The organism is Caulobacter sp. GW822-FHT07D08, assembly GCF_058798735.1.
On record NZ_JBXAKU010000005.1, the window covers coordinates 57,672 to 113,248 of the forward strand.

The following is a 55,577-nucleotide window of genomic DNA, read 5'->3' on the forward strand; positions in this document are numbered from 1 at the left end:
TCCGGCCGTTGCGGGGATCGCGCGCCAGGTTGACGCCCCCGGCCAGTTGCACATTGAACCCCTTGGCGCGGGCCTCGCGGCCGACCATCGCGCCGCCTTCATAGATCAGGCGGGTATTGAAGGTGGCCGCCTGCGCCAGGCCTGACGGCAGGGCGGTCGCGCCGTCGCCCGGCCGCACGTTCAAGGGATTGGTCACGCCCAGGCTGGCGTCGCTCTCCTGCAGGGCCGGAACGCCCAGACGCGGCACGCCGGGGAAATAGCCGGCCGATCCGATCGCGCCTTGCGGAACCTTGAAGCCCAGGACCGGCATGGCCATCGGCCCGTGCAGCAAGCTGATCCGCTCATCCACGGTCAGCGCCTTGTCGAGCAGCGCGGCGCGCGCGTCCGGCGAGAGCTTGGCGTCGGCCCATGGGCGTTCGGCGGGCGCGGCGGCTTGGGCGGCCACGGCGAACGTGAGGACGGCGAGGCTAGAAGCGAGTGACATGAGATTCCTTGGCTTCCCCCGGCCCTCATGACGAGGACCCTGCGATTCACCGTTTCTGCGCCGGCGAGGGCCAAGGCTTAGCTCGATACGAAAACGTTTTCTATAATAATCGAAATTGGTCAGGCCTCTTTTTCGCGGACCGATGCGTGGCGCTTCGCGGGAGGGTCTCAGGAGGGCGGTGGCGCGACCGATTGACGAGAGATCAAGCGATAGTCCAGCTGTCGCTCCTTGATCCCCGCCCGAAACCTCTTGTCGCCAAACCCGGCGATCAGCATGTCCACCGCGGCCTCGGCCATCTCGGCGATGGGCTGGTGAACGGTGGTGAGCGGCGGCCAGGATGTCTGCGCGGCCATGGAGTTGTCGAAGCCGACGACCGAGATGCGCTCCGGCACCCCTACCCCATGCTTGGCCAAGGCGGCGAGCGCGCCGATGGCCATCTCATCATTGCCGGCGAAGATGGCCGTGGGGCGCGGGTCCAGGGCCAAGAGGGCTTCGGCGGCCCTGAAGCCCGAGCCGCTAAAGAAGTCGCCGTTGGCGATCCAATCGCCGGGAACCGTCGCGCCGCGGTCTCGCATGGCGGCCAGATAGCCCGCGCGCCGGCGGACCGCGGCGCGATGGTCGGCGGGACCGCCTATGAAGGCGATGCGGCGATGCCCCATGTCCCACAGGCGCAGGGTCTGCTCCCGGGCGGCCTCCTGATCGTCCATCCAGACGTAGGGCGCGCGGTCGACATCGCTGTTCGGCGCCAGGCGGACGTAGGGGATATTCGCATCCTCGACCGCGGCCAGCAGCCCGAGGTCGTCACAGAGCGGCGGGGTCAGGACGAGACCGTCGAAGGCGGCGTCCCGCAGGATCGCGCCCAAGGCTTCGGGCGGAATGACGCCTTGCGGGGTCTCGATCTGCTCGACGACCAGGTGGTAGCCGGCGCGGCGGCAGGCGGTCATCGCGCCAAGCTGAACCTCCCCGACATAGTGGTAGCCGCCCAGGCGCAGGAACATGACGCCGATCAGATAGCTGCGACGCCCCGACAGGGCGCGCGCGGAGACGTTTGGCCGGTAGCCGAGGCGCTCGACGATTTCGAGGACCCGGGTGCGGACTTCGGGCCCGGCCCCCTCTCCCCGATTGAGAACGCGGGAGACCGTCGCGATCGACACACCCGCTTCGCGCGCGATGTCGATGATCGTGACACTCTTGTCGTTGCTTTTCCCCATCGCCCAACCTCTAGCAGGAATCGCCGCCCGGACGAGCCCCGGCCTTGCTCCGGCGAACGCTCGCGACGACAAAAAAGCGGCGCGCCCTAAGGCGCGCCGCTGGTCGCCGAAGCGACGAGGGTCCCAGGGAAAGGGAGGAGGAACCCGAGAGAACGCGGCGCGATCGGCCGCGCCAATATTCCGACTAGAAGCCCATCCGCGCGCGGATGCCGACATAGCGCTTGGAGTTTCGCGGCAGCAGTTGAGCGACCGCGCCGGCATTGGACGAGCCGGTATAGCCGAGCGAGCTGGCGTAGTGCTGGTCGAACAGATTGTTGACGAACAGCGCCACGCGGTAGTTGTCCTCGTCACGACCCGCGACGCCAAGGCTGGCGTTGACCACGCCGTAGGCTTTCTGGCGCGAGATCGGCGTACCCAGGAGGTCAAGCATGACGGCGCTCTGGTGCGTGTACTCGGCCGTCACGAAGCCGTCGAAGGGCAGGTTCGGCAACGCGACATCGTAGGCGCCCGCCAGCGAGTACTTGAACTTCGGCGAGTTGGCCAACGGCTTGCCCGACAGGTCCTGGAAGTTCTGAGTCCCGACCCGGCGGCACCCCTCGGCGACCGTCTGGTTGGTGTAGCAAGGCGCGTTCGTGAATTCGCGGATCGTCGCGTCGGTATAGGCGGCGGTGGCGTCGATGCGCAGGGCGCGCACCGGCTTGGCCGAGACCTCGACCTCGACACCCTTGCTCCGCAGCGACCCCACATTGCTCAGTTGCGGAACGATGGTGCCGTCCGGCTGGGTGACGCCGCCCTGGGCCTGGAAGTCGGTGAAGTCGGTCAGGAAGCCCGTGACATTGAGCTGGACACGGTTTTCCAGGATCCGGCTCTTCAAGCCCAGTTCATAGGCCTTGCTCGTCTCGGGACGCACCGGCTTGGCCGCCCGCCCGGGATTGAAGCCCGTGCTGATGTCGAAGCCCTGGCCCTTGTAGCCCGTCGACAACGAGGCATAGGCCATGACGTGTTCGGCCAGGTCCTGGCGCAGCGCGACCTTGTAAGTGACGTGATCGTCCTTGGCCTTGCCGGAGCAGACCGACAGGCACGAGGCGTTGTTGGCCGGCGGGTTCGCCGTCGGCGTGGTGTTGACGAAGGTCGCATCGATGGACTCGTGGTTGAAGCGCACGCCGCCGTCCAGATGGGTCTTCTCGCCGACGTGGTAGGTCAGCTGGGTGAAGGCGGCCATGGTCTTGGTGCCGGCGGTCGCCGCCCAGGCCGTCGCGGCGTTCGGGCCGCGCGCATAGGAGCGGTTGGAGTCGCCGTCGGCGTAGAACAGGGCGAACAGGTAGTCGAGCTTGCGCGCGCCGCTCGAAACCAGCCGCAGTTCCTGCGTGAAATTCGTCGAGTGGAACGGGCCGCCGGCCGTCGAGCCCTTGGGCAGGATGCTCGTCGGATCGGCCGCGTTCAGCAGCGTCGGGGAACCGAGCGTGTCCAGGTCCTCGAGGAAGCGAAAGCGCCAGTCCTGGTAGCTGGTGATCGACACCAGGTTGGCGCCGCCCAGGTCGAGGCTGGCGCGGCCGTTCAGCATGGTCTGCTTGCTGGTGTTCTTCGGCTCGGTGTCGAGACGGATCTTATAGTTGTCGTCCCCGGGCGTCAGGCCCGCGGTCGACAGGGCCAGCGGCGCGCCAAAGGCGCTGGCGCCCGGATTGACGCTGCGGAACGTGCGGACCTGGCCATCGGTCTTGGTGTTGGTGTGCGAGGCCGTCAGGCTGATGTTGAGCGCTTCGGTCGGGTCCAGTTCAAGCCGCCCGCGGACACCGTAGGACCGGTCGCCGTTCAGCTTGTGACCGGTGTTGAGGTTGCGGATATAGCCGTCGCGATCGCCGTAGAAGGCGTTGAGGCGGAAGCCGGCCTTGTCGGAGATCGGGCCCGAGACCATCCCTTCGACGCGCTTTTCGCCATCGCTGGTCAGCGTGCCGCCGACGGAGGCCGTCAGGGTCTTTGTCGGCTTCTGGGTCACGATGTTGATAACCCCGGCGGCGGCGTTCTTGCCAAACAGCGTGCCTTGCGGACCGCGCAGGATTTCCAGGCGAGCGATGTCGTTGAGACCGGAGAAGGCCTGGGCCTGCTGCAGCAAGGCGACGTCATCGACCACGACCGCGACGCTGGGTTCGATGCCGATGCTGAACGAGAACGTGCCGATCCCGCGCAGATTGATGCTGTTGCCGGTGGCGTTGGTGTTCTCCGTGACCGTCAAGCTGGGCGAGACGCGGACCACATCCGTGACCTGGACGACGTTGCGCGCTTCCAGTTGCTCGCTGCTGACGGCGCTGACGGCGGCGGGCACGTCCTGCAGATTCTGTTCGCGCTTTTGCGCGGTGACGATGATCTCGTCGAGCGCCACGGCCTGGTTGGCCGGCTGCGGCGCGGTCTGCGCCCAAGCCTGGCCGGAAGCCGCGATCATGGCGGCGCTCGCCATCCAAAGAAGACGCCTGTTCATTTCCCCTCCTGTTATTTTAGCGAACGGTCTGTCCGGTCGCGCTTAATCTGTCTTACCAATTTTTGGATTTAGGGTCGGGGCGTCAACCTCTTTTTGCCTGACAACCTGAGCGATCCAGGCCACAATTGACTAGCGCGTCACCCGGCCGACAGCCTGGGCGCGCCAAAACAGGCCGATGATGACTTGGGAGACACCGAATGGCGGCGCGCGCAAAGGGGGACGTGGAGAAGACGAACCCCGCCGGCGACACCACCGCGAGCGGAGACCGCATCTACCAGAGATTGGCTCGGCATGTGTTCGACGACCTGATCGCGGGGCGTTACGAGATCGGCAGCCGCCTGCCCGCCGAGCGCGAGCTTTGCGCCGAGTACGGCGCCAGCCGGCCCGCGGTGCGCGAGGCGCTGATCGCGCTCGAGGTGCAAGGCTATATCGATATTCGGGTGGGCTCGGGCGCCTATGTTCGCCGACTGCCGGGCCGCGAAGACCACCCCGGCTTCGCCATCACCGCCTTCGAACTGACGGAGACGCGACTGGCGTTCGAAGGCGAGGCCGCCGCGCTGGCGGCCAACCATATCAACGACGACGAGATCGCCCGGCTTGAAATGCTGCTGGATGAAATGACCGTCGAAAACCTTCGCCCCAAGGTGACGGAGGACGCCGACCGGGCGTTCCACATGACCATCGCCCAGGCGACGCGCAACGCCGGGATCGTGCTGATGATCGAGGAGCTGTGGCGCCTGCGCTCGACGTCGCCGGCTTGCGCGCTGCTTCACAACAAGGCCCGCAGCGCCAAGATCCGCCCCGTCGTGGCCGAGCACCGTCGCATCGTCGAGGCGCTCAAGGCCCGGGATCCGCAAGCCGCCCGCGCCGCCATGCGCGCCCACCTCGCCGCCGTGATGGATCACCTGCTCTTCACGACCGAAGAGCTGGCGCTGGAGGAAGCGCGCCGGACAGCCGCGGGCGTGCGCGCGCGCTTCTCCACCGCTGCCCACGAAACCTGACTGACCAATTTTTCAAATTGATCTGGCAGATTTGATTTAAGGCGCTAAGCTCGCTCCAACGCGACCATCAGGTGGCGACTGGGAGGGATGCCGATGAGACGATTGCTGCTGGCCACGGCGATGATGAGCCTCATCGCCCCGGCGATCGTACGGGCCGAGTCGCCGGCCGCCCCGGTGCGGGCCGAGACCGCCCTGGCCGAGAACTGGCGCTTTCGCCAGGACGACACCCTGAGCGGCGCCGAGAACCCCGCCTTCGACGACCATGACTGGCAGCGGGTCACCGTGCCGCACACCTGGAACCGGGTCGGCCTCTACCTGCCCGGTCCGGTCGAGCGCACGCACAAGGCCGAGACCGTCAACAAGACCCAGGGCGTAGGCTGGTACCGGCTGGCGTTCGCCGCGCCCAGGCTGGAGGGCCGCCGCGCCTACCTGCAGTTCGACGCCGCCAGCCGCGCCGCCAAGGTCTGGCTGAACGGGGTCTATCTGGGTGAGCACCAGGGCGGCTTCTCGCGCTTCCGCCTCGACGCCACGGACGCCCTGCGAGGCGAAGGTCAGAACCTGCTGGTCGTGCGCACCGACAACAGCAAACCCGCGCCCGGTTCTTCCACGGCCGACAATCTGCCCCTGACCGGCGACTTCTTCGTGCATGGCGGCCTCTACCGCCCTGTCAGCCTCGTGCTCACCAACGCCGCCCATTTCGACATGCTCGATTTCGGCGGCGCCGGCGTCTACGCGAACACCGCCACGCTTTCGCCCGCCAGGGCCGAGATCCAGGTTCGCGGCAAACTCCGCAACGAGATGGCCGGAGCCCTGGCCGCCCGCATGGTGAGCAAGCTCTACGACGCCTCGGGGCGTGTGGCCGCTCAAGCCAGCACGACCGCGGCCCTCCCCGCCAAGGGCGCCCAGGAGGCGACCGTCACCCTGTCGCTGGTCAATCCGCATCTGTGGAACGGCGTGGCCGACCCGTATCTCTACCGCCTGGAGACCGATCTGGTCGCCGCCGACGGCCGGGTGCTCGATCGGGTCTCGACGCCGTTCGGGGTGCGCCAGATGGCGGTCGATCCCGATCGGGGCTTTCTGCTGAATGGAAAGCCCTATCGCCTGCACGGCGTCGGCTACCACCAGGACCGCGAGGGCAAGGGCTGGGCGATCAGCCCCGCCGATGTCGAGGACGACATGACGACCCTGCGCGAAATGGGCGCCAACACCCTTCGCCTGACTCATTACCAGCATGGCCAGACCATCCACGACCTCGCCGACAAGTATGGCTTCGTGCTTTGGGACGAGATCCCGCTGGTCTCGGCCTGGACGCTGGGCGGGGCGCTCGAGCCGACCCCGGCCCTGGTCGAGAACGCGCGCCAGCAGCTCAAGGAACTGATCCGGCAGAACTACAATCACGCCTCGGTCGCCACCTGGGGCATCGCCAACGAAGTCGATTTCGGCAATTCGTTCCCCGCCTTCCTGACCGGCTACAAGGACGGCAAGGCGCCCGATCCGATGCCGTTGCTGAAGGCGCTGAACGACCTGGCCCATCAGGAAGATCCGGGACGCCCCACGGCGCTGGCGACGTGCTGCGAAGGCCGGGTCTTCGCCGCCGGCGTGGATGTGCCGACCACGGCCGAGGCCGCCGACCTGGGCGGCGCCAACCGCTATTTCGGCTGGTATTTCGGCGCGCCGGGCGACCTTGGCCCGCACCTGGACGCCCTGCGCGCCAAGCGTCCGCGCCAGCCCCTGTCGGTGACGGAGTATGGCGCGGGCGGCGCGGTGACCCTCCACACCGACGATGTCCTGGGCGGCCCGATCGACTCCCGCGGCCGCACTCAGCCCGAGGAGTACGAGAGCTACATTCACGAGACCGCCTGGGCGGCCCTGTCGCAGCGCCCCTATCTCTGGGGCACATGGCTTTGGAACGCCTTCGACTTCGCCACCACGATCCGTCACGAGGGCGACGCCGACGACATCAACACCAAGGGCCTGGTCACCTACGACCGCAAGATTCGCAAGGACGCCTGGTACTTCTACAAGGCCAACTGGGCGACCACGCCGACGGTGCATATCAACGGCCGACGCTATGTCGACCGCGCCTATCCGGTCACCGATGTGCGGGTCTATTCGAACGGCGCGACCACCGAGCTGACGCTCAATGGCCGCTCTCTGGGGTCGCTGAGCGACTGTCCGCTGCGGATCTGCGTCTGGCCGGGCGTGCGCCTGGCGCCTGGCGAAAACGTCCTGGTCGCCCGCGCCCGGTTCGGCGGCCGGCCCGTCGAGGATCGCATCACCTGGAAGCGTCCGGCCGACGCCGCGGCGTCGTTCCGCATCGACGCGGGCGCGATCGTCGGCGCGGGCAAGGCCACGGCCTTTGGCTCCGACGCCTTCTTCAAGGGCGGCGAGGCTCTGTCGGCCAATACCCCGGCCGACTACGGACGTCCCGCCGCGCGGGCCCAGATCAGCGGAACCGACGAGGTCGACGTGGCCGCCAGCTATCGCCAGGGCCGCTTCGCCTATGCGATCCCGGTCGCGGCCGGCCGCTATCGCGTGAGCCTCACCTTCGTCGAGCCCAAGCTGGCGAGCGACGAGCGGCGCTTCGACGTCGTCGCCAACGGCGCGCGGATGCTGGGCGACCTTGATGTTTCGGCGCAGGCCGGCGGTCCGCTCAAGGCGCTGATCAAGACGTTCGAGACCGGCGCCGGCGACCAGGGCCTGACGCTGGAGTTCAACCCCACCAAGGGCGAGGCGGTCGTCTCCGCGATCGAGATCACGCCCCTCCCCGCCGCCAAGCCATAGGAATCCAAGACGTGTTGATGACGCAGACCATGCGCTGGTTCGGGCCCGCGGATCCGGTTTCGCTCGCCGGTATCCGGCAAGCCGGCGCCACAGAGGTGGTCACCGCCCTGCACGAGATCCCCAACGGCGCGGTCTGGCCCCGCGCCCTGATCGCCGAACGCCGCGCCATGATCGAGGCCGCCGGGCTGGGCTGGACGGTGGTCGAGAGCCTGCCGGTGCATGAGGACCTGAAGACCGGCGGCCCCAGGTGGGACGAACTCGTCGAAAACTACCGCCAGAGCCTGATGAACCTCGCGGCCGAGGGCGTGAAGGTCGTCACCTACAACTTCATGCCGCTGCTGGACTGGACGCGCACGGACCTGGCCTGGCGCCTGCCCGACGGCGCCCTGGCCCTGCGCTTCGAACTGGACGCCCTCGCGGCCTTCGACCTGTTCATCCTGCGCCGGCCCGACGCCGAGCGCGACTACGACGTCGGCACGCTGGAGCGCGCGGCGGTCCACTACGTCTCGCTGTCCCGCGACGAGCGCGAGCGCCTGGAGCGGACGATCATCGCCGGCCTGCCCGGCGCCGAGGAGACCTTCACCGCCGGGGCGTTCCTGCAGGCGATCCAGCGCTATGACGGCGTCGACGCCGAGCAGGCGCGCGCCAATCACATCGCCTTCCTCAAGGCCGTCTGCCCCACCGCCGACGCCCTGGGCCTGCGGCTGGCGGTCCACCCGGACGATCCGCCCTTCCCGATCTTCGGCCTGCCGCGCGTCGTCAGCACCGAGGCCGACTTCGACGCGCTGATCGCGGCGGTTCCCAATCCGTCCAATGGCGTCTGCTTCTGTGTCGGTTCGCTGGGTGTCCGCCCCGACAACGACCTGCCGGGCATGATCAAGCGCCTGGGCTCGCGCATCGCCTTCCTGCACCTGCGCTCGATCCAACGCGAGGCCCATGGCGCCTTCCACGAGGCCGCGCACCTGGAAGGTGACGCTGACATGGCCAAGGTCATCACGGCCGTCCATCACGTCTCGACCCGAGAGCGGCGTTCGATCCCGATGCGCCCGGACCATGGTCACCAGATGATCGACGACCTGAACAGGACCACCAATCCCGGCTACTCCCTCATCGGCCGCCTGAGGGGACTGGCCGAACTGCGGGGCATGGAGCGCGGCATCGCCCATGCGCTTGATGGCTAGTCTGCCGTAACCGCCGTTGGCTTGCCTCGCGGCAACTGGGCGTTCACCGAGGCGAAGTCGAGTCGCCCTTGAAAAGAACGTCACCCGTCGCCGGCAGACCCATCACGGCGGCCAGGGTCGGGGCGATGCTCTCCATGCGGATGGTCCCCAGGTTGCGCCCCTTGGGAACGGCGCCGCCCTGGATGAAGAACGCCGAGCGCATTTCCGGATAGTCGGCGGGATAGCCATGCATGCCGCGATACCGGCTTGGCGAAACCCGAGGCGCGGCCGGATCGCGGCCCATTTCGAAGCCGATCTCGAAGCCGAGCCGGAACGCTGGCGCGCGGCCAGCGGCATAGGCCGGCGTCTTGGTCAGGTCCGCCACATCGCGAATATGAAACGACGGATCCTTCTCAAGATCGCTCAGGAAGGCGCGAACCCTCTGCTGAAGGTCAGGGTCGCCCGGACGCGCGAGATACACCGAAGCGGTGGCCCCGCCCCAAGGCATGGCCTCCCAGGATTCGAACTGGGACTTGTCCCGGTTGAGCCGCGCGAGCCCCGCGTCGGCGAAGGCCTGCAGCAGGTTCACGTCGTCGTGCAGCGGCGCGAAGCCGTGATCGGACACGACGGCCACGACGGCCGCCGGGTCGGCGGCTCTCGCCGCCTCCGCCAGCGCGCCCACGACCTGGTCGACATTCCGCAAGGCCGCCTTGGCCTCCGGGCTGTCCGGACCGGACAGATGCTGCGCGTGATCGAAGGCCGAGAAGTTGATCAGCAGCAGTCGCGGATGACGCGACTTCAGGATCTCGGCGGCGAAGCGACCCGCGACGCGATCGGAATCCGGCGTGTGCATGATCGCCTGCGCGAGCTTCGAGCCGGTCTTCTTTTCCAGTTCGTCGACCAGTCCGGGCGTCGACAGGGCCCGGATCAGCTTGACGTCCTCCAGAGTCTGGTCGCGCCAGTACAGGGGGATGTTGAAATCGATGTCGGCGGCGCCGACCGTCACGGGCCAGTTGACGCTGGCGACGGTTCCGCCGTGCTGCTTGACCCGAGTCCACAGCGTCGGCGTCCGGATGTCCTGCGCGTACCAGTAGTACTGATTGGCCTTCGGATGCAGAGGGTCGAACACCAGGTTGTCGACGACGCCATGCTCTTCCGGCGCGACGCCGGTGACCAGGGAAACATGGTTGGGCAGGGTCAGGGTCGGCGTTTCGTTTCGAACCGACTCCGCATAGCTGCCCTCCCGCAGAAAGCCGCGAAGGTTGGGCAGGTCGGGGTCGCCGGCCTTCAGGCCGGTGATCTCGCTTGGGCGCATGCCGTCGATCGAGATGACCACCAGTGAGTTGGCTCTGGCGATTGAGCCGGATGCAACCGTCAGGGCGGCGATCAGGGCCGCGAACCGGATCAGCGAACGCATGCGATTTCCCTCGTTCTCAAGCGATTACACGATACATAAATTCAATATGTAACATCTCCATGATTATATATATTGATTTCAAGGGTGGTTGGCGTCGGACGCTCCGACCGGCATGATCGCCCCGCGCCCGCGCCATGAGTCCTCGGCGTCCGGGGAGGATCCATCAGGCGAGCGCGCGCATCGGAGTTTTGGATGGAACAGAAGAAAGACGGCAAGCGCGGCTTGGGCGCGCTGAGTCTGCAGGTCCTGCGGACCTTCGTGACCGTCGCCGAAACGGGCAGCTTTTCCAACGCGGCCAAACAGCTGGAGATCGCCCAGCCCACGGTTTCGTTTCAGATCGCCAGCGTGGAGGAAATGCTGGGGGCGACCCTGTTCCACAGGCGGCCCAAGCCCGAACTGACCTCGGTGGGCCGGGACGTCTATACGCGCGTGCGGATCATCCTTAGCCGCGTGAACGAACTGGAGGCCAGTCTGGACCAGTTCAAGCAGCTCGAGCTGGGCCAGATCCGGATCGGCATCAGCGCGCCCCGATGCGCCCTATCGCTGATCGGCATGTTCATGCGCGATCACCCCGGCGTCGATGTCCACACCATCGCCGGCAACTCGGACGATCTGCTGCGCCTGCTGGAGCAGAACCGCATCGATATCGCGATCGCCGGCCTGCCGCAGGCGGTGACCGATTTCAACTGCCGCCTGATCGAGGCCATCCACCTGTGCGCCTGGCTGCCGGCCGGCGACGCGCTGGCGGGGCGCTCCGCGATCGATCTTGAGACCTTGGCGACGCTGCCCCTGGTCATGCGCGAGCAGGGGTCGATCACGCGGCGGATCTTCGAGAGCGCCTGCGCGGAAAAGGGACTGACGCCAGACGTCCGCCTGACCATTCATAGCCGCGAAAGCGTTCGCGAAGCGGTCGCGGCCGGCGTCGGCGCCGGCATCGTCTTCAATTCGGAAGCCAATTTCGACTCCCGGGTGAGCTTCATTCCGATCGAGCCGCAACTCGTCGCGGGCACCTATCTGATCTATCCGGAAACGCTGTGCGATCTGCCCGCCGTTCGCGCCTTTGTCGATCTGGTGGAACGCAAGCAGCCCGCCGCGCCGTCGTTGCTGACCGCTTCGCAAGCCGTGCGCGCCGAGCCCGTCGGGGACTCAGTCGTCTGAAAGCAGGCGTTCGATGATCGGCGTGGCGCGTCGCCCCATCAACTGTTGTCCGGCGGCGGACGGATGCAGGCCGTCGATGAGCAGGCCGGCCTCCTGGTCGCCCAGCAGCAGACGCCCGTCGCGGTAGTGCAGCCGCCGGTCGCCCAGCGCCCGGCGACGGTCGACCAGGCCTTCAAGCAGGCCGCGCGCCGAGGCGGCGGTCAGCGCGCCCTCGGCCAGGCTGGCCGGACGCGGCGGCGGCGCAACGCCCTCGGCCGTCCGCCGCGCGGGCCCTGGGTGGGTTTCGAAAACGCCCGAGTGGATCGGCGAGATCACCATGATCGGGACATCCGGCCGCTCGCGGCGAATGATGTCGAGAAAGGTGTGAACCGCGGGAATGAAGGCTCGCTCGCGCATGGCGTCGGTCGTGATGACGTTGACGCCGATCTCCAGGGTCAGGATGTCAGCGTCGCTCCGCGCCATCGCCCGGGCGACGAAGCCCTCGAGCAGGCAGTTGCCGCTGTAGCCCAGCGAGGTGAGATCCAGGTCCAGCCCTCGTGCCGCCACGGCGGGCCAGCAGTCGCTGGGCCCCTCGGCCTCCTTGCCGTGGCTGATCGAACTGCCGTAGTGCAGCCATCGCCGCTGGGCGCCGGGCGGTGGCGCGACCAGGGCGTCCGCGTCCACCCGCAGGGCCTTGAGGGTGATCGCCGCGTTCTGAGGCAGCCACAGTTCGAGCCGCTTCAGGCCTGGCGGCAGAGGGGCGAAGAGAAGGCGCGTGGTCGGCCCCGCTTGCCGCGTCACCTCGGGCGGAAACCGCCCGAAATCGACCAGCAGGGTTGGCCCGTCGGCCGCGACGCGGCGCTCGAACAGGCGATCATCGACAAACAGGTCGAACGCGACCGGCCGTCGCGCGCCGCCGACATAACGGAGTCCGGTCGCTTCCGCGTCCAGTTCCAGCGCCCGCGTGTCGCTGTCCAGCCGCAGCCGCATCCCGGCGGCCATGCTCGCCGTCAGCACCAGCTGGGGGTCAGGGTCCCTCCCCTCCGCGGTGGCGGGAAGTCGCGACAGGCTAAGACCGTCCGTCGACCGCGCCCAGGTCACGGCGCCGCGAACGAGGTCATCGGTCAGATCCAGGGTTCGCAAGGCGTGCGGCTTCCAGAACAGGGGGGCGGCGAGAGCGGAATGTCTGGCGAACGGGCCACCGCCCCGGCGGAGCGATGGCCGTATGTCAGATCAATAGCGCAGCTTGAAGGTCGCGCCATAGGACCGCGGTTCGCGGAAGAAGCGGATCTGGTCGCCATAGGCGCCGTTCTGCGAATAGACCTGGTTCAGGCGGTCGGTGACGTTGTTGCTGAACACGGTCAGGGACCAGCGCTCGTCCAGGGCCGCCACGCCGATCTTGGCGTCGAAGGAATAGTGGCGGGGAATATATTCCCGAACCGCGTTGACCACGTTGGCGTACGAGAACGTCTCCATCGCATAGCCGCCGCCGACAAAGGCTTTCAGCGCCGACGTGATCGGCCGCTCATAGGCGCCAGCCAGATAGAGCTTGTAGTCCGGCGCATAGGGCAACCGGTTGCCGGTGCAGTTCGTGTTGAGCCCGTTGCAGTTCAGGAAATCGGTGAACCGCGCGCGCGTATAGGCGAAATTGGCGGTCAGGCTGAGCCCTTGCAGGGGGATCGCCTCCACCTCGGCCTCGACGCCCTTCGACCGCGCCTTGCCGGCGTTGGCCAGGCGCGCGACCGACGACCCGTTCACGGTTGGCGTCCATTGCGACACCTGGAAGCCGGTGAAATCCTCCCAGAAGCCGGTCGCGTTGAAGCGCAGGCGCCGCGCGAACCACTCGGACTTGAGCCCGATCTCGTAGTTGGTGGAGGATTCGTCGCCGAGCCGCAGGCCGGCGTTGAACACGGCCTGGGTGATCACGCCCGTGTTCCAGCCGCCCGCCTTGAAGCCCTTGGACACGCTGGCGAACAGGGTGGCGTCCTCCGTCGGATGGTAGCTGATCGAGACCTTGGGCGTGAACGCCCGGAAGGTCTGCTTGTCGGTCTGGTCGGAGAACTGAGCGAAGGAGGCGTAGGCCAGGTTGGCCGCACTGGTCGGGTCGGCGCGCAGCGGATCGTTTTCCGAGAAGTGCTCGAGCGTCTTGCGGATCACCGAATAGCGGGCGCCCGCGCCGATCTCCACGTCAGGGGTCGGCCGGTAGAGCAGCGAGCCGTAGGCCGCGTAGGATTGGTCCGACACCGTCGCGGGCGCGTGGATGACGGTGTTGTTGTACAGCCGCAGCGGCGAAGCGGCCACCGCGGCGGGAATGGCGGCCTCGGGGACGCCTCGGCTCCAGAAGGTCAGGGCCGCGAACTCCGAGCCCAGATAGTAGCGGGTCTCGGCGCCGTTCTCGCCGTCCTGGTAATACAGCCCGGCGATGAAGCTGAGCGGCTGGGCGGCGTCGCTCGACAGGCGCAGCTCCTGGCTGAACTGGCGCGAGGTCTGGTTGAGGTCGTAGACGCGCCCCGGGGCCGGCAGGTCGGTGGCGTCGGAAATCTGCTGGAAGCGCTCGGTCTGATAGGCGCTGATCGAGGTCAGCTTGAGCCCCTCGCTCAGGCGCCAGTCGACGGAGCCGATGAAGAACTGCGACCGGCCCGTCTCGCCCTGGTCGTTGCTGTTGACGATCTGGAGGTCGCCGGGCAGCGGCAGGCCGCTGAATTTCGGATAGAGCTTCTGGAAGCTCGCCCACTGCGCGGGCGACCAGACGCCGATGGTCCAGATGGACTTGTTGTCGTCCCACAGGCCCGAATACTGCAGATTGATCTCGACATCCGCGTTCGGCTGATAGCGCAGCTGCGCGCGCAACGAGCGCCGATCCACCCCGCCGTAGGACCGGTCGAGGTAGATGTTGTCGATGAAGCCGTCCGACGTCTCGCTGGTGGCGGTCACGGCCAGGGCGAGCTTGTCCTTGATAAGCGGCAGGTTCACGCGCGCCCCGAAGCGGCGGTGGCTGAAGCTGCCGAACTCGCCGACGGCCTCGCCGCCCAGATCGCCCAAGTCGGGCTTTCGGGTGATGAAGCTGATGGCCCCGGCGTCGGTGTTCATGCCGAAGGTCGTGCCTTGGGGCCCCCGAAGGAATTCAACCCGCTCCATGCCCAGCAGGGTCTGGTTGTCGGCGTAGGAACGCTTGATGTAGACGCCGTCCAGATAGGCGCCCACGCGCGCGTCGTAGCCCGGCGTGCTGGCGTAGTCGACGACGCCGCGCATGCCGATCTGGCCGACGGTCTTGGCCCGGTTGACGGCGAAGGTGACGCCCGGCGCCGCGCGCTCCAGATTGTCGAGGCTGACCGCGTTCAGCTGGTCGATCCGCTTGGCCGTGAAGGCCAGGATCGAGACCGGAACCGATTGCAGCTTCTCCTCGCGCCGCTGCGCCGTGACGACGATTTCCTCGATGGCTTGCGAAGCCTTCGCCGGCTCCGCGGCGTCGTCGCGGGTCTCGGCGAGCGCCGGACTGGCGGCCGCGGCGAGCGCGGTCGCGATGGCGATGAGCGATGGTCCAAACCTGTTCATGGGGCCCCCAGGATTTGCCTGACACGCACGGGCGTGTCGGTTGATCGGAATTGTTGATGAGTAGATATTCATAAATCCATGAAACTAATGTGATGGCTCGCGGCGTCGGCTCTGGTTCGACGCGAAACCCCCGACGTACGCTGACGAATCGGGCCCGTTTCGCCCACGCATGCCGAAGCAATCAGCTCAAAACAGAGCTAAATTATAGATTTTTATGATCCGATAAATCTTGATATCAATTTCTCTAATTGATACGACGACGCCATCATTCTCCCAAAGCGAGGAGCGCCCGATGACTGAGATGAAGGCCTATTTCCCAACGCTCGAGGCGCTTGGCGCCTTCCTGGAAGAGATGGCCAACCGGCCCTGCGAGGCGCCGGAGCTGAGCGAACTCGACCACGGACTGCAATGCGCCGAGGTGCTGAAGGCGATGAGACCCGATGATGTCGAGTTACAGGTGGCGGGCTTGCTGCACGATGTCGCTCACGGCCTGTGCCACATCCGCGACCACGCCGAGTTCGGCGCTCACGCGCTACGCGATGTGATGAACGATCGGGTGAATGCGCTCGTCGCCCTGCATGTCGCGGCCAAGCGGTATCTGGTGACCACTGAGCGCGCCTATCGCGATCGTCTGTCCCCCACCAGCCTGCGCAGTTTCGAGCTGCAGGGCGGCGACATGAACGCGGCCGAAATCACCCAGTTCGCCAGCGATCCCCATCGCGACGACGCCCTGCGCCTTCGGGAAGCCGATGACGCCGCCAAGGTTGTCGGCAAGGTCGTCCCGGGCCTTGACGCCTGGCGCGACGCTCTGCGCGCCTGCGCGCGACGAGCCTGAAAGTCTCACGGCGCTGACGGAGTGCGCGATGGATGGCCTGAGGAACTTTCTGCGAGAGCGCCGCGGGCTGGTCGCGCCCTGGGCCCTGTCGTTCGCGTTCGCGACCTATTTCTGCATGTACGCGTTTCGCAAGCCGTTCACCGCCGGGACCTATGATCATATCGTCGGCTGGCCCTTCGCCTTCGACTTCAAGGCCAGCCTCATCCTGAGCCAGGTGCTCGGCTACACGCTCTCCAAGGCCCTTGGCATAAGGATCGTCGCCGAGGCCGACGATCGGGGACGGGGGTGGCTGATCTTGGCGCTGATCGGCCTGAGCGAGCTTTCCCTGGTCCTGTTCGCCGTGCTGCCGACGACCTTGAAGCCGTTCGCGATGTTTCTGAACGGACTGCCGCTGGGCATGATCTGGAGCTTGGTCCTGCGCTATCTGGAAGGGCGTCGGACCAGCGAAATTCTCGGCGCGGGCCTGTGCACGAGCTTTATTCTCTCCTCGGGCGTGGTGAAGAGCGTCGGGCTGTGGCTGCTGGTCGAGCGCGATGTCGCCGACACCTGGATGCCCGCCCTGGCCGGCGCGATCTTCCTGCCGATCATCGCCTGTTCGATATTTCTGCTGGCCCAGACGCCGGCGCCCGACAGCCAGGACAAAGAGGAAAGGACCGCGCGCGTCCCCATGCGCAAGGCCGACCGCCAGGCCTTCTTTCAGCAGCATCGTCTGGAACTGTTCCTGCTGGGCGGAGCCTTCGCGCTGCTGGCGACCGTTCGCGACTTCCGCGACAATTTCGCCGTCGAGATCTGGCGGGCGGTGGGCTACGCGAAAGCGCCGCAGGTGTTGGCCCTGTCGGAGGCGCCGGCCGCGCTGCTGGTTCTGGTGACGGTCGCGCTGCTGGCGCGCGTCAAGGACAATCGCCAGGCCGTCCGGCGCGTTCATCTGGCCATGCTGGGCGGCGTCGCGCTGGCGCTGACCTCGACGATCCTGTTTCAGCTCAAGATGATCGGCCCCATCGGCTGGATGATCAGCCTGGGCGCGGGGATCTACCTCGGCTACGTGCCGTGCACCTCGGTTCTGGCCGACCGGCTGATCGCCGCCCTGCGATCCGGCGGGAACACCGGCTATCTGGTCAACCTGTTCGACACCTGGGCCTATCTGGGCAGTGTCCTCATCCTCCTGATGAAGGCGTTCGCCCTGCCAGACGTGAACTGGCTGCCGTTCTTCCTGGCGCTCAGCTATGCCTGCCTTTCTCTGAGCGCCTTTGGGATACTCGCCTCCTATGGCCGTTTCCTGGGACAAAGAGAGACGACGCCTTAGATCCGTCGTCCTTCTGGGGCGATGGATCGACGTCCCCGCCCCCACCAAGCGGCGCCAAAGCCACACCCCACCAGAAGAAAGCCACACCTCGCCGGAAGTAAGTAACCTTTCACTGAACCGACATCGATTCCCCGCTATAGCGCCTCAGCGCTCGGGCGCGGGGAGGTTTGCTCCCTCGCCGCCGGCGCGTCTTAGACGGCCATCAAGGCCGCGAACGAGGGTCTCTCAAACACCATGCGTACTCCCCAAACCAACAAGCTCGCCCTGCTCCTGGGCGCGGCCGCCGCGACCCTGATCGCCGGCGCCGCCCACGCCCAACAGGCCGCTTCGAACGACACCGCCTCGACGGCGCTGGACGAAGTCGTCGTCACCGCCGAGCGCCGCTCGGAAAACCTGCAGAAGGTGCCGCTGTCGGTCGCCGCCGTGGCCGGCGAGCAGCTGCGCGCCATCACCGCCGACGGCAGCGACATCCTGGCCCTGTCGGGCAAGGTCCCCAGCTTCTACGCCGAGACCACCACGGGCCGGATCTTCCCGCGCTTCTACATCCGCGGCCTCGGCAACATCGACTTCTACCTCGGCGCCTCGCAGCCGGTGTCGATCATCCATGACGACGTGATCATGGAGCACGTGGTCCTGAAGTCGAACCCGCTGTTCGACATCGGCCAGGTGGAAGTGCTGCGCGGCCCGCAAGGCTCGCTGTTCGGCCGCAACACCACCGCCGGCATCGTCAAGTTCGACACCATCAAGCCGAGCGAGGACTTCAACGCCCGCTTCGCGGCCTCGTACGGCACGTACGGCACGACCACCTTCGACGGCGGCGTCGGCGGCCCGCTGGCCGACGGCCTGATGTTCCGCGCCTCGGTGCTGTACCAGCACCGCGACGACTATGTGGACAACACCTTCTCGGGCGTCAGCGCCGACGGCACCGCCTCGCCGAAGAAGAACGCCATGGGCGGCTTCAACGAAAAGGACGCCCGCATCCAGGTGCTGGCCAAGCCGAACGACAAGCTGTCGGTCCTGGTCTCGGCCCACGCCCGTGACTACGACGGCACCTCGACCCTGTTCCTGCGTCAGGCCCTGACCAAGGGCTCGAACAAGCCCAACGCGCCGCGCGACAGCGTCGCCCTGGACGAGGCCAACAACAACCCGCAGGCCTACAAGACCTACGGGACGTCGGCCCACATCGACTACGACTTCGGTCCGGTCACCCTGACCTCGATCAGCGCCTATGAGTCGACCAGCGGCTACAGCCGCGGCGACACCGACGGCGGCGCGGCGGCCAACTTCCCGGTCAATGGCGTGCCGAACGGCTTCGGCCAGTCGATGGGCCAGATCCGCGACCTCGACCAGCTGACCCAGGAAATCCGCCTGGCCAGCAACGGCGAAGGCAAGCTGAAGTGGCAGGTCGGCGGCCTGTACTTCGACTCGCGCGACACCACCGACTTCTATCAGCGCGGCTATTTCCTGCTGCCGACCTCGGCCGGCTACAACCCCAACAACTGGGTGCGCCTGAACAACCTGAACACCTCGTGGGCGGTGTTCGGCCAGGTCAGCTACCAACTGACCGACGCCCTGACGATCACGGGCGGCCTGCGCGACACCTATGACGCCAAGAAGACCGTCCTGGTGAAGACCTCGAACAACGCCGCCAACGTGTCGACCTATACCGGCCGCCGCTACGTGCGGATGGCCGACGAGCAGGTCAGCTGGGACCTGTCGGCCAACTACCAGGTCAATCCGGACGTCAGCGTCTACGCCCGCGCGGCCAAGGGCTTCCGCGGCCCGACCATCCAGGGCCGCTCGGCGGTGTTCAACGCCGACTTCACCACGGCCGACTCGGAAACGATCCAGTCGTACGAACTGGGCTTCAAGAGCTTCCTGCTCGAGAACACCCTGCGCTTCAACGCCTCGGCCTTCACCTATGAGGTCAAGGACATCCAGCTGAACGGCAACGACAGCAACGGCAACGGCGTGCTGTTCAACGCCGACAAGGCGCAAGCCTACGGCGTCGAGGCCGACCTCGAGTGGCGTCCGGTCCGCAACCTGCTGCTGACCGCCGGCGCCAGCTACCTGCACAGCGAGATCAAGGACAAGCGCGTCTACGCTCAAGTCTGCGCGCTGAACGGCGTGGTGGTCTGCACGGTCGAAAACCCGACGATCAAGGTGGGCGCCAACACCTTCGCCCAGATCGACGGCCAGCCGCTGCCGAACGCCCCGAAGTACAACCTGAACTTCACGGGCCGCTACGACATCCCGGTCGGCGAGGCCGGCCGCGTGTTCGTGGCCACCGACTGGAACGTCCAGGGCTACACCAACTTCGTGCTCTACAAGACCAAGGAGTTCTACTCCAAGGGCTCGTTCGAGGGCGGCCTGAAGCTGGGCTACGAGAACCTCGACAAGGGCTACGAGATCGCCCTGTTCGGCCGCAACATCACGAACGAGAAGAACCTCAAGGGCGTGATCGAGAACTACATGGCCGCCGTCTACAACGAGCCCCGCATCGTCGGCGTCTCGCTCAGCGCCAAGCTGAAATAAGCGTTTCCTCCCCGGAAAACCTCGAGCCCCGGAGCCCCGCGCTCCGGGGCTTTTTTCTTTGGGGCGGCGGGTCTCGCCAAAATCCGACCTTCCCGGCGTTCGCCGGGGAGATCGGAAGATGTGTCGGGCGAAGACGCTCCGCTCACATTCCGCCCAAAAGAAAGGGCCGGTCCCTTTCGGAACCGGCCCCGTCTTCAGACTGGCGACCCGAGGGTCATCAGGTCTTAGTAGGCGAAGCGCACGCCCAGCTTGAACGTCCGGCCGATCACGCCGGGCGAATGGAAGGTGGTCAGGAAGTTCGGGTTCGACGCATACGAGCCCGGAGCAATCGGCGCGCGCTTGTCGAAGACGTTGCCGACATTGGCGTACAGTTGGACCTGATCGTTGATCTGGGCCGTGCCGTTCATGTCGACGTAGACAAACTTCTTGATGTAGCAGAAGCGGTTGGCGATATCCGTGTTGCCGTTGGCGTACGGGTTGCCCTTCACGCAGTCGGTGGTGCCGTAGTCATCGGCCGCGACCGACTTGATCTTACCGACATAGTAGGCGGTGGCCGACAGGGTGTAGCGGTCCCACGAGACCGTGTTCTGCCAGTTCGCGCGCCAGTTCGGCGTACCGTTGCCCGACGACAGCTCGTACGGACCCAGGGTGCCGGCGTACTTCTGCACCTTACCATCGGCGGTGTGCAGGTCGTACTTCAGCACGTGGGTGACTTCGACGCGGCTGTTCAGCTTGGCGTCAGCCCACAGGCCGACGTTGGCCGTGGCCGAGAAGTCGACGCCTGAGGTTTGCGAATAGCTGGCGTTCTCGAACGGCGCATTGATGATCAGGATGCGCGGCAAGGCCGTCGGGTACAGCGGATCGGGAGAGTCCACCACGTTGCACGAATAGCCCGCGCCCACGGCCGCCACGGCGGCGCAGGCGTCAGCCATGTTCGTCTTCGTATAATAGGCCGCCCGAGCCTCGGAGATCTTCGAGCCGCTGACGATCAGGTTGTTCTTCTTGACGTTGTAGTAGTCGACCGTCATCGACAGCCAACGGGTCGGCTGCACAATGGTGCCCAGCGTGAAGCTGCGCGAGGTTTCCGGCTTCAGGTTCGGGTTACCGACCAGACCCGAACCCAGCGAGTAGGATTGGGCGTAGGGGTTGGTGTTGCCGGCGCTGGTCAGGCCACCGTGGGCCAGTTGGAACGAGGCAGGCGTCGAATATGTCGAGAAACCGGCGTACTGCGAACGCGGACCCGATTCCGCGAAGGTCGGGGCGCGGAAGCCTTCCGAATACGTACCGCGGAAAGCCAGTTGCTTCATCGGCGTGTACTTGGCGCCGATCTTCGGCGAGAAGTGGCTGAAGCCTTCCGAGTAGTCGTCGTAACGACCCGACAGGTTGATTTCCAACTTGTCGACGACTGGCGCCAGGATTTCGAAGAACCCGGCCTTGACCGTGTGCTTGCCGAAGGCCGACGAGGTGGTCAGGCCGTAGGTGTCCAGACGGGCGTTCTGGTTGTTGTTCTCCAGGACTTCCTTACGGATCTGACCGCCGACGGCCAGCATCATGTCGCCGCCCGGCAGGGTCCACAGCTTGTGGGTGATCGTGCCGTCCAGAGCCATGATCGACGAGTGCGAGTTCGTCACGACGTCAGGCGAGATCGCGTTGCGCACGGCCTCGGTGTTCTTCGACGGATCGACGAAGTTGTACGAGCCCGTGTTGATCGCGTTCACCAGGCTAGCGATGTTCAGATACCCGCGCTGGCGGATACGCAGGTTGTCACGGGCGCCGACAGCGTCGACCGACCAGTTCCAACCATCGCCGAAGCTGCCCTTCAGGCCAGCCGTGCCGCGGATGACTTCGTTGACGCGATTGCTGCCGGCGGGGATGTCGCCGAACGTGTAGAAGATTCGCGCGGCGCCGCTGGCCGGATTGCTGGCGAAGGCGGCGGCGTAGGGGTTGTTCGGGTTCAGGCGACGATCAGCCGCCGTCGCGCAGTTGGTCCCGGTCGAGCAGATCCACACCGGCAGGGCGATGTTCAGGCCCGACAGCGACGGCGAGGCGCCAAACGGCTGGGTGTTACGGATGGTGCGCGGCTGGTTCTTGATGTCGACTTCATTGCTCGAATAGCTGCCGGTGACATAGGCCTCGACGTTCTCCGAGAGGCGCATGCTGAGGCGGCCGTTGAAGGCGTAGCGCTTCTGCAGCGGTTGAACTTGGTTGTAGGTGTCGACCAGGTTCCATTTGCAGGTCGTGCCGCGGGCCGAACCGGTCGTCACCGTGTAGGTGCCGTTGGTGCAGTTCGACGTGTTGAGCGCGGTGTAGTTGTAGTAGTTTTGCGTCTTGCCGGCGGAGTCGACATAGGTGCCGCTCGGGGTCAGCGACGAGCTGCCCGAAAGCGGGTTGTTCAGGTCAGACTGGGTGCCTAGGGCGACGATCGCGGTCGGCGTCGCCGAGGTGACATTGCTGTCGGCAGAGTTGTTGTCGAGACCGCCGATCGAGGTCAGGTCCTGGTTGTTGTAGGGGAAGCCGCGCGAGTGCGTCGTGACGCGGCCGTCCTTCTGATATTCGGCGTTGACATAGAAGTTCCAGCCGGACTCCTCATAGTCGCCGTAGCCGAAAGTGATGTCGGCGCGCTTATGCTCGCCATCACCTCGGTCGGTTTCGCCGGCTTCCATGCTGCCGGCGACGCCGACGAAGGTCTTCTTCAGCTTCAGGTTCACCACGCCGCCGATGGCGTCAGCGCCGTACGACGACGAGGCGCCGTCCTTCAGAACTTCGATCCGGTCGATCAGGCTGAACGGGATGGTGTTCAGGTCGACATAGGCGTTGTGGCCGTCGTCGTTGATCGGGAAGTTGGTCGAACGCAGGCCGTCGACCAGCACGAGGGTCGACGAAACGCCCAGACCGCGCAGCGACACGGCCGAACCGCCGGCCGAGAAGCCGCTCTGGAAGCCGGTGCCGATCGAACCGGCGCCGTCGGCCGAGATCGAACGGATCGCTTCCGCAGCGGTGGTGATGCCTGCATGGGCCAGGTTTTCCGAGGTCAGCACGGTGACCGGCGACGGGGTTTCGGTGTCGGTGCGGCGGAACAGCGAACCGGTGACGATAATTTCCTCAACTTGCGTCTGGTCGCTTTGGGCCGCGGGCGCGGTCTGCGCGGCGGCCTGGCTGGCGCCCAGCACGGCCACGGCGGCGCCGCAGATCATGGAGGAAGCGAGCAAACGCTCCCGGATGGACTTCGTATTCAAGGTAGTACTCCCCAGCGTCTCTACATCGCGCATGCGCACATGCGCGGCTCCGGATCACGGATTGGGATCCGACTGGCGGGGAGCTACGAACTTAATCGATCTCAGGTCAACGAACATTGCGAGCGTGAAATGCGTCGTCAAACGGCTGTCGCAATAAAGTCACAGCCTTACAAGTTTGTAATGATCGCACCTATTCTGAGACTGGTAAAGAGATCGAAGTTTAGTTCACTACTTTCAATAATATTATTTCATAAAAAATTATGAAATTTGATGCGCTTGTCTTCCTACTTTATACTTGTACACTAAATACTGTACATTTGAAACGCATCGAAAGGCGCTTAGCTTTCCGCGTAGTCGCGCTGGTGACAGAATTTTTCTTCCACATTACGGATATGTAAGCCTGAAACCTGGCGATAACGCGGCAGGTCTTGGCAAGCGGCGACCGCTGCAGGCGCCTCGCCGTAGTTTAACGTGCTGCTCCCAAGGCGAAGCTGTCGCCTCCGAAAATGGCGCCGCGCTTTTATGCCGGGTTTGCATTCTCGCTTGCAGGGGCTATATGTACGGATCAGTTATGCTCACTTTCAGCATAACCTAGGCGCCGGGTCGCCAGCGGAACATCCGCGGAAGCTCCCGGCGTTTTTCGAGGCCCTGGAAATGCTCACTTTGAGCATAACGGAGTATCAGATGGCTGACGGGTTTGCCGCTCCGCTCGAGTTCACCGCCCAGGTCGAGGCGGAGACCGCCGGCGTCTGGGACAAGGTCAAGCACCACGTCACCCCGATGGAGTGGCGCGTTCAGGCCCCGTTGATCGCCGAGATCAACCGCCTCAAGCGCGAGAAGAACGCCGCGATCCTGGCCCACAACTACATGACGCCGGACATCTTCCACGGCGTGGGCGACTTCGTCGGCGACAGCCTGGCCCTGGCCAAGGAAGCCGCGAAGTCGGACGCCCAGATCATCGTCCAGGCCGGCGTCCACTTCATGGCCGAGACCAGCAAGGTCCTGAGCCCCGAAAAGAAGATCCTGATCCCCGACCTGAAGGCCGGCTGCAGCCTCGCCTCCTCGATCACCGGCGCCGACGTGCGACTGATCAAGCAGCGCTATCCGGGGATCCCGGTCGTCACCTATGTCAACACCACCGCCGACGTGAAGGCCGAGACCGACATCTGCTGCACCAGCGCCAACGCCGTGCAGGTGGTCGAGTGGGCGGCCAGGGAATGGGGCGTCGACAAGGTCATCCTGATCCCGGACGAGTATCTGGCCCGCAACGTCGCGCGCCAGACCGACGTCAAGATCATCGCCTGGGCCGGCCACTGCGAGGTGCACAAGCGCTTCACCGCCAGCGACATCGCCGACATGCGCGCGGCCTGGCCCGGCGCGGAAGTCCTGGCCCACCCCGAGTGCCCGACCGAGATCCTGGAAGCCGCCGACTTCGCCGGCTCAACCGCGGCGATGAACGACTACGTGGCCCAGCGCAAGCCGGCCCAGGTGGTGCTGATCACCGAGTGCTCGATGGCCAGCAATGTTCAGGCCGAGAGCCCGCTGACCCAGTTCATCGGCCCCTGCAACATGTGCCCGCACATGAAGCGGATCACGCTGCAGAACATCCATGACGCCCTCGTTCACGAGCAGTTCGAGGTGACGGTCGACGCCGACATCCTCGACCGCGCGCGCCTGGCCGTGCAGCGGATGATCGACCTGCCGCCGCCGGCCGTCCCGGCCCGTTACGACCTGGTCAAGGCCCGGCATCACGTGAATGTCGAGCTGATTTAACGCCCCGCGGCCCTCGTCCTTCGACAAGCTCAGGATGAGGGAATGAGAGTCACAGTAGGTTTCCTCATGCTGAGCTTGTCGAAGCACGAGAAAGCCGGCCCCTCGAAGGAGCCATTTCGTTGACCCAGTATCGCGTAGACTTCGACGGCCCCGTCATCCTCGGCGCCGGCCTGGCCGGCCTCTCGGCCGCGCTGGCCGCGCACAAGGCGCTCGTCCTGTCGCCGACGCCGCTGGCGACCGGCTGCTCCAGCGCCTGGGCGCAGGGCGGCATGGCCGCGGCGTTGTCGAGCGACGACAGCCCGGCGCTGCACGCGGCCGACACCATCGCCGCCGGCGCGGGCCTCTGCGATCCCAAGGCCGTCGACCTGCTGACCCGCGAAGGCCCGCAGGCCGTCCGCGACCTGGCCGCTCTGGGCGCGCCGTTCGATCGGAAAACCGGCGGCGAGTTCGTGCTCAGCCTGGAAGCCGCCCACGCCAAGGCCCGGGTCGCCCGGGTCGGCGGCGACGGCGCGGGCGCGGCGATCATGGCCGCCGTCATCGCCGCCGTCCGCGCCGCGCCGGCCATCGAGGTCCGCGAGAACGCCCGCGCCCGTCGCCTGCTTCAGGACGCGACCGGTCGCGTGGTCGGGGTCCTGGCCGAGATCGACGGCGCGCTGGTCGAGATCCGCAGCCACAGCGTGATCCTGGCCACCGGCGGCATCGGCGGCCTCTACGCCGTCACCACCACGCCGAAGGAGGTGCGCGGCGAGGGCCTGGGCTTGGCCGCCCTGGCCGGCGCGACGATCGCCGATCCGGAGTTCGTGCAGTTCCACCCCACGGCCATCGACATCGGCCGAGACCCCGCCCCCCTGGCCACCGAGGCCCTGCGCGGCGAGGGCGCGATCCTGCGCAATGTCGACGGTCGCGCCTTCATGGCCGACTATCACCCGGCCCGCGAGCTGGCCCCGCGTGACGTGGTGGCCCGCGCCATCCACGCCGAGCGCGAATCCGGGCGCGGCGCGTTCCTGGACGCCGTCGCCGCCGTCGGCCCGCACTTCCCCAAGGAATTCCCGGCCGTGTTCGAGGCCTGCCGCGCGGGCGGCCTGGACCCGCGCCGCGAGATGATCCCGGTCGTCCCTGCGGTGCACTATCACATGGGCGGGGTCGCCACGGACCTGGACGGCCGCGCCAGCCTGCCGGGCCTCTACGCCGCCGGCGAGTGCGCCTCGACGGGCGTCCAGGGCGCCAACCGCCTGGCCTCCAACAGCCTGCTGGAAGCGGCCGTGTTCGGCGCCCGCGCCGGCCGCGCGGCGGCGGCCGAGGGTCAAGCGGGCGGCGAGCCGGTCAGCCTGGAGCCCCTGCCCGACCTGCCCGACGCCGCCTTCCAGATCCTGCGCAAGGCCATGAGCCGCGACGCCGGGGTGATCCGCGACGAAGCGGGCCTGACCCGCCTGCTGGAACAGATCGACGCCCTGGAGCCCGCCTACGGCCCCTGCCCGCCCCTGGTCGCCGCCCGCCTGATCGTCGACGCCGCCCTGGCCCGCCAGGAAAGCCGAGGCGGCCACTATCGCCGCGACTTCCCCGCGACCGCCGAGCCGGTCCGCACCTTCGTCACCCTCACGAGCGCGGACGCCGCCGTCCGCTACGCCGCCGAATGAGCATCGTTCCTCTCGACGACATCCTCGTCCGCCCGATCGTCGACCACGCCCTGGCCGAGGACCTGGGCCGGGCCGGCGATATCACCGGCCAGGCCTGCATCGACCCGGACGCCCGCCTGTCGGTGGTCTGGGCCAGCCGCCAGGACGGCCGGGTCTCGGGCCTGTCCTGCGCGCGCCTGTCCCTGGCCGCGCTCGACCCGACCGCGACCTTCGAGGTCGCAGCCCCGGACGGCTCGGATGTCATGCCGGGCGCGATCCTGGCCCGCGCCGAGGGCAATGCCCGCGCCGTGCTGGCCGCCGAGCGCACGGGACTGAACCTGCTGGGCCGGCTGTCGGGCGTCGCCACCCTGACGCGGGCCTATGTCCGCCTGGTCGAGGGCACGGGGGCGACCATCGTCGACACCCGCAAGACCACGCCGGGCCTGCGCGCCCTGGAGAAATACGCCGTCCGCTGCGGCGGCGGGGTCAATCACCGCTTCGGCCTGGATGACGCCATCCTGATCAAGGACAACCACGTCGCCGCCTGCGGCGGGGTCGGCGAAGCCGTGAGGCGCGCCCGCGCCCACGCCGGCCACCTGGTCAAGGTGGAGGTCGAGGTCGACGGCCTGGACCAGCTGGACGAGGCCCTTAAGCACGGGCCGGACGTGGTGATGCTGGACAATTTCAGCCTCGACGACCTGAAGACCGCCGTGCGCCTGGCCAAGGGCCGCGCGGTGCTGGAGGCCTCGGGCGGCGTGAACCTGACGACGGTAAGAGCCATCGCCGAGACCGGCGTCGACGTGATCAGCGTCGGGGCGCTGACGCACTCGGCGCCGGTGCTGGATATCGGACTCGACGCGGCCTGAGGCGGCAGATGCTCCCCCAGAAGGGGAGGATCTAGAACACCTTCATCAACTCCCGCACCACCATCGCGGCCAGCACGCCCGTGGAAATCACGAACAGCAGGAACCGCACCGGCACCAGGTTGATGCTGATCTGCAGCAGGCTGTGCAGCACCCGCACGCCGACATAGACCCAGGCGAAATGCACCGCCATCGGGTCGGCGTGGCCCGCGACCTGGATGGCCAGCGCCGCCGCGTAGAAGATGGTCGGCTGTTCCATCAGGTGGTTGTAGTTGTCGGCCGCCGCCCGCGCGGCGTCGGGCAGGATGTCCAGCGAGCCCGGGAATCGGGCGTCCTGCGGCTTGACCCCGGCCTTGTGCATCGCCGGGATGCGCTGGACGTACATCCAGACCCACATCACCAGCGACCAGGCCACCAGCGCCATCACCGGCGCGATCATCGAACTATTCACGTGAACCCTCCCCTTGTTTTGGCAAAGCCTAACGGGATAACGTCGATATCGGAAGGGTGACGTTTGGGGACGGCGCTAACCTTGGCCCCGATCCCGGAACGGATCGGCCGGATAGACCCCCAGGATCTCGAACTTCTCCGAGAAGAACTTCAGCTCGTCCAGCGCCAGGGCCAGCGAGCGATCCTCCGGCCGGCCGTCGACCTCGGCGTAGAAGAAGGTCGCCGTGAAGTTCCCGCCTTCCATGTAGCTTTCCAGCTTGGTCATGTTGACGCCGTTGGTCGCGAAGCCGCCAAGCGCCTTGTACAGCGCCGCCGGCAGGTTGCGGACGCGGAACACGAAGCTGGTCACGCAGCGGTGGGTGAAGTCCGGGGCCGGCGGGGCCTTGTCGGCCGTCATCACCAGGAAGCGGGTGGTGTTGTGGCGCTCGTCCTCGATGTCGCGGGCCAGGATGTCCAGGCCGTAGATCTCGGCCGCCAGGGCCGGCGCGACGGCGCCGTGGGTCGGGTTGGGTTTCAGGGCCAGGGCCTTGGCCGCGCCGGCCGTGTCGCCGGCGGCTTCGGTGTCCACGCCCAGGCGCTTGAGGCTGTTGCGGCATTGGGACAGCGCGATCGGCATCGAGCTGACCACCTTCACGTCCTCCAGCTTGACGCCCTTGTTGGCCATCAGCTGGAAGCGGATCGGCTTGAAGCGCTCGCCGATGATCTTCAGACCCGAGGCCGGCAGCAGGTGGTGCACGTCGGCGACCCGGCCGGCGATCGAATTCTCGATCGGGATCATCCCCAGGGCGGCGATCCCGGTCTTGATGGCCTCGAACGCCTCCTCGAAGGTCTTGCAGGGATAGGCCTCGTAGTCCGGGAAATAGGTCCGGCACGCCTCATGGCTGTTGGCGCCGGGCTCGCCCTGGAAGGCGATCTTCTTGAGGATGCTCATAGGGCCTGCTTTCCAGCTTCTTGGCGGGCGGCTTCCAGATCGGAAGGATTGTCGACGGAAATGGGGGCGGTCGCCGCCACCGCCGCGCGGATGGTCAGGCCCAGCTCGAGGGCGCGCAACTGCTCCAACTTCTCGCGCTTTTCGAGGGCGGACGGCGCGGCGTCGTTGAACACCACCAGCGCCTCGCGGCGATAGCCGTAGATGCCGATGTGGCGCCATACCGGCCCGTCGCCATAGAGCGTCGAACGGGTGAAATAGAGCGCGCGGCCGCTTTGGCCATCGTCCTCCATGGCCAGGACGGCCTTGACCACGTCGGGGTTCGAGCGGTCGGCGATTGATGCTTCCGGGGCGACGACGGTGGCGATATCGGCGTCGTCGAACTCCTTAAGTATCCGGGCGCAGTCGCTCAGCACGGCCGGATCGACGAACGGCATGTCGCCCTGCAGGTTGATCACGACGTCATGTTCGAACCCCGGATCGAGTTCGGCCAGCGCCGCCAGAATCCGGTCCGAACCCGACGGCAGATCAGGGTCGGTCAGCACCGCCACGCCGCCAGCGGCTTGAACGGCCTCAACGATTTCGCGATCGCCGGCCGCCACGGCGACAGGGCCGATGCCGGCCGCCAGGGCCTGGTTCAGAACCCGGACGATCATCGACGCGCCGCCGATGTCGGCCAGCGGTTTGTTGGGCAAACGCGTCGCGGCCATCCGCGCGGGGATCAGGACGATCGGGTTCATGGCGGTTCTGGGTCTCAAATCTTTGCGGACCGGTTGCGCGAGGGGCGGTAGCGTGTAAGAGACGCGAGCGCAACATGACGTGCGCTGGAGACTCGTATCGCGAGTCCGAGGCGCTGGTTCAAAGCCCGCCCTGGGGTGGGCCGACAAGAGGCTGACTAGGCTGAAATGAGCGACCTGACGTTCAACAAGATCGCTGGCGGCGTGCTGCTGACCGGCCTCATCATCTTTGGTCTGCGAGAAGCGTCGGACATCGTCTTCAAGAAGCATGAAGTCGAGAAGGCCGGCTACGAGATCGCGGTCCAGGAAGACTCCGCCGGCGGCGCCGCCGCGGCGGTCGACACCCCGCCCGACTGGAACGCGGTGCTGACCCCGGCCAACGCGGCCGCCGGCGCCGCCGTCTCGGCCAAGTGCGCGGCCTGCCACAAGCTGGACGCCTCGAACGCCAACGCCACCGGCCCGGGCCTCTGGGACGTCGTCGGCCGCAAGCCGGCCGGCCACCCGGGCTTCAACTATTCGGGCGCGATGAAGGACTTCTCGGGCAAGACCCCGGTGTGGGACTACGACGCCCTGTACACCTTCCTGAAGGCCCCGGGTAAGGACGTCCCCGGCACCAACATGACCTTCGTGGGTCTGAAGAAGCCGGAAGATCGCATCGCGGTCATCGCCTACCTGCACAGCCTCGGCTCGAAGCTGCCGATCCCGCCGCCGCGTCCGGCCGCCGCCGCCGCTCCGGCCGAAGGCGCGCCCGCCGCCGACGCCGCGGCCCCGGCCGCTCCGGGCGGCACGACGGCTCCGGCCGCTGGCGCCGCCGCTGCTCCGGCCGCTCCGGCCGCCGGTGGCGCGACGGCCCCGCCGAAAGCCTAAGCCTTCCAAAGCTGACAAGATCGAAGAGGCCGCGCAGCGAAAGCTCCGCGGCCTTTTTTCGGTTTCAAACCCGCCGATATCCCAGCACCGCGCCCGTGGGCGTCGCCGCGATCCGCGCCACGGCCTCGGCCAGCGGCTCGACCGCCGTCGCCATGTGGTGGGCGTTGGCGTGGAGGATGGTCTCCCCGTCCAGCAGGATGGCCACGTGGCCCTTCCAGAACACCAGGTCGCCGCGCCGGCGGTCGGCCTCGGCGATCTCGGCGAAGAAGCCCCGCTGCATGTCGGTGTCCCTCGGACAGGCCCGCGCGCAGGCGTAGAGCGCCTGCTGCACCAGGCCCGAGCAGTCCAGGCCCAGGCTCTCGCGGCCGCCCCACTGGTAGGGCGCGCCCAGGAAGCGTTCGGCGACGGCGACATAGTCCTTCTCGCCCCGGCCGATCGGAGTCAGGTGCGCGTCGACGAACCAGCCCGTGCCGGCGGCCTTGGCGAAGCGGCCCTCGCGGGCCTCGATCGTCACAAGGCTGTTGAGGCTGTAGAGCCCCTCCGGCCGCGACTTGATGTCGGGCTTGCTGAAGGCGTAGGTGCGGATCGCCGACACCGCGTGGGTCGGCGGGTGGCCCTGCTCGACCAGGTCAGAGGTCGCGACATAGCCGACATAGCCGTCGCGCGGGGCCTGGCCCCAGGCGAAGCCGTCCTTTTCCTCGAGCACCCGGAAGACCTCGCCGAACAACAGCTGGTCCCACTGCTCGGCGGCGGGCGCGGCGGCGGCGCGGATGGCGGCCGCGGGCGCGGCGCAGACCATCAGGCGGCTGGCCGCGTAGCGCTCGGCCGGAACCAGGCCCTCCAGGCGCTGGTCGGCCAGGTCGGGCCGGGCCAGGGTGATGCGAGTATCAAGCGTCATGCGAAACGGCCCTTGAGCATGGCGAAGGCGGCGCGAATGGCCTGGACTTCCCCGCCGACCGGGAATCCGGGACGCGCCTTGGGGTTCCAGGCGAAGACGTCGAAGTGGGCCCAGGGTCCCACATCCTCACCGCTCTCCTTGTCGGACTTGGGGGCGAAGCGCTGCAGGAACAAGGCCGCCGTGGTGGCGCCGGCCTGGGCCCAGCCGTCGGGATCGTTCTTGAGGTCGGCGATGTCGCTGTCCAGGGCCTCGCGATAGCCCTCGGTCAAGGGCATCCGCCACAGCGCGTCGGCGACGGTCTTCGAAGCCGTCTCCAGCTGGACGGCCAGCTTGTCGTCCGGGGTCCAGAACGGGATCACGAACGGCCCCATGGCCATGCGGGCCGCGCCGGTCAGGGTGGCGAAGTCCAGGGTCAGGGCGGGCTTCAGCTCGGCGGCGCGGGTCAGGGCGTCGGCCAGGATCAGCCGGCCCTCGGCGTCGGTGTTGCCCACCTCGACGGTCAGGCCGGCGCGGGTCTGAAGCACGTCGCCCGGGCGCATGGCGTCGCCGGCGATGGCGTTCTCGACCACCGGGGTCAGGATCACCAGGCGCACGGGAAGATTGGCGTGCATGACCATCCGGCCCAGGGCCAGGGCGTGGGCGGCGCCGCCCATGTCCTTCTTCATCAGCCGCATCCCGGCCGAGGGCTTGATGTCGAGACCGCCGGTGTCGAACACCACGCCTTTCCCCACGAGGGCCACGACCGGGTGGGCCGCATCGCCCCAGGCGATCTCGATCATGCGGGGGCTACGCGCCTCGACGGCCGCGCGGCCCACGGCGTGGACGGCGGGATAGCCCTCCGTCAGCAACGCATCGCCAGCGACCACGGAGAACGTCGCCCCGTACTTCTCGGCGATCTCGCGGGCGATGGTCTCGATCTGCAGCGGCCCCATGTCGTTGGCCGGGGTGTTGACCATGTCGCGCGCCAGGGCGCAGGCGTGGGCCGTGGCGGTCACCACGGCGGCGTCGACGCCCTTGGGCGCCACCAGCCGGGCGATCGGCTCGCCCTTCTTCTTGTAACGGTCGAAGCGGTAGGTTCCGAGGGCGAAGGCCAGGGCCGCCTGTTCCGGATCGACGCCGCGCGGCAGCTTCGAGAGCGCGTACTCTCCGGCCGGCAGCTTGCCCGCCAGGGTCCGGAACAGCGACAGATCAACGCGGCCCGCACCAGTTCCGAGCAGCACCTGCTCGACCGCGCCGCTGGATCCCGGGACCGCCAGCACCTGGCCCGCCTTGCCCGTGAAGGTGTTGGCGGTGGCGTAAGTCCTTACCGGCGCGCGCTTTCTGGCCAGGAGGCCCTCGAGTTCGGCCTCGCTCACCGGATGGACCGGGATCGCCTGCCCCTGCGCCGAGGCCAGGATCGGATGCGTCGCGTCGGACATCGACGAAGTCCTTTAAAATTATGCTTAACGATTCCTTGAGGGCCGCGCCCGGACAATGGGCGAACCTTCTGGAGACATGTCTTTCATGTGTCGCAAGCGCGCGCTCGTCGCAACCCTGCTCGCCCCGGCCGTCCTGCTGATCGCGCCGGCCGCCTTCGCCGCCGACTCCGCCAAGCCCGCCCAGGTCGAGGCCGCCAAGGCCGCGCCGGTCAAGGCCTCGCCGCAGCAGCGCGCCGAGGCCCGCCGCCTGGACCCGCTGGCCCGCGCCGCCTTCTGGGGCGCCGAGTTCGAGACCGACCCGGCCGACGCCGAGGCTGGCGCCGCCCTGGCCCAATCCCTGCGCGCCCTGGGCCGCAACGACGACGCCGCCGAGGCCGCGACCAAGGGCCTGGTCTCCCGCCCCGACGACGAGGCCCTGCTGCTGGAGCTGGCCCGCGCCCACATCGCCCGGGGCCAGGGCTTCTACGCCATCGAGCCGGCCCGCAAGGCCGCCGCCCTCAATCCCCGCGACTGGCGCCCGCTGACCCTGCTGGGCGTGGCCTACGAGCAGGCCGAGCGCGACGACGAGGCCGAGGCCGCGCACCGCCAGGCTCTGGCCCTGGCGCCGACCGAGGCCACGCCGCTGGCCAACTACGCCATGCACCTGGCCGCCAAGGGCGACCTGGCCGGCGCCGAGGTCCAACTGCGCCGCGCCGCCGCCCTGCCCTCGGCCGGCATCCAGGTGCGCCAGAACCTGGCCCTGGTGGTCGGCCTGCAAGGCCGCCTGCCGGAAGCCGAGAAACTGGCCCGCGCCGATCTGCCGCCCGAGCAGGTCAGCAACAACCTGGCCTACCTGCGCGCCGCCCTCGGCCAGGCCGGCTCCGGCCGCAGCTGGGAGTCGCTGAAGGCGGGCGGCGGGCAGTAGGGTCTGTTGTTCGGATCAGACATCAACTCAACTGGCGAAGCGGACTTCTGCTTTGACCACGCCCCCCATAGAGTCATGATAACATCGCCCCGTCACCTTGCCGCGCCCTCGGCCTATACGCGCTTCGAGGCGACGGAGCCGGCCTCGTAACTTGGCGCACTCGCGGTTTGGCGGGTCAAGGGAAACTGACCTACGGTGCGTTTGGCCTCTTCGGAGAGATCGACCTTGTCCTGAATCGGATCCCGCTGCCCGAGCAGGTCAGCGATTTGTTGCGTCCAGCTCGCGTCCTGGGTCTTGGATTCGGACAGCTTGAGCGCGGTCGCGAGCTTTGAATTTGCCGCGGCCTTCTCGTTCTGGTTTCCACCGGCCGAGGACTGCTCGATGAACTGATCGAGCTTGATCCCGGCCAGCATCGAGTTGCGCCAGCTGTTGACGTCCGCGAACGGCTTAGCGCCGCTCATGTCGGAGGCGTTAACATGGCCCCGGAAGAGAATATCTTGGTTCGAACCGCTCTGCTTGTCGAAGAAGTCGAGCGCGGCTTGCCGAGCGCCCGACGCTCCGCCGTTCTGCTGGCCAGCGATCATCGCGAGCGTATAGCTCTGACCCACTTGCTTGATCTTTTGGGAAATGGCCGAGTTGCCGCTCTCGTTATAGAGCTTCCTGTTCTCCTCGCCCATGCCGACCAGACCGCCAGAAACCGCCATGTCGTGCAAGGCCGTCCAGGCGTCCATTTGCTCGCTCTCGGAGTAGGAGCCGGCGCTGTTGCTGACCTTGCCGATCAGTTCATTGAAGCGATCTTGGTTCTTGAAACCGTCCGAAGGCGTCGACTGCGGGGCGACAGCCGGCTGCGCGGCGGGCTGAGGAGCAACAGGCGGAGACGAGGAGATTTCCATGGCCAGCCTCAACTAAACTGTGAGACCGCAAAATACGGCCACACACCTTAATGTTGCATTGCTACCGGCGGCGCGCCTACCCCCCCAGCGCCTGGCTGAGCACTCGGCTGGCCTTGGTGAGAACGCCCAGCAGCGGCATCGCCACCATGTTCTTGATGGTGAACGCCAGAAACGCCGCCAGGCCCGCCAACAGCGCCGTCTCGATGGCCGCGCCTCCCTCTTCCTCGGCCGCGAACGCGCGAACCGGAGGGCCCTTCCCCATGTGTTTCATCCCACTGTCCCAAATCGAAACCGAGGGGTCGGGTCAGCGCAAGCCGCGCGCCACGCCTTGGACGGGTCTTTTAGGGGTGGGAAGCGTCAGTGCTTCCCGAAGATGTCCTGCACCTTCAGGATCGCCGGGCCCAGGATCATGACGAACAGCACCGGCAGGAAGAACACGATCATCGGCACGGTCAGCTGGGCCGGCAGGGCCGCGGCCTTCTTCTCGGCGGCAGAGAGGCGCAGATCGCGGTTCTCCTTGGCCATGACCCGCAGGGCCGTGCCCAGCGGCGTGCCGTAGCGCTCGGCCTGGATCATGGCGGTGGCCACGGACTTGATGCCCGGATGGTTGGTCCGGCGCGCCAGGTTCTCATAGGCCAGGCGGCGGTCGGGCAGGTACGACAGTTCGGCGGTGAGCAGGGACAGCTCCTCGGCCAGCTCCATCGACGAGGCGCCGACCTCCGAGCCGACCTTCTGGATGGCCGCCTCGATCGACATCCCGCTTTCAACGCAGATCAGCAGCAGGTCCAGCGAATCGGGGAAGGCCGCCACGATCGACTCGCGGCGCTTCTGGGCGATGTTGCTGATGTAGACGTTGGGCGCGTAGTAGCCGAGGGCCAGGGCCGCGACGCAGGCGCACAGCTTCTGCATCGGCAACAGGCCGAAACCGTTGACGACATTGAGATAGAACCCGACCACCCCGGCGAACACGAACGGCGCCACGAAGCGGAAGAAATAGAAGGTGGTCACCGGGCGCGGGCCGCGGAAGCCGGCCTGGGCCAGGTTGTCGACGACCTTGGGATCCTCGAGCAGCCGCGACAGCTGCAGCCGCTCGACCACGTTCTTGTAGAGGCCCTCGTCCTGGTGGCGCAGGGTGCCGCCCGTCGCGCCGCGCGAGGCGATGTTCTGGCGCGACCTTCGACGCAGCTCCTCGCGGCGGTTGGCTACCGACTTCAGGCGGCCCTCGAGGTTGTTGTCGCGCAGCGCCGGCGAGGCCAGGGTGATGATCGTGGCGAACGTCACCAGGGCGATGAACGCCGTCAGCAGGTTCGAGGGATCGGTCAGGGCGGTGGCGAGACTCACGGCGACCCTCCTCTCAGAACTTGAAGTTGATCATCTTGCGCATCACCAGGATGCCCATGGTCATCCACAGCAGGCCGCCCAGGATCATCAGGTGGCCGCGCGGGTCGGTGAACATCGGCTTCATGTAGGCCGGCGAGGTGACGCTGATCAGGATGACGACGCCGGGCGGCAGGCAGCCGATGATCGAGGCCGAGGCGATCGCCTCGGCGGAGAGCGCCTTGATCTTCTCCTTCATCAGCTTGCGCGCGCGCAGCACGGTGGAGAGGTTGCCCAGCGCCTCGGCCAGGTTGCCGCCGGTCTTGGCCTGGATGCCCAGCACGATCGCGAAGAAGCGCAGCTCGTTGGTCGGCATGCGCTCGTACATCTTCTCCAGGGCCGCATCTATCGGCACGCCCATGGCGATGTTCTCGGTCAGGGTGCGGAATTCGCCGCCCAGGGGCTCGGGGCTCTCCTTGCCGATGATCTTCAGGCAGTCGTGGACCGGCAGCCCCGACTTGATGCCGCGCACGATGATGTCGATGGCGTCCGAGAAGGCCTCGGTGAACTTCTTGGTCCGCCCCTTGGCCAGGAAGCCCAGGACCCAGCGCGGCAGGCCCAGACCCGCGGCGAAACCGCCCGCCAAGGCGATCAGCGGGTTCTGGCTCAGCACGAGGACGATCAGGGCGACGACGACCGCCAGCGCGCCGCTGATGATCCAGAACATCCTGACGTTCTGGCCCAGGCCCGCGGCCAGCATGCGCGCGCTGATGCTCAGCGTGGCCTTCTTCTGCTTGCGCTCCTGCTCCTTGAGCGCCTTGAGGATGTTCTGGCGACGGGCGTCCGGCGTGTTGGCGGCGGCCCTGGCGCGCACGGCGACCTGGCGCTCGCCGCCTCCGGCGATCATCTGGGCCCGCTTGGCGGCCTTGGCCTGGCCGCTGTCCCCGCCCGCGAAGGCGAAGCCCAGGCCCGCGATGGTGATGAACCCCAGGATGCCGGCGATCACGAACAGCATAGCCTACTCCGCCGCGTCGAGGGCTTCGGCCAGCTCGCGCTCCAGGCCGTAGTAGCGGGCGCGATCCCAGAAGCGCGGCCGAGCGATGCCGGTCGAGCGGTGCTTGCCGATCACCTTGCCGTCGGCGTCCTCGCCGGTGATCTCGTAGACGAACAGGTCCTGGGTGACGATCACGTCGCCTTCCAGGCCGACCACCTCGGTGATGTGGGTGATGCGGCGACTACCATCGCGCAAGCGCGCCGCCTGGACGATGACGTCGACCGAGCCGACGATCATCTCCTTGATGGTCTTCGAGGGCAGGCCGTAGCCGCCCATGGTGATCATGCTCTCGATACGGCTGATGGCCTCGCGCGGGCTGTTGGCGTGCAGCGTGCCCATCGAGCCGTCGTGGCCGGTGTTCATGGCCTGGAGCAGGTCGAACGCCTCCGGGCCGCGGACTTCGCCGACGATGATGCGTTCGGGACGCATCCGCAGACAGTTCTTGACCAGATCGCGCATGGTCACCGAGCCGGAGCCTTCCAGGTTCGGCGGGCGGGTTTCCAGGCGCACCACGTGCGGCTGCTGCAGCTGCAGTTCGGCGGCGTCCTCGCAGGTCACGACCCGTTCCGTGGGGTCGATGAAGGCGGTCATGGTGTTGAGCAGGGTGGTCTTGCCCGAGCCCGTGCCGCCCGAGATGACGATGTTGCAGCGGCAGGCGCCGATGACCCCCAGAACCCGCGCCCCTTCCGGGCTGATGGAGGCGTACTCCACCAGGTTCTTCATGGTCAGCTTGTCCTTCTTGAACTTCCGGATGGTCAGGGTCGGACCATCCAGCGCCAAGGGCGGGGCGATGACGTTGACGCGCGAGCCGTCGGGCAGGCGGGCGTCGCAGATCGGAGAGCTCTCGTCGACGCGGCGGCCGACCTGGCTGACGATCCGCTGGCAGATGTTCATCAGCTGCATGTTGTCGCGGAAGCGGACATTGGTCAGCTGGACCTTGCCGCCCACTTCGATGAACACCCGGTGGGCGCCGTTGACCATGATGTCGGCGATGTCGTCGCGGGCCAGCAGGGGCTCCAGCGGACCATAGCCGAGGACGTCGTTGATGATGTCCTGGACCAGCGTCTCCTGTTCCGCCACGGACATCGAGACGTTCTTGATCGCCACCAGCTCGGCGACGATGTCGCGGATCTCCTCGGCGGCCTGCTTCTGGTCGAGCTGGGCCAGCTGGCTCAGGTCGATGGTGTTCAGCAGGGCGTTGAAGATCACCGTCTTGGTGGCGTGGTAGTAGTCGCTCTGCTCACGGACGATGTTGGTCGTCTGGGCGGCGGCGATCCCCTGCGCGGCGCGCAGCTGGTCCAGGCCCGGCGTCGCCTTCGGGGCGGGACCGTTGACCTTTGGCGCCGGCGCGGTCGGCGCGGCGGCCGGCTCGATCCGCTGGGGACGCGTGGCGATGGCCGCGCCGCCCGCCGGGGCGGGGGGCGGCGCCTTCTGTTCGGCGGGGGCTGACGGGTCGCGCTTGCCGAACATCTACTTCTTCTTGAACAGGCCCGAGAGCACGGAGGACTTCTGCGAGGGCGGCGGCTCGCGGCGGCTGATCAGGCGCGCCAGGTGCTCCAGGCCCTCGGCGGCCTTCGACTTGGGCGCCACCTCGGCCAGCATCTGGCCGTTGTTGGCCGCCTGGCCGTAGGGCTTGGGATCGAACGGCAGCACCAGCGAGGGCTGGATGCCCAGGGCCTCGCCGAAATCCTTCACCGGAATCTCGGGACGGCCGGGCACGCCGACCTGATTCAGAACCAGGCGCGGCGGCACGTCGTTGGGCCGCGAGGCCTTGACCAGGTCTATGATGTTCTTGGCGTTGCGCAGGGACGCCAGGTCCGGCATGGCCACCACCACCAGGTCGTCGGACCCGACCAGCACCCGGCGGGTGGCGGCGTTCCAGACGTGCGGGATGTCCAGCACCACGAACGGCGCGGCGCCGCGGATCTTCTGGGTCGCTTCCTCGTAGGCGTCGGCGCCGATGTCGTAGTCGTCGTCCAGCGTCGCCGGGGCGGCGAACAGCGACAGGCGGTCGCCGCAGCGGACCATCATGCGGTCCATCAGCACCGGGTCCAGGCGGTCGGGCTGGGTCAGGGCGTCCAGGACGCCTTGCAGCGGATCCTGGTTGAAGTCGAGGCCGGCGGTGCCGAAGGCCAGGTCGAGATCGACCAGCACCGTGGCGGTCTGCATCTTCTCGGCCATCGCCCAGGCGAAGTTGTGCGCCAGCGTCGAGGCCCCCACCCCGCCCTTGGCGCCGACGAAGGCGATCTGGCGGCCGACGAACGGCGCGGACGGATCGGCGTAGAGGCCGCCGACGGCGCGGATCACCTGCAGGGGCGAAAGCGGCTGGGTCAGGTACTCGCTGACCCCGCGGCGCATCAGCTCGCGATAGAGGGCGATGTCGTTGGTCTGGCCCAGCACCACCACCTTGGTGCCCGGGTCGCAGACCTGGGCCAGGCTGTCCAGCAGGTGCAGCAGGCGCTGGGCGCCGTCGGTCGTCTCGACCATGACCAGCGAGGGCGTCGGCTGGTTCTGGTAGTAGTCGACGGCCGCCTCCAGCCCGCCGTCGCGAACGATGGTCGAGGCCCGGGCCATGCGGCGGTCCGCGGCGGCGTGCTCGACCAGGGCCGCCGTTTCCGGACGGGCGCAGAAGGCGTGGATGGTGATGCGCGGGATCGCCGCGTCGCCCAGGCCGCCGTCCGAGATCGGCTCATGATAGACCGGCGCGGCCGGGGCGGCGGCCTCGGCGATGTCGAGGTCGTCGTCTTGGACGGCCGCCGGCCGCGGCGCGCGCGGTTGCGGCGGCGGCTGAGGCGGCGGGGCGGCGCGCTGCGCCTGAGGCTGGGGCTGAGGCTGGGGCGCGGTGCGCGGCGCCTGAGGTCCTTCGGGACGGGCGGGCGGGAAGTCGGCGAACGGGTCGTCGAAGCCGCCCACGGTCGGGTTCAGCGACGGCGGCGCGGACGCGCGCCAGGGATCGTTCGCGCCGGTCGTGAATTCGTCGGCGGCGTCAAAGCCCAGGTCGAAGGGATCGCTGTCGGACGGCCGCATTACTGGATCGCCTTCGAGATCGAGCCGCTGGCCTGGTCGTCCTTCTTGGAGCTGGTCGTCTCACCCTTGCGGTAGAGGCCCAGCACCGTGTCGCGACGGCCGGTGTCGGCCGGCGTCATGTCGCGCGGACGGATCAGATCCTCGGGATTGGCGACCTGGGCGGCCAGATTGGCGGCCATGGCGCAGCCGAAATTGTCATAGGCTTCGTTGTTGCGGGTGGCGGCCAGGTTTTCCCAGCGCTGCCCGCATTTGAGCTTCTCGGCCTCGTAGCGCAGGAAGCCGACGCGGATGGTCTCGTCATCGGGGCCGGTCGGGTTGAAGCCGACGACCCGCACGCGCGAGCCCGGCGCGCCCAGGCTGACCAGACGGTCGCGGATCTGGGTGGCCATGGCGCCGGCGCTGTTGGGCGAGGTGACGACCAGCTCGCGCCCCTCGGCCCGCAGCCAGCGGTCCATCAGGGCCTCCAGCGCGGCCGACTGGTTGGCCGACAGGCCCTTGGCGTGCGGCGCCAGCACGATCTCGTCCGGCGCGGAGGTGACCTTGATGCGGTCCGTCCACTGCTGGGTGTCGGTGGCGGCGGTCTTCGACGGACCCTCGCCGGGCGGCGTCGAGGCGCAGGCGGCCAGGCCGGACAAGGCCAGGGCCATCAGGACGGTCTTGACGAAAGGCTTGTGCGTCATGGGTGCGTCCTACTCGATCACATAGCCGACGGGGCCCTGGTACGCGCGCCCCGCGTTGGCGCCGGCCGGGGCCTTGACCACCTTGTTGAGACGGCCCAGCAGGACCGTGCTCATGTCGTTGGCGAAGACCAGACCGTCGGCCGGCGTCTGCAGGTTCTGCGGACGGGTCGGGTCGACGATGTACGGGGTGACGATGATCACCAGCTCGGTCTGGCCGTTCAGGAAGTCTCGCGACCGGAACAGCGTGCCCAGGATCGGCATCGAGGTCATGCCGGGGATGGAGTCGATCGTCTGCTTGGTCGTCTGCTGCAGCAGGCCGGCGATCATCAGCGAGCCGCCCGAAGGAATCTCGACGGTCGTCTCGGCGCGGCGCACCGACAGGCCCGGCACCGTCAGGGCCGCCGAGGTCGAGCCGGAGGACACCGTGAAGGCGCCCAGGCTGGAGAGTTCGGAGACCTCGGTCGAGATCTTCAGCGAGATGCGGCCGCCCGACAGCACCACGGGCGTATAGCCGAGGCCCACGCCGTAGGGCTTGAATTCGATCGAGATCTTGCCGGTCTGGTCGCTGCCGGTCGGAACCGGGAACTCGCCGCCAACCAGGAAGTGGCCGGCCTCGCCGGACACCGCGGTCAGGTTTGGTTCGGCCAGGGTGCGCACCAGGCCCACGCGCTCGAACGCCTGGACCATGCTCTTGGCCTGGTTGAGGCCCGTGCTGCCGGCGGTGTCCTTGACGGTGGCGGTGTCGCCGTTGCCGATGACGATTTCCTTGCCATCCGGTCCCGTCAGGCCGGTATGGACGACCTTGCCATGGACCACGGCGTAGCATTCGCCGTCCATGCCCGAGGAGCAGGGCACCTGCAGCTGCGGCTGCTTGGTGGTGTTCAGCGAATAGCCGCCGGTGACCCCGCCCAGCAGGCTGCCGTTGACGCCGTAGGTCGGCGACAGGCCGAAGCTGAACTGATCCTGGCCCAGCTGGCCCATGATGGCGTTGAGGTCGAAGCCCAGCTGCTTGATGACGTTGCGCTGCACCTCGATGATGCGAACCTGCAGCATCACCTGGTCCTTGCCGGCGATGGTCAGCATGTTCAGCACGTTCTCCGGCTTGCCGGTGAACTGGGCGGCGATGCGCGACACCGCGTCGGATTCCGAGGCGTTGCGCACCATGCCGGTCAGGATGACGCTGTCGCGGATCGCCTGCACCTGGATCTTGGCGTCGGGCAGCACCCGCGTCAGGGTCGCCGCCAGAAGGTCGACGGGTTGGGTCACGCGGATGTTCAGCGACACGATCCGTCGGCCGTAAGCGTCGTAGAACGCCGCGTCGGTCGAACCCTCCGCCAGGCCCACCACGTGGATGTGGCGTTTGTCGCGCAGCACCGCGTCGGCGACGAGCGGGTTGGTGACCAGCAGGTCGCGGACGTCCGCGGGCAGCTCGATGATCGCCGACTTGCCCTTGACCAGCTCGACCGTGGCGGCGCTCTGGTCGGCCGTCAGGATGATGCGGGTCGCCTGGTCGCCGAGCGGCGGCGGGGCCAGCGGCATGGCCGGCGGCGGCAGGGGCGCCGGGCGCGAGACGCGGGCGGCGGGACGATAGACGTGCGAGCCGCCGACCGGACCGTCGGCGAAGACCGGCGCGGTCGAGGACAGGCCCAGCAGGACGGCCAGATGGGCCGTCAGGATACGGCGCTTCAGGGACATTTGAGCTTTCGCGAAGGCGTCCATGGGGCGGCTCACGGGCGCACCGAGACGTTGGAGGTCTGGCCGCCCCGATTGATGCGGATGGTGGAGTCCGAAGCGGCCGTCTTCCCGACGATGCCCGAGGGGCCGCCGAGATCGGTATAGGCGCGCAGGGCCAGGGTCACCGGACCGCCGGCCTTGGCGCGGGTCAGGGCCTCGGCCTCGGTCGGGCCGACCTCAAGGGTGGCGGTGGCCGCGACGATGGACTTGGCGTCCTTCTCGGCGGCGGTGCTCTGGTCGAGCGCCAGGACGCGGATGTTCTGCAGCACGGTCTCGGCCATGACGAAGCGGCCGCCGCCGCCGCCGCCCTCGCCGTCGCTGGAGGCGCTGACCTGGCCTTCGCGGGTGATCAGCACGTCGACGCGGTCGCCGGGCAGGATGAAGCCGCCTGCCGCGGTCTCGGACGTGACCGGCACGGCCATGGCGCGCTTGCCCGGGGTCAGGACGACGGACAGGTAGCCGCCCTCGCCGCCGCGCACGATCTTGCGGTTGGTGACCGGTTCGCCGGCCAGGATCGGGTCGCGGACGATCGCGCCCTCGACGATCTTGGCCGGATCGCCGCCGATCATCTGGTCGGCGGCGCCGCTGACGGCGGCCTTGGCGGCCTCGACCTTGCCGTCGGGCGCGGCCGGGGTCGCGCCATTGGTGATGAAGGCGCCGCTGATGGCGTCGGACGGCCAGGCCTGCCAGGCGACGTCGGCGGCCACCAGGCGCGTGCCGATCGGCAGGTCGCGCTTGGCCACCAGGACCTGGGTCATCGGCTTGCCCGGCGCGGCGGTCGCGGCCACGACGGCGGGAGCGACCGGCTTGCCGCCCAGCGCGCGCTGCAGGACCACGGCCAGGCCGATGGCCGAGACGGCGGCGATCAGGACGATCAGGAGGCGAACGGGACTCATGGCGCGGGCTGTAACTCAAGGGGGAACCGAACGGCCGCCGTCCGGCGGGCGCGCGCGATTCGTCAGTCAGCCTTTCTGGCCACGCTCCATGCTCGCCCGCGCATGGTTAACGGCTGCTAAAAGTTTTCATCGTTCAGGCGGCGGGGCGCGCGGCAGGGTGTCGCGGGATGAGTCAGCGCGCGGCCGGGCTCAACTCAAGGGAGTCTCAGCCCAGGGCCGCGACGGCCAGGGCGCCGTGCGGGAAGGCCCACAGGGCGCCGGCGGCGATGGCGACGCCGTACGGCAGATCGCCGTCCTTGGCCGCCAGCTTGCGCAGCCAGGCCGGCCCGCCGGCCACGGCCGGAACCAGATAGCCCGAGCGCAGGGTCAGGATGGCGAAGGTCAGGACGCCGCCCGCCAGGCCGGTATAGACTAGAAACAGGAAGGCGCCGGGCCAGCCCATCCACAGGGCGCAGACGGCGAACAGCTTGCCGTCGCCGCCGCCGATCCAACCGGCGGCGAACATACCCATTCCGAGGACGAGGCCGCCGAGGCCCACGGCCAGGCACAGACCGATCTGGGTCAGGGGCGCGCCACTGACCAGGGCGGCCGGAACGAAGGCGGCGATCAGGGCCAGCGAGATCCAGTTGGGGATCTTGTAGCTGATCAGGTCCTTCAGGCCGCCGATGACGGCCAAGACCGGAAAGATCAGCAGCAGCGGGATCTGGATAGCTTGCATGCTCTCGCGCCTTGTAAAATCCCCGTCGGGGACCCCTTCCGTACCGGGCCATTCTGGGACGGACGGATGAAGCAATCGTTTCTCGCCGCTCGGCGGAAGCCCGGAACCTCTGTCATCCAGGCAAAGAGAAATGGGCAGGCAAAGAAAAAGGGCCGAGACCCAAGCCTCGACCCTTTTCTTTTCGAGCGTTTAGCTGGACTTAGGTCCCAGCGTTCGCGACCTTGTCCTTGATGTCGTTGAACTTCGTGTTCAGCGTGGTGCCCAGAGCGCCAACACCCGTGATGATGACGACGGCGATGAGGGCAGCGATCAGGCCATATTCGATGGCCGTGGCGCCCGATTCATCCTTCAGAAAGCGCGTGACGAACTTGGTCATGTCTAGATCTCCTAAAGTCAGAGCTGGTTGATTTGAGGCTTCAAGCCGGCTCGACTTGCTAACCCCCGAAAACACGATCAATTTCGCCGAGCTCACTTAATGCTGAGTAAACATCAGTTGGTTTCTCAGATTTTTCTTTTGGTTTATTTGTATTTACCGTTATCTGTTCTTAACCATGGCCGCAGCGAAAGCGATCAACCCCTTTTGAATCAAGGACTTTCTCAAGCGACGCTTGGACGCACGCAAACGGGCCTTAGTCTTTTGTTGACCAAACCAAAGGATGCTGAGGCACGTTCGGATCCGAGATCGGAAACCTCATGCGCCGCCTTTCGCTCGCCATCGCCGCCGTCCTGACCCTCTCGGGGGCCGGCGCCAACGCTCAGAACACGGGCGTCCTGCCGGTGAAGGCGACCTCGACCGACCTGCCGCTGGCCGCGGGCGAAGCCTCCTATATGAGCGTGGGCGGCGCGGTGCGGGACGTGGTGGTCGCCGATCCCACCATCGCCGACGTCAGCATCGTCAACGAGCGCACCCTGGTCGTGATGGGCAAGCGTCCGGGCGTCACCACCCTGATGGCCTTCGGAGCCGGCGGTCGCGCCCTGACCACCCGCCAGGTGGTGGTCTCCGAGGTCGGCGACGGCGGCGTCACCATCTATCGCGGCGCGACGACCAACAGCTACGCCTGCGGCGCCGCGCGCTGCACGCGTGTCGGCGGCCCCGGCCCGGCCTCGGGCACGCCGTAGGCGCCCTCCCCCACGCGAGCGCGCTCTAACCAGTGGTTAGGATCGTTCGGCTAGTCTGTCGGACGATCATTTCAGGGTCCGCGCCGCCGCATGGCCTACAATCACATCTTCGCTCGCGCCCGACGCCGGCTGGCCCGCTTCGCCGGCCGCTTCTCGCGCGCCGAGCAGGGCGCCACGGCGGTCGAGTTCGCCCTGGTCTTCATGCCCTTCCTGATGCTCGTCTTCGCCCTGATCGAGCTGGGCCTGGTCTATATGGTCTCGCTGCTGCTCGAGAACGCGGTCATCGACGTGGGCCGCACCATCCGCACCGGCGAGGTGCAGACCAACGGCGGCACGGCCGCCACCTTCAAGACCGCCGTCTGCAACAAGATCGGACCGATCGGCGCGATGAGCTGCGAGAGCGCCCTGCGGCTCGACGTGCGCACCTATGCCGACTACTCGACCGGCAACACCTCGGCCTCGGCCACCAACACCGTTCCGACCAGCATGCAGTGGAACCCGGGCACGGCCGGCTCGATCGTCCTGGTCCGCGCCTACTACACCTGGCCGCTGATCTCGCCGCTGATGCAGACCGGCTTCCAGAACGCCAGCGGCCAATGGGTCGTCTACGCCGCCACCGCCTTCACCAACGAGCCGTACGACCAATGATCCGCCCCTCGCCCCCCTGGCTGCAGAAGGTCCTCGGGAAGAGGGTCTGCCTGAAGACATTCTGGCGCGACAGCCGCGGCGTCTCGGCCATCGAGTTCGCCCTGATCGCCCCCGTGCTGATCCTGATGTATTTCGGCTTCGCCGAGACGACCCAGGCCATGATGGCCCAGCGTCGCCTGTCGAACATCACCGCGCAGATCGGCGACCTTGTCGCCCAGACCCCCCAGACCGGCCCGAGCAAGATGACCGACATCTTCAACATCGGGAATCTGATCATGGCGCCCTATCCGACCGCCGGCCTGAAGATGTGCATCTACAGCGTCGTCTCCAACGCCAAGGGCGAGGACACCGTCGCCTGGGTGCAGCCCAACCCCGCCGGCGTCGGCATGACCGGCTGCCCGGCCAAGGGCGCCCCCGTCACCGACATCTCGACCGGCGTGCTGGCGGCCAATCAGAGCATCATCGTCTCGCGGGCCACCTACGACTACACTTCGGCGACCAAGCTGGTCATGCCCACCACCATGACCTTCAAGCGCAACTACTACCTGCGCCCGCGCCGCTCCGACACGGTGACCTGGGTCAGCACGCTGTAGCAAGGCGCTCGACAAGCGGGTGCGGCGTGAAGGTCCGCTCGCCCAAGGGGGTGACGAGCCGCGAGAGCGGGCGCAAGCCGATCAGGCTGTTGGTCAGGAACACCGCCTCGGCCCGCTCCAGCGCCTCGACCCCGACGGCGACCGCCTCGACCGCTTCGGCCGCCATCAGCCGCGCCCGGGTGATCCCGGCCAGCACGCCGCAGTCCAGGCGCGGGGTGAACAGACGCCCGCCCTCGATCCAGAACAGATTGGCCGCCCCGGCGCAGGCGATCTCGCCGCGATTGTTCAGCATCACCGCCTCGTCGGCGCCGGCGGCCCTGGCCTCGGCCCGGGCCAGGACGTTGTCGAGATAGCTCAGGGTCTTCAGGCGCGAGGCGGGCGAGCCCTCGTTGCGGCGCGCGGCCGCGACGATCGCGCTGGCTGGCGTGACGACCGGCGCGGCCGGCGCGGCGGTGGCGAACAGGCGCGGCAGCGGCGCGGCCGGACGGTCCAGCCCCCGGCCGCCCGAACCGGCGGTCAGGGTCAGGCGCACGGCGAACCGGCCAGCGGCCGGCGCCGCACCGCGCACAAGCTGCTCGGCCTCATCGCGGTCGAACGGCAGGCCCAGCACGGCGCAGCCGGCGGCCATGCGGTCGAGATGGGCGGCCAGACGCGGCAGCGCGCCGTCGACCGCCAGCATCGTCTCGAACAGGCCGTCGCCGAGCAGCAAGCCCCTGTCCTCAAGAGGAATAATCATTCCGTCAGGGCCCTCTTCAGCGCGGCGATCTTGGCCTCGGTCTCCAGGCGCTCGCCGCGCGGATCGCTGTCGGCGACGATACCCGCCCCGGCGCGCGCCTCCAGGGTCCAACCCTGGCCATCCTCGACCAGGCCGACCGTGCGGATCAGCACGCTCGAGTCGAACGCCCCGTCGAAGCCGGCCCAGAACAGGCTGCCGCAATAGGGTCCGCGCGGCGGTTCCAGGCCGGCGATGACTTTCATCGCCTGGACCTTGGGCGCCCCGGTGATCGAGCCCGGCGGGAAGCTGGCCCGCAGCAGGTCGGCGACCGTCCGGCCGCCGGCCAGCTGGCCGGTCACCGTCGAAACCAGATGGTGGACGTTGGCGAAGCTCTCGACCTTGAACAGCTCGCGCGCCTTGACGCTGCCCGGCGGACTGACCCGGGCCAGGTCGTTGCGCATCAGATCCACGATCATCAGGTTCTCGGCGAGGTCCTTGTCGCTGGCCAGCAGCTCGGCGGCCAGGGCCCGGTCCTCCGCGGCGTCGCGGCCGCGGGGACGCGTGCCCTTGATCGGCTGGGTCAGGATCGCCCCGTCCGCGTCGACCTTCAGAAACCGTTCCGGCGAGTTGGAGACCACGGCCCGGCCCGGCAGGCGCAGATAGGCCGAGAACGGGGCCGGGCTCTGGCCGCGCAGCCGCGTGAACAGGTCGAACGGATCGGCGCCGGCGGCGAGCCGTCCGGTCCAGGCGCGGGCGATATTGGCCTGGAAGATCTCTCCGGAGAGGATGCGCCCGACCACGTCGGCCACCGCGACCTCGTAGGCCTCGCCGTCGGAGACGGTCAGATCCGGGCACAGCGGGCCGTCGAACGGCGCGCGATCGGACGGCGCGTCCAGCCAGGCCAGAGCCTCACGAGCGCGGGCTCCCGCCTCGGCGTCCGTCGCGCCTCGCCCCACGGCCACGACCTGCCGGGCGTGGTGATCGAAGGCCAGCAGGGCCGGATAGCGGGCGCAGCTCAGGTCCGGCCAGGCGGTGCGGGAGAGGCCCAGATCCTCGACGCGGTCGCCCAGTTCGTAGGCCGCCAGCCCGATGACCCCGCCCTGGAACGGCGGACCGTCGGGCTCGCTCGGCCGGCGGGGGCCGGTCAGCTCGGCGAGCCTGGCGAACGGATCGGCGGGATCGGCGGCGGCGAAGCTGAAGGTCGCGTCGGGCTGGCGCAGCAGATACGACCACCGCCCCGCTCCGCCGGTGACCAGGGCGCAGGCATACGGCTCGTCCCGGAACGGGGCCAGCGCCCACACCGGCTCGCGCCAGGGGGCGGTAAGGAGAGCGACGCGGCGCATGGCGCGGTGATGTAGCAGGCGGAGCAGACCCCCTCCACCGCCGTTCGGCGGTCCCCCTCCCCCAACGGGGGGAGGAGAGATTTCTCCGCCACCCTCTTGGGGGCGGACAGACCTGCGCTAGTAGGTGGGGGCTAGTGCTGAGCCTCCCGGCCCCCGCCCTTCACCGTGAACAGGCCGACCAGCCCCAGGGCCAGCAGGCCGGCGATCGGGATGAAGCCGGCCACCTGGCTGGCGAACATCTTGGTCGCCAGGGCCACCAGCAGCGAGCCCAGCCACATGGTGGCGGTGCCCGACAGCGAGAACAGGCCGAAGAAGGCGGCCATGCGGTCCGGCGGGGCCAGGCGCACCAGCAGGGTGCGGCTCGAGGCGTACTGGGCGGTGACGAAGACGGCGATCAGCAGGCCCAGGCCCAGATAGATCAGCTCCGGCAGGGTGCGGAACAGCGGGCCGTTCCAGACGGCCGGATGGGTCGCCGCGTCCCAGGTCCACAGGTACAGGATCTTCTCGCGGTCCATGCCCAGCGTGCCCAGCAGCACCAGGATGCAGATGCCGACCTCGACCTGGATCGCCCGCCGGGGACCCAGGGTCTTGTCCAGCCACGGCGCGATCAGGCCGCCCAGCACGCCGAAGATCGACAGCGAAATGCCGTAGGCCAGCATCTCCAGCTCGCCCCACTTCATCAGTCCGGCCGCGAACAGGCCGCCGAAGATCAGCAGGGCGGTCATGCCGTCGCAATAGAGCATCCGCGCGCCCAGGAACTTGGCGACGTCGGCGTGACCCTTGAGGTTGGCGAAGGTGTCGAGGATCAGCTTGACGCCCTCCTTGATCGCCGCGCCCAGCGAGGCGCCGGTGCGCGGCGCGTCGCGGGTCCACAGGAAGAACGGGATCGCCCCCAGCAGCATGACCGCCGCCGATAGCGGGCCGACGATGCGGCTAGGCTCGTGCTCGACTTGGCTGAGGCCGAACAGCGGCGCGCTGGGCACGAACGACCAGGGCACGACACCGGGCAGCACGAAGGCCCACATCACGAAGATCAGCAGACTGACCGACAGGCCGTTGGCCAGGGCGTAGCCCAGCCCCGACAGCACCGGCTCCTGGCCCTTCTCGGACGCCCGCGCCAGCAGGGAATTGTTGAGCACGTCGCCGCAGTTATAGGCCACGCCCAGGATGATCAGCGCCACGCCCACCAGATCAACGGGCAGGCCGCCGGGCTTGGCCCACCACAGGGCGAACAGCAAGGGCGCCATGATCGCCAGGATAAGGGCCATGAACGGCTTGCGCGGCCCGAACCGCTCGATCGAGGCGCCCAGGATCGGCGCCAGGGCGGCGGTCAGCAGGCCATAGACGGTGGAGATGTCGGCGACGGTCGCCTGGCCTCTGACCGAATCCCCGACCAGCACCCGCGAGAAATAGGGCGAGAAGACATAGATGGTGACCAGGATCACATAGGGGTCGCGTGAGCCCTGGTGCAGGATCCAGCTGAGCGCGCTTCGGGAGAGCTTCTGTTTGGGGGCGGGGACCAGGACATCGTCGCCGGCGACATCGCTCATGCCCGGAGGCGTACCCGCCAACTCGCTCATACCACACCCTAGTGACGCTCAGCCCTCTGATGGGGCAGTGGCGCGAGGCTGGACCTTAAACGAGCGTTTGTCACCTTACGGATTTTTCCCCTTCTCCCCTTGCGGGAGAAGGTGTCGACGAAGTCGACGGATGAGGGGTCTCTCGGTGGCGCAGCGCCACCCCTCACCCGACCCGCTTCGCGGGCCACCCTCTCCCGCAAGGGGAGAGGGTAAGCAGATCAGAGCAGAATATGCGCCCGCACCTTTTCGCGCGTGTCCGCGTCGAGCCCCACCGCCTGCTCAAGATAGCCATCCAGGCCGCCGTGCTCGGCCTTGATCACCTCGAACGCCGCCGCCAGGTAGCGGGCCTCGACGCCCATGGCCGCGCGCATGGCGGCCTCGTCCGGGCGGCGGCCGGTGATCCCCTCGATGTGGTCCATGAACATCGCCCCGCGACGGTCGAAGCGGGTCGGGTCATTGGTCAGCAGGTAGTCGTCGATGACGTCGTCGTCGGTCACGCCGGCGATGTGGTGGGTCAGGGCCGCCAGCACGCCGGTGCGATCCTTGCCCGCCGCGCAGTGGATCAGGGCCGGGCCCTTGCTCTCGGCCAACGCCAGGAAGAAGCGGCGGAAGAGGTCGATGTGCCGCTCCTTGAACGGCAGACGGCGATAGTACTCGTCCATGTAGTCGTGGACCGCGTCGACGGTCAGGTCCGTACTGGTGATGAACTCCAGCCACGGATCCGTCCCCGTGACGCCCAGGTCATTGTCGATCACCTGGGCGGAAAAGCCCGTCCAGCGGCGCGAGGGCGAACGCTCGCGCTCATTGGGCCGGCGCAGGTCGACCAGGGTGACGATGCCCAGGGCCGCCAGGGCCTCCAGGTCGGTGTCGGTCGCCTCGGCCTGGTGGGCGGCGCGGAACAGCACGCCCCGCTTCAGCCGCCCCGCCCCCGCGGCGTAGTCGCCGAAGTCGCGGAAGTTCTCGACGCCTTGCAGGGGGATGGTTCTGGTCATGGGCCGAATTAGCGCCGCCCAAACTCAAAATAAACCCCAAACCCGTTCTCCCCGGCGAAAGCCGGGGCCCAGATACATTCGGAAAGGCTGGGGTGTTCGCGCCTTGGGTCGTCGCCGAAACCACGAGAGCTCTGGGTTCGATCTGGGCCCCGGCTTTCGCCGGGGAGAACGGAAAATTTAAGCTACTTCCTCAGCAGCGGCTGGATGCGATCCTGCAGCGGTTGGTCGACATAGGTGTGAAACAGCCACGCGAAGCCATAGGCGATCGGGAAACCGGCCAGCCACATCAGCCACTGCCAGCCGATGCCGATCGGCACCGTCTCGATCAGCTTGTGCACGGCGCTCCAATAGATCACCCCGACGAAGATGTGGGTGATGAACAGGGCGAACGACAGCTTGGCGCCCTCCTCGATCCAGGCTCTCGGGCGCTTGACCGGCAGACGGCCGGCGCCCAGCACGATCATGGCGATAGCCAAGAGCGACGGGGCGTCGAACAGCCAGGGGTCGGGAAGGGCGTAGCGGTCCAGCGGCTGGGTGACGACCAGCAGGGCGACGCCGCCCCACAGCAGGGCCTTGGCCGCCGTCTCCGACGGCCAGCGCATGTCGACGACCCGCGCCAGGCAGACGCCCAGGATGAACAGCGGCAGGGCGCGCACCACGCCGTACTGGAACTGCAGATCCGGCAGGGCATGGTGGAAGACGTGGCGGGCGATCACCTCGAACACGCCCAGGATCGCGGCCGCGCCCAGCGGCAGGATCCAGGCGTGGCGCACCTTGCTGACCGTCTTCCAGAAGAACGGGAACAGGGCGTAGCAGACGATCAGGGCCGACAGCGACCAGCTGGGCAGGTTCCAGCCGTCGCTGGTGAAGCCCCAGGCGTGAACCAGGAAGGCCTGGGCCGGCAGCTGATCCCAGGCGAAGCGGCTGGGCTTGTGGGCGTCGGTGCCGACGGTGTTGAGCAGCAGCACCAGCACGGCCAGCATGGCCAGCACCACGAGGTGCCCCGGCCACACCCGCGCCGCGCGGCGAACCCAGAAGCGCGGGGTGCTGATATGCCCCTTGATCACCGAGCCGCCATAGGCTCGGCCCAGCACGTAGCCGGACAGCATCAGGAAGAAGTCCGTCGCCAGGAAGCCGCGCGAGAACACCTGGCCGAAGCGCTCGATCCGCATCGGGCTCTCGGCGCCATAGTGATAGACGACGATCAGCAGCGAGGCGAGGAAGCGCAGGAAATCCAGCGCGCCGCCCCGGACGGCGGCCTTGTCGGGACGCTCCAGCACAACCGCGGCCTGCGGCGCGTCCGGAGGAATCTGGGAAAGCGGGACGGTCACAGGCCCCGCCATAACAAAGCCGGCGCCCGTGTGAAAGCCGTGTCCGGAACGTCGTCTTGCGGTATGGCGTCGCGGCCACTATCTGCAACTCCTACTGTTTCTAATAGGCCCAACCCCATAGGATCGACCATGTCTCGCCTGCCCGTCCTGTTCGTCGGCCACGGCTCGCCGATGAACGCCATCGAGGACAATGCCTGGAGCCGCGACTGGCGCAGGCTGGGCCAGACCCTGCCGCGTCCCAAGGCGGTGCTGATGGTCAGCGCCCACTGGGAGACTCGCGGCGCCTCGGCGGTCAGCGCTTCCAGCGCGCCCGAGACCATCCATGATTTCGGCGGCTTTCCGCAGGCGCTGTTCGATGTCCAGTACCGCGCGCCGGGCGATCCGGCCCTGGCGGGGCGGGTCGCCGAGCTCCTCTCCCCCGACGTCGTGGTCCAGCACCCGACGCGCGGCCTGGACCACGGCGCCTGGGGCGTGCTGAAGCCGATGTATCCCGACGCGGACGTGCCGGTGGTGCAGCTCGGCATCGACCGCGGCCGGCCGGACCGCTGGCACTACGAGGCCGGCCGCCGCCTGGCCGCCCTGCGCGACGAGGGCGTGCTGATCATGGGCAGCGGCGACATCGTCCACAACCTGCGCGCGGCCGACTTCCGGCGACCCGAGGCGCCGCCGTGGGCCGACCGCTTCAACGAGACGGCCAAGGCGCTGATCCTGGCGGGCGATCATGAGCCGCTGATCGACTGGCGCGGCCTGGGTCCGGACGCGGAGATCTCGATCAACAGCGCCGAGCACTATCTGCCGCTGCTCTATGTGCTGGGCGCGCAGACGCCGGGCGAGCCGATGAGCTTCTTCACGGATGACGTGTTCGCGGCGATCTCGATGACGGGGGTGCGGGTCGGTTAGAGCGGCGCTGTAAGTCTCTCCTCCCCCTTTGGGGGAGGTGGATCGGCGCGGATACGCGACGAGACGGAGGGGGATGACGCAGGCCTAAATTAGCGCGGCGCCGACCCCCTCCACCGCCGTTCGGCGGTCCCCCTCCCCCAATAGGGGGAGGAGAGAGCACCGGCTGGTTCACAGCGCCGCCGCCGCCTTCTCCGCCGCGGCCAGCCGCTGCTCCATCCCCTTGCCGTACATCCCCGAGATCCGCGCCAGCACCTCGGCCGGCGCGGTCTCCGGCCGGCCGGCGTCGAACGGCGGGGCCGGCGCATACTCGACCGCCAGCTGGATCCCCTGCGCCACCGCCTCGCCGGCCAGTTCGGCCACGACGGTCAGGGCGAAGTCGATGCCCGCCGTCACCCCGCCGCCGGTGATGTAGCGTCCGTCCCGCGCCACCCGCGACGGATCGGGGATGGCGCCGAACAGCGCCAGCTGGTCGCGCCAGGCCCAATGGCACGCCGCCCGCCTGCCCTTCAGCAGTCCCGCCGCGCCCAGCACCAGCGAGCCGGTGCAGACCGAGGTCACGTACCGCGCGCCATCGGCCAGCCGCCGGATTTCCGCGATGAAGTCCATGTCGCCCATGGCCTGTGTCGTCCCGAACCCGCCCGGCACGATCAGCACGTCGCAGGCCTCGATGTCCGACAGTTTCGGCAGGCGCGCGAAGACCAGGCCGTCGGCCTCGATCTCGCCGCCCTCCAGGCTGGCCACCGTCACCTTGGCGCCGGGCAGGCGGCAGAGGATCTGGTGCGGACCGGTGAAGTCCAGGTGGGTCACGCCGGGGAAGATGGCGATCACGATTTGCAACTGCTGGCTCATGCGATGGTCTCCGTCATGATTTGCGTGGAGACCATGGTTCGGTTAGCGTTCGTCTGAAATGACATAGTTCCCACGGTTTCAGCCAAGGCTAAGGGCATGACCCGCGCGATCGGCTTTCTGGTCTATCCCGGTTTCCAGCTTCTGGACGCCACCGGCCCCATCGCCGCCTTCGAGATCGCCGGGCGGTTCTCGCCGGGCGCCTATGCCTTGCATTTCCTGTCGCTGCGCGGCGAGCCGACGCCCAGCTCGTCGGGCGTGACGATCCACACCACCGCCCTGGCCGACGCGCCGCGCCTCGACACCCTGCTGGTGTCCGGCGGCGACGGGGTGAAGGTCCCAGCCACCTGCCCCGAGACCCTGGCCTTCGTCCGCGCCGCCGGCCGCGACTGCCGCCGCGTGGCCTCGGTCTGCTCTGGCGCCTATGTCCTGGCCGAGGCGGGCCTCCTGGACGGCAAGCGCGCCACCACCCACTGGAGCCGGACGAAGGACTTCCAACGCCGCTATCCCGACGTGAAGCTGGAGCCCGACCGCATCTGGATTCAGGACGGGGCGGTGTGGAGCTCGGCCGGCATCACCGCCGGCATCGACCTGTCCCTGGCCCTGATCGGCGCCGACGAGGGCGAGGCCATCGCCCGCCGCACCGCCCAGCAGTTGGTGGTCTATCACCACCGCCCCGGCGGCCAGTCGCAGTTCTCGGCGCTGATCGACCTGCGCCCCGGGCGCTTCGACGCCCTGCTGTCCTGGGCCCGCCAGAACCTGGCGCGGTCCCTGTCGGTCGAGCAGCTGGCCGACCGCGCCGCCATGAGCCCGCGCAACTTCGCCCGCCTGTTCGCCCAGGAGACCGGCGTCACCCCCGCCAAGGCCGTCGAGCGCCTGCGGGTCGAGGCCGCCCGCGCTCTGCTGGACAGCCAGCCGCTGCAGGTCGAGGACGTGGCCCTGGAGACCGGGTTCGGCGACAGCGAGCGGATGCGCCGGGCCTTCATCCGCGCCTTCGGCCAGCCGCCCCAGGCGCTGCGGCGATCGGCCAAGAGCGTCTGAAACGCCGAGCCCACCGCCCCCTTGCCTCGCCGGGGCCGCGACCAAGCATGGCCGTACCTTCGGGACATCGCCCCGCAACATAGGGGCCGCAGCGTGCGTTTCGGGATCGAGGGACTATTCGATCTTGGAGCACATCATGCCCGTCGCGAAACTGCTGGGCGTCACCGCCCTGGCGGCCGCCACCCTGGCCCTGACCGTCCCGTCGACGGCCGGCGCCTTCGACCGATACGATCGCCACGATCGCTACGACTATCGCTACGACCGCCATCACGCTCGCCACGACCGCGTGCGCTATGATCGCGGCCGGCACTATCGCCCCCACAAGGTGCGGGTGTGCCGCCCCGAGTGGCGACACCATCACCGGGTGACCGTCTGCCGCTACGTCTGGCGCTAAGGTCGCGCGGGCCGCCCGCCTGATCCGCGGGCGGCCTCGCTCCTGTCTAATCCGGCGCGCCCCGCGCCTTTTCCAGGGCCTCATCGACCCGATGGGCCGCGGCCGTGCCGCCAGCGTCGTCGGCGGCGATGTCGCCCTGATCGTTCAGGTCGGTATTGGCCTTGGTGA

General features: G+C 67.9%; 48 protein-coding genes and 1 pseudogene (2 of these 49 cut by a window edge). 19 read left to right on the plus strand and 30 right to left on the minus strand.

The window, feature by feature from the left end; genetic code table 11:
* The 3 genes from AC1RJ9_RS11250 to AC1RJ9_RS11260 form a co-directional block, all read right to left on the minus strand.
* Positions 1-484, minus strand: partial view of a beta-glucosidase gene (locus tag AC1RJ9_RS11250; RefSeq protein ID WP_492836973.1) — the 5' end (the start) only. 1,703 nt of this gene lie to the left of the window's left edge; the window shows 484 of its 2,187 coding nt (coding positions 1-484); the start codon lies at positions 482-484; its stop codon lies beyond the left edge, outside the window.
* A 167-nt stretch (positions 485-651) separates the two neighbouring features.
* A complete protein-coding gene (locus tag AC1RJ9_RS11255; RefSeq protein WP_492836974.1) occupies positions 652-1,695 on the minus strand; it encodes a LacI family DNA-binding transcriptional regulator in 1,044 nt (347 codons plus the stop codon).
* Positions 1,696-1,879: 184 nt separating this feature from the next.
* A complete protein-coding gene (locus AC1RJ9_RS11260) occupies positions 1,880-4,135 on the minus strand; it encodes a TonB-dependent receptor (RefSeq protein ID WP_492836975.1) in 2,256 nt (751 codons plus the stop codon).
* 233 nt (positions 4,136-4,368) lie between these two features.
* Between AC1RJ9_RS11260 and AC1RJ9_RS11265 the strand changes: the two genes are divergently transcribed.
* The 3 genes from AC1RJ9_RS11265 to uxuA all read left to right on the plus strand — a co-directional run bounded on the left by AC1RJ9_RS11265 (position 4,369) and on the right by uxuA (position 9,137).
* Positions 4,369-5,172 (plus strand): FadR/GntR family transcriptional regulator, encoded by an 804-nt coding sequence (locus tag AC1RJ9_RS11265; RefSeq protein ID WP_492836976.1) that lies wholly within the window; start codon positions 4,369-4,371, stop codon positions 5,170-5,172.
* A gap of 93 nt (positions 5,173-5,265) precedes the next feature.
* The gene (locus tag AC1RJ9_RS11270; RefSeq protein ID WP_492836977.1) at positions 5,266-7,956 is read left to right on the plus strand and encodes a glycoside hydrolase family 2 TIM barrel-domain containing protein; all 2,691 of its coding nucleotides are present in this window, start codon (positions 5,266-5,268) and stop codon (positions 7,954-7,956) included.
* Between the two features lie 17 nt (positions 7,957-7,973).
* Positions 7,974-9,137, plus strand: a complete 1,164-nt coding sequence (gene uxuA / locus AC1RJ9_RS11275; RefSeq protein WP_492836978.1) for a mannonate dehydratase — start codon at positions 7,974-7,976, stop codon at positions 9,135-9,137.
* A 43-nt stretch (positions 9,138-9,180) separates the two neighbouring features.
* Here the strand turns inward: uxuA and AC1RJ9_RS11280 are convergent, their stop codons facing one another.
* Positions 9,181-10,533, minus strand: coding sequence for an alkaline phosphatase family protein (locus AC1RJ9_RS11280; protein WP_492836979.1), 1,353 nt, complete (start codon positions 10,531-10,533; stop codon positions 9,181-9,183).
* Between the two features lie 192 nt (positions 10,534-10,725).
* Between AC1RJ9_RS11280 and AC1RJ9_RS11285 the strand changes: the two genes are divergently transcribed.
* Positions 10,726-11,691: a LysR substrate-binding domain-containing protein gene (locus AC1RJ9_RS11285; RefSeq protein ID WP_492836980.1), complete on the plus strand. Its 966-nt coding sequence runs from the start codon at positions 10,726-10,728 to the stop codon at positions 11,689-11,691.
* On the opposite strand, the gene AC1RJ9_RS11290 is transcribed toward AC1RJ9_RS11285, so the two are convergent.
* Positions 11,680-12,813 (minus strand): SGNH/GDSL hydrolase family protein, encoded by a 1,134-nt coding sequence (locus tag AC1RJ9_RS11290; RefSeq protein ID WP_492836981.1) that lies wholly within the window; start codon positions 12,811-12,813, stop codon positions 11,680-11,682. The two genes, AC1RJ9_RS11285 and AC1RJ9_RS11290, sit on opposite strands and share 12 nt — an antisense overlap.
* 90 nt (positions 12,814-12,903) lie before the next feature.
* Positions 12,904-15,225 (minus strand): TonB-dependent receptor, encoded by a 2,322-nt coding sequence (locus tag AC1RJ9_RS11295; RefSeq protein WP_492836982.1) that lies wholly within the window; start codon positions 15,223-15,225, stop codon positions 12,904-12,906.
* A 292-nt stretch (positions 15,226-15,517) separates the two neighbouring features.
* On the opposite strand from AC1RJ9_RS11295, the gene AC1RJ9_RS11300 reads away from it, so the two are divergent.
* From AC1RJ9_RS11300 to AC1RJ9_RS11310, 3 genes are all read left to right on the plus strand, one after another.
* A complete protein-coding gene (locus AC1RJ9_RS11300; protein WP_492836983.1) occupies positions 15,518-16,060 on the plus strand; it encodes an HD domain-containing protein in 543 nt (180 codons plus the stop codon).
* Between the two features lie 28 nt (positions 16,061-16,088).
* Positions 16,089-17,363 carry a DUF5690 family protein gene (locus AC1RJ9_RS11305; RefSeq protein WP_492836984.1) on the plus strand — a complete coding sequence of 425 codons (1,275 nt, stop codon included), beginning with the start codon at positions 16,089-16,091 and terminating at the stop codon, positions 17,361-17,363.
* A gap of 234 nt (positions 17,364-17,597) precedes the next feature.
* On the plus strand, positions 17,598-19,898 hold the full coding sequence (locus AC1RJ9_RS11310; protein WP_492836985.1) for a TonB-dependent receptor: 2,301 nt from the start codon (positions 17,598-17,600) through the stop codon (positions 19,896-19,898).
* Positions 19,899-20,122: 224 nt separating this feature from the next.
* Here the strand turns inward: AC1RJ9_RS11310 and AC1RJ9_RS11315 are convergent, their stop codons facing one another.
* Positions 20,123-23,107 (minus strand): TonB-dependent receptor domain-containing protein, encoded by a 2,985-nt coding sequence (locus tag AC1RJ9_RS11315; RefSeq protein WP_492836986.1) that lies wholly within the window; start codon positions 23,105-23,107, stop codon positions 20,123-20,125.
* A gap of 711 nt (positions 23,108-23,818) precedes the next feature.
* Here AC1RJ9_RS11315 and nadA point away from each other — a divergent pair.
* The 3 genes from nadA (at position 23,819) to nadC (ending at position 27,389) form a co-directional block, all read left to right on the plus strand.
* On the plus strand, positions 23,819-24,907 hold the full coding sequence (gene nadA / locus AC1RJ9_RS11320) for a quinolinate synthase NadA (RefSeq protein ID WP_492836987.1): 1,089 nt from the start codon (positions 23,819-23,821) through the stop codon (positions 24,905-24,907).
* 119 nt (positions 24,908-25,026) lie between these two features.
* Positions 25,027-26,544 (plus strand): L-aspartate oxidase, encoded by a 1,518-nt coding sequence (locus tag AC1RJ9_RS11325; RefSeq protein ID WP_492836988.1) that lies wholly within the window; start codon positions 25,027-25,029, stop codon positions 26,542-26,544.
* On the plus strand, positions 26,541-27,389 hold the full coding sequence (gene nadC / locus AC1RJ9_RS11330; protein ID WP_492836989.1) for a carboxylating nicotinate-nucleotide diphosphorylase: 849 nt from the start codon (positions 26,541-26,543) through the stop codon (positions 27,387-27,389). Before AC1RJ9_RS11325 ends, nadC begins: the two co-directional genes overlap by 4 nt.
* A 31-nt stretch (positions 27,390-27,420) precedes the next feature.
* Here nadC and AC1RJ9_RS11335 read toward each other — a convergent pair whose 3' ends face one another.
* From AC1RJ9_RS11335 to AC1RJ9_RS11345, 3 genes are all read right to left on the minus strand, one after another.
* Positions 27,421-27,837, minus strand: a complete 417-nt coding sequence (locus AC1RJ9_RS11335) for an MAPEG family protein (RefSeq protein ID WP_492836990.1) — start codon at positions 27,835-27,837, stop codon at positions 27,421-27,423.
* Between the two features lie 75 nt (positions 27,838-27,912).
* Positions 27,913-28,767 carry a prephenate dehydratase gene (locus AC1RJ9_RS11340; RefSeq protein ID WP_492836991.1) on the minus strand — a complete coding sequence of 285 codons (855 nt, stop codon included), beginning with the start codon at positions 28,765-28,767 and terminating at the stop codon, positions 27,913-27,915.
* The gene (locus AC1RJ9_RS11345; RefSeq protein ID WP_492836992.1) at positions 28,764-29,504 is read right to left on the minus strand and encodes a 3-deoxy-manno-octulosonate cytidylyltransferase; all 741 of its coding nucleotides are present in this window, start codon (positions 29,502-29,504) and stop codon (positions 28,764-28,766) included. Before AC1RJ9_RS11345 ends, AC1RJ9_RS11340 begins: the two co-directional genes overlap by 4 nt.
* A gap of 165 nt (positions 29,505-29,669) precedes the next feature.
* On the opposite strand from AC1RJ9_RS11345, the gene AC1RJ9_RS11350 reads away from it, so the two are divergent.
* Positions 29,670-30,368: a c-type cytochrome gene (locus AC1RJ9_RS11350; protein WP_492836993.1), complete on the plus strand. Its 699-nt coding sequence runs from the start codon at positions 29,670-29,672 to the stop codon at positions 30,366-30,368.
* Positions 30,369-30,432: 64 nt separating this feature from the next.
* Here the strand turns inward: AC1RJ9_RS11350 and AC1RJ9_RS11355 are convergent, their stop codons facing one another.
* Together AC1RJ9_RS11355 and AC1RJ9_RS11360 are read right to left on the minus strand one after the other, a co-directional pair.
* A complete protein-coding gene (locus AC1RJ9_RS11355) occupies positions 30,433-31,266 on the minus strand; it encodes a C40 family peptidase (RefSeq protein ID WP_492836994.1) in 834 nt (277 codons plus the stop codon).
* Positions 31,263-32,684 carry a leucyl aminopeptidase family protein gene (locus AC1RJ9_RS11360; protein ID WP_492836995.1) on the minus strand — a complete coding sequence of 474 codons (1,422 nt, stop codon included), beginning with the start codon at positions 32,682-32,684 and terminating at the stop codon, positions 31,263-31,265. The genes AC1RJ9_RS11355 and AC1RJ9_RS11360 overlap by 4 nt, the downstream gene beginning before the upstream one ends.
* Before the next feature lie 85 nt (positions 32,685-32,769).
* Here AC1RJ9_RS11360 and AC1RJ9_RS11365 point away from each other — a divergent pair, with 85 nt between their 5' ends.
* Positions 32,770-33,588: a tetratricopeptide repeat protein gene (locus AC1RJ9_RS11365; protein ID WP_492836996.1), complete on the plus strand. Its 819-nt coding sequence runs from the start codon at positions 32,770-32,772 to the stop codon at positions 33,586-33,588.
* A gap of 113 nt (positions 33,589-33,701) precedes the next feature.
* Here the strand turns inward: AC1RJ9_RS11365 and AC1RJ9_RS11370 are convergent, their stop codons facing one another.
* From AC1RJ9_RS11370 to AC1RJ9_RS11420, 11 genes are all read right to left on the minus strand, one after another.
* Positions 33,702-34,481 carry a hypothetical protein gene (locus tag AC1RJ9_RS11370; protein ID WP_492836997.1) on the minus strand — a complete coding sequence of 260 codons (780 nt, stop codon included), beginning with the start codon at positions 34,479-34,481 and terminating at the stop codon, positions 33,702-33,704.
* Between the two features lie 76 nt (positions 34,482-34,557).
* On the minus strand, positions 34,558-34,743 hold the full coding sequence (locus AC1RJ9_RS11375) for a hypothetical protein (RefSeq protein WP_492836998.1): 186 nt from the start codon (positions 34,741-34,743) through the stop codon (positions 34,558-34,560).
* A 95-nt stretch (positions 34,744-34,838) separates the two neighbouring features.
* Positions 34,839-35,822 (minus strand): type II secretion system F family protein, encoded by a 984-nt coding sequence (locus tag AC1RJ9_RS11380; protein ID WP_492836999.1) that lies wholly within the window; start codon positions 35,820-35,822, stop codon positions 34,839-34,841.
* Positions 35,823-35,835: 13 nt separating this feature from the next.
* The gene (locus AC1RJ9_RS11385) at positions 35,836-36,813 is read right to left on the minus strand and encodes a type II secretion system F family protein (protein ID WP_492837000.1); all 978 of its coding nucleotides are present in this window, start codon (positions 36,811-36,813) and stop codon (positions 35,836-35,838) included.
* 3 nt (positions 36,814-36,816) lie between these two features.
* Positions 36,817-38,322 (minus strand): TadA family conjugal transfer-associated ATPase, encoded by a 1,506-nt coding sequence (locus AC1RJ9_RS11390; RefSeq protein WP_492837001.1) that lies wholly within the window; start codon positions 38,320-38,322, stop codon positions 36,817-36,819.
* Positions 38,323-39,879 carry a CpaE/TadZ family protein gene (locus AC1RJ9_RS11395; RefSeq protein ID WP_492837002.1) on the minus strand — a complete coding sequence of 519 codons (1,557 nt, stop codon included), beginning with the start codon at positions 39,877-39,879 and terminating at the stop codon, positions 38,323-38,325.
* A complete protein-coding gene (locus tag AC1RJ9_RS11400; protein WP_492837003.1) occupies positions 39,879-40,559 on the minus strand; it encodes a CpaD family pilus assembly lipoprotein in 681 nt (226 codons plus the stop codon). The genes AC1RJ9_RS11395 and AC1RJ9_RS11400 overlap by 1 nt, the downstream gene beginning before the upstream one ends.
* A 9-nt stretch (positions 40,560-40,568) precedes the next feature.
* Positions 40,569-42,254, minus strand: coding sequence for a type II and III secretion system protein family protein (locus AC1RJ9_RS11405; RefSeq protein WP_492837004.1), 1,686 nt, complete (start codon positions 42,252-42,254; stop codon positions 40,569-40,571).
* A gap of 32 nt (positions 42,255-42,286) precedes the next feature.
* The gene (gene cpaB, locus AC1RJ9_RS11410) at positions 42,287-43,189 is read right to left on the minus strand and encodes a Flp pilus assembly protein CpaB (protein ID WP_492837005.1); all 903 of its coding nucleotides are present in this window, start codon (positions 43,187-43,189) and stop codon (positions 42,287-42,289) included.
* Positions 43,190-43,394: 205 nt separating this feature from the next.
* Complete coding sequence (locus AC1RJ9_RS11415; RefSeq protein WP_492837006.1) at positions 43,395-43,907, minus strand: A24 family peptidase; 513 nt, start codon at positions 43,905-43,907, stop codon at positions 43,395-43,397.
* Between the two features lie 199 nt (positions 43,908-44,106).
* Entirely contained in the window at positions 44,107-44,283 is a 177-nt protein-coding gene (locus AC1RJ9_RS11420; RefSeq protein ID WP_492837007.1) for a Flp family type IVb pilin, read from the minus strand.
* 317 nt (positions 44,284-44,600) lie between these two features.
* Here AC1RJ9_RS11420 and AC1RJ9_RS11425 point away from each other — a divergent pair, with 317 nt between their 5' ends.
* The 3 genes from AC1RJ9_RS11425 (at position 44,601) to AC1RJ9_RS11435 (ending at position 46,267) form a co-directional block, all read left to right on the plus strand.
* Positions 44,601-45,026, plus strand: a complete 426-nt coding sequence (locus AC1RJ9_RS11425; RefSeq protein ID WP_492837008.1) for a pilus assembly protein N-terminal domain-containing protein — start codon at positions 44,601-44,603, stop codon at positions 45,024-45,026.
* Positions 45,027-45,116: 90 nt separating this feature from the next.
* Positions 45,117-45,674, plus strand: a complete 558-nt coding sequence (locus AC1RJ9_RS11430) for a TadE/TadG family type IV pilus assembly protein (RefSeq protein WP_492837009.1) — start codon at positions 45,117-45,119, stop codon at positions 45,672-45,674.
* Entirely contained in the window at positions 45,671-46,267 is a 597-nt protein-coding gene (locus AC1RJ9_RS11435; protein WP_492837010.1) for a TadE/TadG family type IV pilus assembly protein, read from the plus strand. Before AC1RJ9_RS11430 ends, AC1RJ9_RS11435 begins: the two co-directional genes overlap by 4 nt.
* On the opposite strand, the gene AC1RJ9_RS11440 is transcribed toward AC1RJ9_RS11435, so the two are convergent.
* The 3 genes from AC1RJ9_RS11440 to AC1RJ9_RS11450 all read right to left on the minus strand — a co-directional run bounded on the left by AC1RJ9_RS11440 (position 46,254) and on the right by AC1RJ9_RS11450 (position 49,905).
* A complete protein-coding gene (locus AC1RJ9_RS11440) occupies positions 46,254-47,003 on the minus strand; it encodes an aminotransferase class IV (RefSeq protein WP_492837011.1) in 750 nt (249 codons plus the stop codon). The genes AC1RJ9_RS11435 and AC1RJ9_RS11440 overlap by 14 nt on opposite strands.
* Entirely contained in the window at positions 47,000-48,325 is a 1,326-nt protein-coding gene (gene pabB / locus AC1RJ9_RS11445) for an aminodeoxychorismate synthase, component I (protein ID WP_492837012.1), read from the minus strand. Before pabB ends, AC1RJ9_RS11440 begins: the two co-directional genes overlap by 4 nt.
* Before the next feature lie 131 nt (positions 48,326-48,456).
* Positions 48,457-49,905, minus strand: coding sequence for an MFS transporter (locus AC1RJ9_RS11450; protein WP_492837013.1), 1,449 nt, complete (start codon positions 49,903-49,905; stop codon positions 48,457-48,459).
* Between the two features lie 81 nt (positions 49,906-49,986).
* Here AC1RJ9_RS11450 and AC1RJ9_RS11455 point away from each other — a divergent pair.
* Positions 49,987-50,116: pseudogene (locus AC1RJ9_RS11455) on the plus strand (hypothetical protein); the annotation flags it as partial.
* Positions 50,117-50,123: 7 nt separating this feature from the next.
* Here the strand turns inward: AC1RJ9_RS11455 and AC1RJ9_RS11460 are convergent.
* Together AC1RJ9_RS11460 and AC1RJ9_RS11465 are read right to left on the minus strand one after the other, a co-directional pair.
* The gene (locus AC1RJ9_RS11460) at positions 50,124-50,897 is read right to left on the minus strand and encodes a tyrosine-protein phosphatase (RefSeq protein ID WP_492837014.1); all 774 of its coding nucleotides are present in this window, start codon (positions 50,895-50,897) and stop codon (positions 50,124-50,126) included.
* Between the two features lie 182 nt (positions 50,898-51,079).
* The gene (locus AC1RJ9_RS11465; RefSeq protein WP_492837015.1) at positions 51,080-52,240 is read right to left on the minus strand and encodes an acyltransferase family protein; all 1,161 of its coding nucleotides are present in this window, start codon (positions 52,238-52,240) and stop codon (positions 51,080-51,082) included.
* 117 nt (positions 52,241-52,357) lie between these two features.
* Here AC1RJ9_RS11465 and ygiD point away from each other — a divergent pair, with 117 nt between their 5' ends.
* Positions 52,358-53,128 (plus strand): 4,5-DOPA-extradiol-dioxygenase, encoded by a 771-nt coding sequence (gene ygiD / locus AC1RJ9_RS11470; RefSeq protein ID WP_492837016.1) that lies wholly within the window; start codon positions 52,358-52,360, stop codon positions 53,126-53,128.
* 168 nt (positions 53,129-53,296) lie between these two features.
* On the opposite strand, the gene AC1RJ9_RS11475 is transcribed toward ygiD, so the two are convergent.
* The gene (locus tag AC1RJ9_RS11475) at positions 53,297-53,977 is read right to left on the minus strand and encodes a DJ-1/PfpI family protein (protein ID WP_492837017.1); all 681 of its coding nucleotides are present in this window, start codon (positions 53,975-53,977) and stop codon (positions 53,297-53,299) included.
* A gap of 96 nt (positions 53,978-54,073) precedes the next feature.
* On the opposite strand from AC1RJ9_RS11475, the gene AC1RJ9_RS11480 reads away from it, so the two are divergent.
* Both AC1RJ9_RS11480 and AC1RJ9_RS11485 read left to right on the plus strand, forming a co-directional pair.
* Positions 54,074-55,015, plus strand: a complete 942-nt coding sequence (locus AC1RJ9_RS11480) for a GlxA family transcriptional regulator (RefSeq protein WP_492837018.1) — start codon at positions 54,074-54,076, stop codon at positions 55,013-55,015.
* A 136-nt stretch (positions 55,016-55,151) separates the two neighbouring features.
* Positions 55,152-55,409 carry a hypothetical protein gene (locus tag AC1RJ9_RS11485; RefSeq protein WP_492837019.1) on the plus strand — a complete coding sequence of 86 codons (258 nt, stop codon included), beginning with the start codon at positions 55,152-55,154 and terminating at the stop codon, positions 55,407-55,409.
* 46 nt (positions 55,410-55,455) lie between these two features.
* On the opposite strand, the gene AC1RJ9_RS11490 is transcribed toward AC1RJ9_RS11485, so the two are convergent.
* Positions 55,456-55,577, minus strand: the 3' portion of a protein-coding gene (locus AC1RJ9_RS11490; RefSeq protein ID WP_492837020.1) for a hypothetical protein. It continues 58 nt past the right edge of the window; the window shows 122 of its 180 coding nt (coding positions 59-180); its start codon lies beyond the right edge, outside the window; the stop codon is at positions 55,456-55,458.

What these genes read in the sequence shown, in the direction of transcription:
- AC1RJ9_RS11255 (WP_492836974.1), bottom strand. Translation starts at nt 1,695, where the DNA reads ATGGGGAAAAGCAACGACAAGAGTGTCACGATCATCGACATCGCGCGC.
- AC1RJ9_RS11260 (WP_492836975.1), bottom strand. Translation starts at nt 4,135, where the DNA reads ATGATCGCGGCTTCCGGCCAGGCTTGGGCGCAGACCGCGCCGCAGCCG.
- AC1RJ9_RS11265 (WP_492836976.1), top strand. Translation starts at nt 4,369, where the DNA reads ATGGCGGCGCGCGCAAAGGGGGACGTGGAGAAGACGAACCCCGCCGGC.
- AC1RJ9_RS11270 (WP_492836977.1), top strand. Translation starts at nt 5,266, where the DNA reads ATGAGACGATTGCTGCTGGCCACGGCGATGATGAGCCTCATCGCCCCG.
- uxuA (WP_492836978.1), top strand. Translation starts at nt 7,974, where the DNA reads ATGACGCAGACCATGCGCTGGTTCGGGCCCGCGGATCCGGTTTCGCTC.
- AC1RJ9_RS11280 (WP_492836979.1), bottom strand. Translation starts at nt 10,533, where the DNA reads ATGCGTTCGCTGATCCGGTTCGCGGCCCTGATCGCCGCCCTGACGGTT.
- AC1RJ9_RS11285 (WP_492836980.1), top strand. Translation starts at nt 10,726, where the DNA reads ATGGAACAGAAGAAAGACGGCAAGCGCGGCTTGGGCGCGCTGAGTCTG.
- AC1RJ9_RS11295 (WP_492836982.1), bottom strand. Translation starts at nt 15,225, where the DNA reads ATGAACAGGTTTGGACCATCGCTCATCGCCATCGCGACCGCGCTCGCC.
- AC1RJ9_RS11300 (WP_492836983.1), top strand. Translation starts at nt 15,518, where the DNA reads ATGACTGAGATGAAGGCCTATTTCCCAACGCTCGAGGCGCTTGGCGCC.
- AC1RJ9_RS11305 (WP_492836984.1), top strand. Translation starts at nt 16,089, where the DNA reads ATGGATGGCCTGAGGAACTTTCTGCGAGAGCGCCGCGGGCTGGTCGCG.
- AC1RJ9_RS11310 (WP_492836985.1), top strand. Translation starts at nt 17,598, where the DNA reads ATGCGTACTCCCCAAACCAACAAGCTCGCCCTGCTCCTGGGCGCGGCC.
- nadA (WP_492836987.1), top strand. Translation starts at nt 23,819, where the DNA reads ATGGCTGACGGGTTTGCCGCTCCGCTCGAGTTCACCGCCCAGGTCGAG.
- nadC (WP_492836989.1), top strand. Translation starts at nt 26,541, where the DNA reads ATGAGCATCGTTCCTCTCGACGACATCCTCGTCCGCCCGATCGTCGAC.
- AC1RJ9_RS11340 (WP_492836991.1), bottom strand. Translation starts at nt 28,767, where the DNA reads ATGAGCATCCTCAAGAAGATCGCCTTCCAGGGCGAGCCCGGCGCCAAC.
- AC1RJ9_RS11345 (WP_492836992.1), bottom strand. Translation starts at nt 29,504, where the DNA reads ATGAACCCGATCGTCCTGATCCCCGCGCGGATGGCCGCGACGCGTTTG.
- AC1RJ9_RS11350 (WP_492836993.1), top strand. Translation starts at nt 29,670, where the DNA reads ATGAGCGACCTGACGTTCAACAAGATCGCTGGCGGCGTGCTGCTGACC.
- AC1RJ9_RS11355 (WP_492836994.1), bottom strand. Translation starts at nt 31,266, where the DNA reads ATGACGCTTGATACTCGCATCACCCTGGCCCGGCCCGACCTGGCCGAC.
- AC1RJ9_RS11360 (WP_492836995.1), bottom strand. Translation starts at nt 32,684, where the DNA reads ATGTCCGACGCGACGCATCCGATCCTGGCCTCGGCGCAGGGGCAGGCG.
- AC1RJ9_RS11365 (WP_492836996.1), top strand. Translation starts at nt 32,770, where the DNA reads ATGTGTCGCAAGCGCGCGCTCGTCGCAACCCTGCTCGCCCCGGCCGTC.
- AC1RJ9_RS11370 (WP_492836997.1), bottom strand. Translation starts at nt 34,481, where the DNA reads ATGGAAATCTCCTCGTCTCCGCCTGTTGCTCCTCAGCCCGCCGCGCAG.
- AC1RJ9_RS11375 (WP_492836998.1), bottom strand. Translation starts at nt 34,743, where the DNA reads ATGGGGAAGGGCCCTCCGGTTCGCGCGTTCGCGGCCGAGGAAGAGGGA.
- AC1RJ9_RS11385 (WP_492837000.1), bottom strand. Translation starts at nt 36,813, where the DNA reads ATGCTGTTCGTGATCGCCGGCATCCTGGGGTTCATCACCATCGCGGGC.
- AC1RJ9_RS11390 (WP_492837001.1), bottom strand. Translation starts at nt 38,322, where the DNA reads ATGTTCGGCAAGCGCGACCCGTCAGCCCCCGCCGAACAGAAGGCGCCG.
- AC1RJ9_RS11395 (WP_492837002.1), bottom strand. Translation starts at nt 39,879, where the DNA reads ATGCGGCCGTCCGACAGCGATCCCTTCGACCTGGGCTTTGACGCCGCC.
- AC1RJ9_RS11400 (WP_492837003.1), bottom strand. Translation starts at nt 40,559, where the DNA reads ATGACGCACAAGCCTTTCGTCAAGACCGTCCTGATGGCCCTGGCCTTG.
- AC1RJ9_RS11405 (WP_492837004.1), bottom strand. Translation starts at nt 42,254, where the DNA reads ATGTCCCTGAAGCGCCGTATCCTGACGGCCCATCTGGCCGTCCTGCTG.
- cpaB (WP_492837005.1), bottom strand. Translation starts at nt 43,189, where the DNA reads ATGAGTCCCGTTCGCCTCCTGATCGTCCTGATCGCCGCCGTCTCGGCC.
- AC1RJ9_RS11415 (WP_492837006.1), bottom strand. Translation starts at nt 43,907, where the DNA reads ATGCAAGCTATCCAGATCCCGCTGCTGCTGATCTTTCCGGTCTTGGCC.
- AC1RJ9_RS11420 (WP_492837007.1), bottom strand. Translation starts at nt 44,283, where the DNA reads ATGACCAAGTTCGTCACGCGCTTTCTGAAGGATGAATCGGGCGCCACG.
- AC1RJ9_RS11425 (WP_492837008.1), top strand. Translation starts at nt 44,601, where the DNA reads ATGCGCCGCCTTTCGCTCGCCATCGCCGCCGTCCTGACCCTCTCGGGG.
- AC1RJ9_RS11430 (WP_492837009.1), top strand. Translation starts at nt 45,117, where the DNA reads ATGGCCTACAATCACATCTTCGCTCGCGCCCGACGCCGGCTGGCCCGC.
- AC1RJ9_RS11435 (WP_492837010.1), top strand. Translation starts at nt 45,671, where the DNA reads ATGATCCGCCCCTCGCCCCCCTGGCTGCAGAAGGTCCTCGGGAAGAGG.
- AC1RJ9_RS11440 (WP_492837011.1), bottom strand. Translation starts at nt 47,003, where the DNA reads ATGATTATTCCTCTTGAGGACAGGGGCTTGCTGCTCGGCGACGGCCTG.
- pabB (WP_492837012.1), bottom strand. Translation starts at nt 48,325, where the DNA reads ATGCGCCGCGTCGCTCTCCTTACCGCCCCCTGGCGCGAGCCGGTGTGG.
- AC1RJ9_RS11450 (WP_492837013.1), bottom strand. Translation starts at nt 49,905, where the DNA reads ATGAGCGAGTTGGCGGGTACGCCTCCGGGCATGAGCGATGTCGCCGGC.
- AC1RJ9_RS11460 (WP_492837014.1), bottom strand. Translation starts at nt 50,897, where the DNA reads ATGACCAGAACCATCCCCCTGCAAGGCGTCGAGAACTTCCGCGACTTC.
- AC1RJ9_RS11465 (WP_492837015.1), bottom strand. Translation starts at nt 52,240, where the DNA reads ATGGCGGGGCCTGTGACCGTCCCGCTTTCCCAGATTCCTCCGGACGCG.
- ygiD (WP_492837016.1), top strand. Translation starts at nt 52,358, where the DNA reads ATGTCTCGCCTGCCCGTCCTGTTCGTCGGCCACGGCTCGCCGATGAAC.
- AC1RJ9_RS11475 (WP_492837017.1), bottom strand. Translation starts at nt 53,977, where the DNA reads ATGAGCCAGCAGTTGCAAATCGTGATCGCCATCTTCCCCGGCGTGACC.
- AC1RJ9_RS11480 (WP_492837018.1), top strand. Translation starts at nt 54,074, where the DNA reads ATGACCCGCGCGATCGGCTTTCTGGTCTATCCCGGTTTCCAGCTTCTG.
- AC1RJ9_RS11485 (WP_492837019.1), top strand. Translation starts at nt 55,152, where the DNA reads ATGCCCGTCGCGAAACTGCTGGGCGTCACCGCCCTGGCGGCCGCCACC.